Below are 46,676 nucleotides of genomic sequence, written 5' to 3'. Positions count from 1 at the left end.
CGGTGGCTATAACTTCATGATCAACCGGGCGCCAAGCGGGGGGTGGGGGGTTAGTCGCGTTCGATGAGGTGGCCGATGACCGTGGGGCCGAGCATCACGGCGAAGCCGCTGCCGTCGCGGCGGGGGTCCGCCGCCGGCAGTTCGACCGGCTCGCCGGTGGCGGTCGCGCCGACCGGGCGCGGTCCCACCCAGGCCACGGCGACGTCCGTCTCACCCTTGAGGAAGCGGTGGGCGCGCACGCCGCCGGTCGCCCGGCCCTTCGCCGGGTACGCCTGGAACGGCGTGACCTTGACCGTCGCCCCGGTGGAGGTGACCACCATCGGCTCACCGTGACCCGGGTCGTCGGTGCGTACCGCGCCGAAGAAGACCACCCGCGCCCCCGTCGGCAGGTTGATGCCGGCCATGCCACCGCCCTTGAGACCCTGCGGGCGGACCAGTCCGGCCGCGAAGCGCAGCAACGACGCCTCCGAGGTCACGAACGTCAACGTCTCGGTGCCGTCGGCCAGCCAGGTCGCCCCGACCACCTCGTCACCGTCGCGCAGACCGATCACCTCGAACTCGTCGGAGCGCACCGGCCACTCCGGGGCGCAGATCTTGACCACGCCCTGCCGGGTGCCCAACGCCAACCCGGGTGACGCCTCGGCGGTGCTGCCCAGCGGGGCCAGCCCGACCACGGTCTCCCCCGCCTCCAGCGGCACCAGCTCGGCGGCGGACATGCCACCGCGCAGCGACACCGTGCCGGCCTGCTCGGGCAGCACCGGCAGCGGCAGCACGTCGATCTTGAACGCGCGACCCGCGCTGGTGATCAGCAGCACCCGCCCCCGGGCCGTCGAGTGCACGATCGCGCGTACCGTGTCGTGCTTGACCCGGCCGTTGCGCCGACGCCCCTCGGCGCTCTCCTCCGACTCGGCCGCGGTCCGGGCGACCAGCCCGGTCGCGGAAAGGATCACCTGGCACGGGTCGTCGGCGACCTCCAGCGGGCCGGCCGGCGCGGACGCCGCCAACACCTCCTTCAGGTCACCGTCGACGAGCGTCGTACGCCGTTCGGCGCCGAACTGCTTGACCACGGCCGCCAGCTCGTCGGAGACCAGCTTCTTGAGCACGCGCTCGTCGTCCAGGATCGTGGACAGCTCGGCGATCTCGGCACGCAGCCGCTCCTGCTCGGCCTCCAGCTCGATCCGGTCGTACTTGGTCAGGCGGCGCAGCGGCGTGTCCAGGATGTAGGTGGCCTGGATGTCGGAGAGCCCGAACTGGCTCATCAGCCCGTCCTTGGCCGCCTGCGCGTCGTCGCTGCCCCGGATCAACCGGACCACCCGGTCGATGTCGAGCAGCGCGATCAGCAGACCGTCGACCAGGTGCAACCGCTCCTCGCGCTTGCGCCGGCGGTAGGCGCTGCGCCGGGTGACCACCTCGTACCGGTGGGCGAGGAAGACCTCCAACAGGGCCTTCAACCCGAGGGTACGGGGCTGACCGTCGACCAGCACGAGGTTGTTGACGCCGAAGGACTGCTCCAACGGTGTGAGCCGGTACAGGTCGGCGAGCAGCGCCTGCGGGTTGACCCCCACCTTGCACTCGATGACGAGGCGGGTGCCGCTCTCCCGGTCGGTGAGGTCCTTGACGTCGGCGATGCCGGTCAGCCGCTTGGTCTTGGTGACCTCGTTGGTGATCGCCGCGATGACCTTCTCCGCGCCGATCCCGTAGGGCAGCTCGACGACGGTGATCGCCTGACGACCCCGGCTGCCCTCGATCGGGCCGATCTCCACCTTGCCGCGCATGCGCACCACGCCGCGACCCGTCTCGTACGCGCGGCGCACCTCGTCCAGGCCGAGCAGCATGCCACCGGTGGGCAGGTCGGGCCCGGGAACGAACTCCATCAGCTTGTCCAGCGTGGCGTCCGGGTGGTTGATCAGCCAGCGGGCCGCCGAGACGACCTCGGCGAGGTTGTGCGGGATCATGTTGGTGGCCATCCCGACCGCGATCCCGGACGCGCCGTTGACCAGCAGGTTGGGAAAGGCCGCCGGCAGCACGGTCGGCTGGGTCAGCGACCCGTCGTAGTTGGGCTCGACGTCGACCGTGTCCTCGCCCAGCTCACCGACGAGCAGCATGGCCTCACGGGACATCCGCGCTTCCGTGTAACGGCTGGCAGCCGGGCCATCGTCTGGGGAACCAAAATTTCCATGTCCGTCGATGAGTGGCGCGTTGAGCGAGAAGTCCTGCGCGAGGCGGACCATCGCGTCGTAGATCGCCCCGTCGCCGTGCGGATGGTACTTACCCATGCAGTTGTGAACGACGCGTCCCTCAGCGACGAAGGCGTGTTCGTCGCTGCCCACCTGGATGTCGTACGTGACGTCGGGTGAAACTGCCTCAACGGAGGTGACCCGCAGGAACGAATTGCCGACCAACGCGTCGAGCCGAGCAGCGAGCGGTGAGCCGAGGCGGCGGAGTTTGCGGATCCAACCGTCCCGTACCGCCCGCTCCAACTGGAACGACCGGTCCGCGAGCGGGACGCCATTACGGTCCTTGCCGTAGCGCACCTTCGGTCCACCGCTGCCCGAGAGCGAGTCACGGAAGGCCTTTCCGTCCTGGTCCCGGAACCATCCGCCGCCCTGATGCGCTGCGGTGAACTCCGCGATGAGCGGCTCGTACGGCAACCGATCGTTGCCCTGCTTGCCGCCGTACTGGTAGCCGATCTCGGTGACCCGCTGCAAGCCGTCGTGCTTGTAGCCGATCCGTACCCAGGGCAGCAGCAACCGGGCAAGGTCCGCGGCGTCCCGCCCGCTGACCGAGAGACCAAGAAGTGGATTACCAGCGGAGGCACGACCACTGGTCCAGTGATGTCCATGCAGCCCAAGGTCGGCGAGCATGGCGTAGATCTGTCGTACCAGCACTTCGCTCGTGCTGACAAAGACAATTTCCCGGAAGCGCTTACGGACGTAACCGTCTCCGTCGAAAAAGCCAGCGAGGAACGGCACCCACGCCGAACGGTTCTCGACGATGTCGCGAGGTATGTACTTGTCCCGGCTGAGCGGCTCGGTCGCCTCCAGCAGGCCCTCGTGCCGGCTGAAGGTCAGGATGTGCTGATCGCGATGGAGGGGGTTACGCGCCTCGCGCTTACCTCGCGAAACATTCAATCCACTGGCGATGGCCCAGCCGTGAGCGACATCCAGCGGCTCGACGTCGCACATGTGGATTCGGACCCGACCGTCCGCCTCGCGAGACCGATGGACAGGAAAGCCTTCGGCCACCAACAACCCGCGCACGTAGTCATAGACGTCGCCGTCGGGAGTCGGCAGCGCGTTGCGACGACTGCCGTACGCCAACGTCAGTCGCCCCGAAAGGTCCTGAGCCTCCGTCCACCCAACCGAGAGGTCGTCGGCGACCACACGGAAGCGCTGGCCTGGCGTGACGAGCATCGTGTGCCCGTTGCTCCAGGTCACGCGTACGAGCTCGGACGTCGGATTCCGATAAACAGCAGTCACCGGCACGGAGGTCCCGTCGCCGTCGAGCACGAGGTCCCCGACTTCGATCTCCTCAATGGCCCGCAGACCGGTGGGCGTCGAGACGAGTGTGCCGGCGACGAAGCAGTCGCCCACGATGCGGGCGGACTTCACATGCCCTCGATCGGGGCGGTAGCCCTGCTCGTACATGGACCAGAGAATGCGCCGGTGTACGGGCTTGAGGCCGTCGCGGGCGTCCGGCAGCGCGCGGGAGTGGATGACCGAGAAGGCGTACTCCAGGTAGGAGTCGGAGACCTCGGTGACCAGCGGATTGTCGAAGACCCGGGCGCCGGCCTGGTCGAACGAGGAGAGGTCGACCTTGTTTTCCTTGCGGCGTGCCATGACTCAGCTCTCCACTCGAATGGAACGTCGGCTCATGCGTCGATCGCCTCACGGTCGACCCGGTCGGCGGAGTCGATGAGCCAGTTGCGGCGCGGCTCGACCTTCTCGCCCATCAGCAGTTCGAGGATGCGCTCGGCGGCGTCCACGTCGTCGAGGGTGATCCGTCGGACGGCCCGGGTGGCCGGGTTCATCGTGGTCTCCCACAGCTCGTCGGCGTCCATCTCACCGAGGCCCTTGAAGCGCGGGATGGGCGTGACGATCTGCTTGCCGGCCTTCTCCAGCTTGCGGACCGTCGTCTCCATCTCGGCCTGGGTGTAGGTGTAGATGGTCTGCGGGTTCCGCCCCTTGGTGGTGATCTTGTGCAGGGGCGGCATCGCGGCGTAGAGCCGGCCGGCCTCGATCAGTGGCCGCATGTAGCGGGCGAAGAGGGTGATCAGCAGCGTACGGATGTGCGCGCCGTCCACGTCGGCGTCGGCCATGATCAGTACGCGGCCGTAGCGCAGCGCGGAGAGGTCGAACGTCCGCCCCGACCCCGCGCCGAGCACCTGGACGATGGCCGCGCACTCGGCATTGTCCAGCACCTGCTGGAGGTTGGCCTTCTGCACGTTGAGGATCTTGCCCCGGATCGGCAGCAACGCCTGGTATTCCGAGGAACGGGCCATCCGGCTCGTGCCGAGGGCGCTGTCGCCCTCCACGATGAACAGCTCGCTGCGGTCGATGCCGGTCGCACGGCAGTCGACCAGCTTCGGCGGCATGGACGCGCCCTCCAGGGCGGTCTTGCGCCGGGCGGCGTCCTTCTGCTGCTTCTGGGTGAGCCGCACCCGGGCCGCGTCGACGATCTTCTGGAGGACGACGCGCGCCTCGGCCTTGGTGCGCCGGTCCTCCAGCCAGGACTTGACGTGCGCGTCCACCAGGCTCTGGATGACCTTGGTGATGCCGGTGGTGGACAGTTCGTCCTTGGTCTGCGAGGTGAACTGCGGCTCGGGGATCCGCACGTGCACCACGGCGGTCATCCCCTCCAGGACGTCGTCCAGGGTGGGCGGCTCCTCCTTGGCCTTGAGCAGGCCGCGGGTGTTGCGCACGGCATCGGCGAGGGTACGCACGAGAGCCCGTTCGAAGCCCTTGCGGTGGGTGCCGCCGTGGGCGTTGCGGATGGTGTTGGTGAAGCATTCGACGGTGCGCTCGTATCCGGTGCCCCAGCGGAACGCCACCTCGACCTCGGCGCGGCGCTGCACGTTCGACTGCATGACGCCGTTGGCGTCGGCGGCGTTCTCCCGGTACGTCCCCTCGCCGTTGACCAGCAGGGTGCCGGAGACCGGCCGGTCGCCGGCCGGCGCGAGGAACTCGACCATGTCGCTGAGCCCGTTGGGGTAGTGGAACCGCTCCTCGACGGGCGCCTCACCGGTCGCGTCGCGCAGCAGATAGGTCACGCCGGGGACCAGGAACGCGGTGTTGCGCAGCTTCATCCGGACCGCGTCGACGTCCAGCGTCGCGCCGGTCTCGAAGTAGCGGGCGTCGTGCCACCAGCGGATCGACGTGCCGGTGCGTTGGCCGCGCTTCATCGCCCCGGTCACCTGCAGGCCCGGCCCGGCGGTGAAGGGTGCGTCCGGCCCGGCACCGTCGAAGATCCCCGGTACGCCGTGCCGGAAGGACATCGAGTGGACCTTGCCGCCGCGGCGGACGGTGACGTCGAACCGGCGGGACAGCGCGTTGACGGCGGAGGCGCCGACGCCGTGCAGGCCGCCGGAGGTCTTGTAGCCGGAGCCGCCGAACTTGCCGCCCGCGTGCAGCCGGGTCAGCACCAGCTCGACGCCGGAGATGCCGGACTTGGCGTGCACGTCGGTGGGGATGCCCCGACCGTCGTCGTCGACCTGCACCGAGCCGTCGGCGTGCAGCGTCACCTCGACGTTTGTGGCGTGGCCGGCGACGCCCTCGTCGGTGGAGTTGTCGAGGATCTCGTTGACGAGGTGACCCACGCCACGGCTGTCGGTGGAACCGATGTACATGCCGGGCCGCTTACGGACGGCGTCCAGCCCCTCGAGGTGGGTGAGGTCATCGGCCCCGTACAGGGTGTCAGGCTCTGCGGTCAACTGGTCGTACTCCCCGGTCTCGGCGATGTGGTGCCGTCCCGACGTCGGTCGGCCGGCGCGCCGCAGCGAGCCTAGCCCGAGACTGAGACAACTCCCGGAGGACCTACGCGACCCGCCGTGCTCGACCCGGTGAACGTGAGCCACCGAACAGCCGCGTCGTGAGCGCGGGATCACGCAGAGACACCCACGTCGGTACGATCCGTCAATCGGGGGACGACGGACGCGGGGAGGCGGTCGGCGTGGACCAGACGGCACGCGAGTCCCTGCGGCGCTCGCTCGGCACGCGGGCCCGCCGTTGGCTGCTCGCGGGCACGCTCCTGGCGGGGCTGCTCACCGCCGTGGCGCTCGTCGCGGCGGCGGCGCCCGCCGACCGGACGTTCGTCGACCTGTCGGGGACGGTCCAGAGCCTGATGTCGGTGGGAACGCCGCTGTTCGGCATCCTGCTCGTGCACGACCCGCGCCGGACGTCCGCCGGAGTCGTCCCGACCGTGCTCGGGGTGCTGCTGCCGGCCGTCGTGATCGGGGTGGCCGGCGTGGTGATCTGCGCGGCGACCCTGGCCCTGAGCCCGGCCGACGGGGCGGCTGACCCGTGGCGGCACGTCGGCACGGTCGCGGTGGGCGGTGTGCTGGTGCAGATCGTCGCCGGGCTGGTGGGCACCGGCCTGGGGCTGCTGCTGCGCTCGCGGGTGGTCGCGTTCCTCGCCACGATCGTCCTTCCGCTGGGGCTGTTCGGGGTGTTGGAGGCCGTGCCCGCGCTGCGTCCGGCGCAGCCGTGGCTCACCCCGTTCGGCGGCGTGCGCAACCTGCTCTCCGGCGAGATGAGCGTGCTGCGGTGGGCGCAGTGGTTGTGCGTACTCCTGATCTGGGGTGTTGGTCTGAACGCGCTCGGCGCGGCCGTGCGCGGCCGGCGCGAGGGCGACGTCGGCGTGCCCGCCGTGAAGGACGCCTGACGCCCGGGCGCCCGGCGCCTCCACAGTGGTGTGACCTCGCGCCGTCGCGTACCGCTGCGCGCCGCAACCCACGTGTCGATCGTCGAAAGATTCTGTTACGGGCCATTGACGCCCGTTGCACAGGGGTGATCTGATCGCGCTCTCAGAGAATCTTTCATCTTTCGATGGATGGGGGCCCCATGCCCAGGTTCCGCCGCACCGCGCTCGCCGCGGCACTCACGATCGTCACAGCCGCGCTGTCGACCGCCGTCGCGCTGCCCGCCCCCGCGACCGCCGCGTTGCCCACCGCCGCCGTGGCGCTCGGCGACAGCTTCATCAGCGGGGAGGGCGCCGGGGCGTACACCCCGGTGGTCGACGCCAACGGGGTCACCCAGGGCTTCCCCGGCTGGACGGCGCCGAACAACAACGCGTTCTTCTGCCACCGGTCGGCGAACGCCTCGCTGAACCAGGCGAACCTGCCGGGCATCCAGAACCGGTTCAACCTCGCCTGCTCCGGCGGCCAGCCGCACGACATCGCCAACGCCTCCCAGGCACGGGCCAACGGCCGTACGGTGGCCGCGCAGCTCGACCAGCTCCGCGCCGTCGCGCAGACCCAGGACATCGACCTGGTGCTGATCGGCCTCGGGTCCAACAACAGCTCGTTCACCTTCGGCAGCGTCGCGGAGACGTGCGCCAACCGGTTCATCGCCGACGCCTGGACCGGCTGGTGGGAGTTCTGGGCGTACCTCAACGGGCCGGTCGAGCAGAAGCCGTGCAGCGACGCCGACCTGGCCACCGCCGCGCAGCTCAGCGCCGCCACCGCGGAGACCACCGCCGCCGTACGCCAGATCCTCACCACCCTCGACCAGGTGGACGCGGACGGACAGCACCGGGTGGTGTTCCAGGACTACACCAACCCGCTGCCGCTGGACCTGAACGCCGTGTTCCACGAGGAGGACGGGCGCGACGACACCCGGGACAAGTTCCGTGACCTCGGCGCCGAGCGGTACGCGGCCGGCTGCCCGATCCACCGGGCCAGCCTCGCCCCGGGACACCGCTTCTCCCAGGGTCTCGGCGGCATCGTGAAGTCCACCCGGGACACCCTGGCCGCCGAGTTCCCCAACGACGACCTGGTCTACCTGAACGTGCAGCGGGCCTTCGACGGGGCGCGGCTGTGCGAGACGACGTCCAGCCCGACCGGCGCGCTGGCCACCCCGATCCGGCTCCAGGACGGCGCGACCGGCACCTTCGTGACCAGCCTCGCCGGCAAGGACAAGATCGCCATCCAGCGGATCGCCAACACCTGCGTCAGTTACTTCCAGACCTGCCAGGAGTCGTGGCACCCGAACGCCACCGGGCACCAGGTGCTCGGCCAGTGCCTCGCCGGCGCCGCCGTCACCGCCGCCCGCGCGGTGTCCTGTGTCCGCGCCAGCAACGGGTCGATCTCGGTCTCCTGACCGGTTTCACCACCGGAGGCCCCGCTCGTCCGGCGGGGCCTCCGTCGTGTCCGATCACTCCTGCGGCTCCACCGGTGTCCGGTCGCCGTCCCGCTCCACCTGGATCTGCCCGTGGTCCTTGCGGGGCGCGACCTCGGCCGTGGTGCGGTGCGGATCGTTGTCCGGATGCATGAGCACCGCGTCGGTCTTCGGGGTCTTCTCGCGGACCTCGTCCGGCTGCGACATGCCGTTCCCCTCTCCGTCGGTCTCGACCGGGATCTACCCGCCGCCGCGCCGACGACTCCTGCCGGACGCGGTTCGTGGTCCCGACGCCCGAATGTCCCCGTCGCGGGGAACGACCGGCGGACGACGGGGTTAGCCGTCCGGGCGACGGGTAAGCCGCGTCGCCCGACACGGCGGAAGGGGATCACATGTCCGAACGACACACCGCACTGCGCTCGATGCACGATCTGGGTCTGGCGGCCTGGTTCGGCGGCTCCCTCATGGGTGCCTTCGGCGTCAACGGCGCAGCGGCGAAGATCAACGACTCGACCCAGCGGCTCCCGGTCGCGTCGGCCGGATGGTCGAAGTGGACACCGGTCAACGCGGCCGCGATCGGCGCCCACCTGGCCGGAGCGGTCGGCGAACTGGTCACCGAGAGCCCGCGGGTGGCGGCCCAACGCGGAGTGGGCCGGGCCAGTGCCCTCAAGACCGCGTTGACGATCGGCGCACTCGCGGTCACCGGCTACAGCCGGTTGGTCGGCATGCGGTTGGAGAAGGCGGGCGGACCGCCGGTGAGCGGCGCCACCGAACCCAACCACCAGACACCGGCCAGCGTCGCCTCCTCGCAGCGACAGATGAAGCTGCTCCAGTGGGCGATCCCGGCGCTGACCGGGTCGCTGGTCGTGGTCACCGCGTACATGGGTGAGCAGCAGAAGCCCGGTCAGGTGCTGCGCGGCATCCTCAGCCGTACCGGCGGGATGCGCAGCGCCCCGGCGGGCCTGGCCAAGGTCGGCATGGGCATGGGCAAGCGACAGATGGCCATGGCCGGACGCTGAGCGGCGGGCCGGCCGGGGTTCCGGCGGACCGTCGACGGCGGAACGCCGGCCGGCCCGGCGCGGCGCGCGGCAGGCGGGGTGGGCACGAAGCACTCCGGCACCGGAGCAGCGGCCCGCCCCGCGCCGGCGCCAGGTGGACAGGACCGGCCCGGGGACGGGCATCCGTCCGTCAACAGCGGCGGACCGACCGAGCGAGGTGGCCATGACGGCACACGAGGGACGCGGCGGTGACCGGCTCGAGCCGGAGGCGACCAACCCGTGGGGAACCGGCGACGACTTCGACGCCGACGCGCCCTGGGGCACCGGCGACGACTCGCCGCTGGACGAGGGCAGCGAGGAGACGGCGGTGCCCGAGGGGCGGCGCGGTGAACGACGCGCGGGCGCCCCGGCCGGGCGGAGCGGGCCGGCCGGACGGCACGGCTTCGGCTCGGTCGAGCCGACCCGCACCACCATGGCGGGGCCGGGTGCGCCGCCCGATCCGGCGCCCAGCGGGCGGACCTTCCCCGACGAGGCGGACGTCACCGAGCGGTCCGAGGACGCCCTGCGCAGCCGGGGTCGGCGCTCCTGAACACCGACGCGGCCCGGTGGCCGCTGCGGCATCGACCGCAGCGACGTCGTGGCCGCCGTCAACGCCCGCGCGCAGGCGGGCGACGGCCGGTCAGCCGGGCGTCACCGCGACGGTCTGACCGTCGGACGGCCGACGCGGCCCGAGGGGCACCCGCGTCTGGCCGAGCATGGTCTCGGCGAGCAGTTGCGCCAGCCGGGTGGCGTCCCGCTGGGCCTGCCCGGCGCAGCAGTTGTTGAACAGCACGTGCAGCTCGTCGACGTCGTCGGCCATCCCGGCCAGCCGTTCGGCCCAGTCGCGCAGTTCCTGCTCGGCGTACGCGTAGCGGAACTTGTCCTGCTTGTCGCCGTCGCGCCACGCGTCGCTGTGGCCGTGGAAGCGGACGATCGCCGGCTCCGCCGTACGCGCCAGGATCGGCGGCACCGACGACGGATGCCCCTGCGGCATGTCCACACAGACCAGTGAGAGGTCGTACGCGCGCAGCAGGTCCAGGGTGGCGGTGGTGGCGTCCTCGTCGAACCAGGACCCGTGCCGCACCTCCACCGCCACGCGCCAGGGTCGGCACCGCTGGGCCAGCTCCACGATGCGCCGTTCGGCGGCGGCGCCGCGGGCCAGCCAGGGCGGGAACTGCAGGAGTACCGTGCCCAACTTGCCCGCGGCCGCGATCGGGGCCAGCGCCGCCCGGAAACGGACCCACAGCTCGTCGTACGCCTGCTCGGACAGGTCGCGGCGGCGGATCCGGCCGGGGCCGGCGGTCGGCCGCAGGTCGCGCGGCAGCGCGGCGACCGGCGTGGGGTGCCCGGTGAAGAGGCTGAACGCCTTGACGTCGAAGGTGAAGTCGTCCGGCGTCGCGTCGACCCAGGCCTGTGTCGTCTCCGGCACCGGCACGGCGTAGTAGGAGGTGTCCACCTCGACGAGCGGGAACCGGCCGGCGTAGAAGGCCAGCCGGCCGGCCGGCGTGTTGGCCGAGCGGGGATACCAGCCGGAGCGCAGCAACGACTGGTCGGCCCAGGACGACGTGCCCACCTTGATGACACCCATGTCATTCAGTGGACAGTCCCGCACCCCGATCGGCAACCGCTGACGCCCGATGCCCTCGTCGTGTCCGACCCGGAACTGTCGGTGCCCGGTCCTAGGCTGGCGGCCGACGGACTTCGAGAAAGGGCGACACCATGACCAGCACCGCGCAGCTCACCGGGGAACGCGCCGACCTGCTGCAGACGCTGCGCCGGCACCGCGGCTTCCTCCTCCAGACCGTCGACGGCCTGACCGACGAGCAGGCCGCCACCCGCAGCACCGTGAGCGAGCTCTGCCTCGGCGGGCTGATCAAGCACGTCGCGAGCACCGAGGAGCGGTGGATGCTGTTCGCCGTCGGTGGTGCCGAGGAGATGCAGCGGGCCGAGATCGACTGGGTCGGCCAGTTCCAGATGACGCCGGGCGAGACGCTGGCCGAGCTGGTCGAGCGGTTCCAGGCGGTGGCCACGCGCACCGACGAGCTGATCGCCACCCTCGACCTGGACACGGCCCACCCGCTGCCGCAGGCACCCTGGTTCGAGCCGGGTGCGAGTTGGACGGTGCGTCGGGTACTGCTGCACCTGATCGCCGAGACCTCCCAGCACGCCGGGCACGCCGACATCCTTCGGGAGGCGATCGACGGGGCGAAGACCATGGGCTGAGCTCCGGGTCCGGTGGTCGCCGGCCCGCGCTCCCGTCGTGTTCCTCGCCGCCTGCCGGGGCGGATGTGACATCGCCCGACCAGGCGGCGCTGAGGGACACGAGATGAACACGGACCGGATCAGCGGCGAGACCGCCGAGCTGCTGCTCGGTGGTCTGCCCGTCGCCGAGTCCACCGGCACGCGTCCGGTCGTGCTGCTGCTGACCGCGGTCCGCGCCGCCGCCCGGCCCGGCGAACTGGCCGGTCTGGGCCTCGCCGTGCAGGGCTTCCGCCACGTCCAGGCGCAACGCCACAGTGCTCCCCCGGCCCAGCGGGACACGCCCGTGGAAAGAGACGCGACGGCTGCTGATCTCAGGACCGGAACGGGGACGTCGGGTCCCTGACCGGCCGGGTGGACCGCTCGCCGGCGTACGCGTCGGTGCGGCCCCACCGCCCCGGGACGCCGAGCAGGTCGACCCGCCCGAAACCCGCGGGCAGCGCCGGCCTGACCAGCAGGTCCTCACCGGTGGGCCGCAGACCCAACAGGGTGCCCAACAACATCAGCAGCGCCCCCGAGGACCACGACTGCGGACGCCCTGCCGACGGCAACTGGACCGGATACTTCGTCAGACTCCGCTCGTAACCGGCGATCACCTCCGGCACCGCCCCGCCGAGCGTCTGGGCCAGGTCGAAGATGCCGTTCGCGATCCGGGCCGCGTGCGCGTCGAAGCGGTAGTGCCGCAGCCCGGCCGCGATCAGGGCGTTGTCCGACGGCCACACCGCACCCAACTGCGATCCCACCGGGTTGTACGGCCGCTGGCCGGCGGCGAACGTCCGCACCCCCCAGCCGTTGAAGAGCCGGGGCCCGACCAGGTGCTCGGCGATCGCTTCGGCGCGATCGTCCGGGACGATCCCGCTCCACAGCAGGTGCCCGATGTTCGAGGACAGGGCGTCGACCGGTTCGCCGTACGGGTCCAGTGCCAGCGCGTAGTACTCCCGGCCCGGCAGCCAGAAGTCCCGGTTGAACCGCTCCTTGAGCGCCGTGGCCTCCTCATCGAGGCGGTCGGCGTACTTCGGGTCGCCCCAGAACTCGCGGGCCAGCCGGGCGCCGCGCCGCTTCGCGTCGTACGCGTAGCCCTGCAACTCGCAGGTGGCGCGGGGGAAGTCGGGCAGCCGCCCGGACGCGTCGATGATCGCGTCCGTGGCGTCCTTCCAGGACTGGTTGACCGGGCCGACGCGCTCGTTGCGGCGCTGGTACCGCACGTAGCCGTCCCCGGTCATGTCGCCGTACTCGTCGATCCAGTCCAACGCCATCCGGGCCGGTTGGCGCAGCTCGCGCACGAGTTCGGCGTCACCGGACCAGCGCTCGTACTCGTCGAGCAGCACCACGAACAGTGGGGTGACGTCCGCGGCGGCGTAGTACACCGCGCTCGGTCGCTCGCCGAAGACGCTCGACTCGCCGTAGCGCAGCTCGGCCACGATCTTGCCGGGCTCCTCCTCGCGTTCGTCGTCCAGGTGCCCGCCCTGCAGCAGGGCCAGCATCCGCAGCGTGGCCGGGGTCAGCTCCGGAGTGAACGCCAGCGTCTCCAGGCAGGTGATGATGCTGTCCCGGCCCAGGAAGGCCATCGACCACGGCAGGCCCGCGACCGGTACGCGCTCGGCGGTCGACAGTGGCCGGTACCGCAGCGCGGCCAGGTCGGCGAGGCTTCCCCGGTACATCTCCTCCAAGCCTTCGCGCTCGGCCACCAACCGCGGCGCCCGGTCCAGCCAGGCCGCCAGGTCCTCCCGCATCCCGGTGCGCACGGCCTGCTGGTGCGCCTGCAGGCTCTCCCGCATGTCCTGGCCGCCCTCGCCGACGATGGTCAGGACGACGTGCAGGTCGGTGTCCCACTGCCCGTGCGGGGCGACGCGGATCTTGAACGTCATCCCGCCCTCGTCGACGTCGGCCGCGGCGGTGCTGCTGATCGTCGTCTCCCGGACGAACCGCTGCCGCTCGTAGCGCAGGGTGAGCCGTTGGCGCGCGGCGTCGACGTCGACCCGTACGTCCCGCCGCCGCAGGTTTCCGATCTCGCAGATGTCGGCGAAGTCGCTGCCCATCTCCACGCGTACGGTGAGTTCGGCCGGCTGCGGCGAGTGGTTGAGCACGGTGATCTTCTCGTGGAAGCACTCGTGGATCGAGCGGTGCCGGATGATCGACACGTCGGCGTCGACGTAGTGGCTCGCGGCGCCGGGCACCAGGAAGAACCGGGTCTCGAAGTACGTCATGTCGTCGCGGGAGAGGGCGTCGATCCGCTCACCGTCGACGGTGAGCACCCAGTGCGAGAGGAAGCGGGTGTCGAACGCGAAGAGGCCGACCGGCGCCTGCGGATCCACCTCGACGTCACCCTGGGCGTCGCTGATGGCGAACACGTTGCCGGCGAGGACGTGCACGAGTTCCTGCCTCATGGCCGGTCGTCCCGCCCGCCGGATGCCGCCGGCCCGCCCGGCGCGCTCCGCCGGGCCAACGCCGCCCGCCCCAGCTCGCGCGGGTGCCGGGCGCCCTTCGGGCCGGGCAGGACGCGCCGCAGCACCAGCAGCAGCCGCATGTCGCCCCGCAGGGTCAGCTCGTTGCGCAAAAGCGCCGTCCCCGGGGGCAGGTCACCGCTGACCAGCTCGTCGAAGATCGCGCGGGACGCGCGGACGACCAGGTCCGCGTCGTCGGCCGAGCGGGTGACCTTGATGTGCTGGTCCGCCACGGTCAGGTACCAGTGCTCGGTGTACCCGTCGTCGCGCAGGTCCAGCCGCAGCGTGCCGGTGGTCGTCTCGGGCAGGTCGAAACGCCGACCCGTGTCCAACTGCTCCAGGTAGCTCGTCGCCGTCGTGCCCATCACATCCCCTCCCGCGTCCCCGCAGGATCACCCGGGTCCGGGTGAGCGGTCCTCACCCGGACCGGGTGAACGCCCCGCGATCTTGCACTTTCGGTGGCGACATATCAGTCGGGAGAACGCGAATCGACAGCAGAAACTGCAAGATCGCGAGAGGACTCGTTTGGTGCGCGGTGCCGTGGGCAGGCAGCTACGGCAGGACGGCGACGGGGAGGGATCGACATGCGGGCACTGCGGCTGCGGGAGTGGCGGTCGACACCGGAGCTGGTCGAGGTCCCCGAACCGACGCCCGGCCCGGGTCAGGTGGTGGTACGGATCGGGGGCGCGGGCGCCTGCCACTCGGATCTGCACCTGATGGACGAGTTCGAGCCGGGCGCGATGCCGTGGAATCCGCCGTTCACCCTCGGGCACGAGAACGCCGGCTGGGTACACACACTCGGCGACGGGGTGTCCGGGTTGACGGTGGGACAGCCCGTGGCCGTGTTCGGTTCGTGGGGGTGCGGCACCTGCGCCCGGTGCCGCGTCGGCATCGACCCGTACTGCGAGAACCCGGCCGGCGCGCCGGTGCCGAGCGGGGGTGGTGGGCTGGGCCTGGACGGTGGAATGGCCGAGTACGAGCTGGTCCCGGACGCGCGGCATCTCGTACCGCTGCCGGACGGGCTCGATCCGGTGCACGCCGCCCCGCTGACCGACGCGGGTCTCACCCCGTACCACGCCATCCGGCGATCCTGGTCGAAACTGCCGCCGGGCAGCACCGCCGTCGTGATCGGCGTCGGCGGACTGGGACACGTCGGCGTGCAGGTCCTCAAGGCGACGACGGCCGCCCGGGTCGTCGCCGTGGACACCCGCGCCGAGGCGCTGGACCTGGCGCGGGAGTGCGGCGCCGACCACACGGTGACGCCGGGGCCCGAGGCCACCGAGGAGATCCGGCGGGTCACCGGCGGGCGGGGCGCCGACGTGGTGCTGGACTTCGTCGGCAGCGACGCCACCCTGACGCTCGGCGCGGCGGTGGCCCGCACCGTGGGTGACCTGACGATCGTGGGCATCGGCGGCGGCACCCTGGGAGTCTCGTTCTTCTCCGTGCCGTACGAGGTGAGCATCGCGACCACCTACTGGGGAAGCCGGCCCGAGTTGGTGGAGGTGCTCGACCTCGGCGCTCGGGGCCTGGTCCGCCCGAAGATCACCACGTTCGCGCTGGAGGACGCCCTCGACGCGTACCGCCAGATGCGCGACGGGACGCTCGAAGGCCGGGCCGTGATCGTGCCGTGAGTCCGGCGGACGCCGGACGTCAGCCGCGCTCGAGCAGGCCCCGCACGTAGGCCGCCTGGCCGGCGTGCTGCGCGTCGTCGTCGGCGATGCTGACCAGCCGCACGCCGAGGCTGACCGGCGGGTCCCACGACTCGTCGACGATGCGGTCCAGGTCCGCCGGGCGCAAGCCGGCGAGGAACTTTCGGGTACGCGCCGAGACCGCGTCGAAGTAGTCGACCAGCGCCTGCGCGCTCTCCGGCCGGACCCCGGCGACCTGGGCGGGCGTGTGACCGTAGCCGGTGTCGTGCGGGTCGGCGACGAGCCCGAACCGCCCCGGCCAGTCGCCGGTGGTCCAGAGCTGCTCGGCGTCGAGCAGCTCGGCGACGTGGTGGTCCTGGACACGGGTCAGGTGCCAGACCAGCCAGCCGATCGAGTTGGCGCCCTCGCCGGGCGACCAGCGCAGCTGCTCCGGCGTGAGGCCGTCGACCGCCGTGCGGACGAGGTCGGGCAGCCGGTCGTACGTCTCGGTCAGCAGGTCACTCACGTCCACGGGCACGCCTCCTGGTCGGTTCTGGATCACCGTACCGCCGGCCTCCGACAGCCGAACCCCGACCGCTACCGTGATCATGTGGTTGCGGCGCTGGAGCTGTATCTGGACCCGGACGCCACCCGGCGGATCCGGGTGCTGTGGGACGCCCTGGAGGCCGAGGGCGTGCAGAGCATGCGTTCCCTGCTGCAGCAGCGCCACCGCCCGCACGTGTCCCTCGCGGTGGCGCCCCGCTTCGACCCCGAGCAGGTCGCCGAGGCGCTGCGCGGAACGGTCGTGGCGGCCCCGCTGCGCCTCGACTTCCAGCACGCCGGGCAGTTCGTCGGCCGGGTGCTCTGGCTCGGCCCGACGCCGACGGCGGAACTGCTGGCGCATCACCGGTTGGTGCACGGCCGGCTCGCCGCCGCCGGCATCGGGCTGGTTGAGCACTACCAGCCGGGACGCTGGGTGCCGCACTGCACGCTGTCCATGCGGGTACCGAACGCGCTGATGGCCGCCGCGGTACGCCGCTGCCTGGAGGTGCTGCCGCTGGCGGCGACCGTGGTCGGCGCGGCGCTCACCGACCACGCCCGCGGCATCGCCCACCCGCTGCCCTAGGCAGGTTCGGCCCCTCAGGAAAGGGTGTGCTGGCCCGCCTTGATCACCTGGTCGTACTCGCTGCGGCGGGCGTCGTAGGCGGGCTCCAGAAACGCCTCCGAGTCGGGTCCCACCGGCAGCCGCAGGGGCGGCAGGTCCAACTGCCCGAGCCGCCAGACCACGTCGGCGAAGAGTTCCGGAGAGTTGATCTCCGCCTTGGTGTTCATGCCCTGTAGCGCGCCGAGCAGGCCCTCGCTGACCGGCAGGTAGTCCGGGATGCGGTTCTCCGGCATCACCAGATTGTTGCTGTAATCGGTGGCGAAGCCGCCCGGTTGCAGGATGGTCACCTTCACCCCGAGGTGTCCGGCCTCGGCGGCCAGCGACTCGGCCGCCCCCTCCAGCGCGAACTTGCTCGCGGTGTAGGCGGCGAGCCCCGGGAAGGGCACCGTGCCGGAGACCGAGCTGACGAAGACGGCATGCCCGCCGCCCTGCGCCCGCCAGACCGGCAGCACCGCACGGGTGAGCCGCCACGGCCCGAACACATTGGTGTCGAACTGCGCGGCGATCTCCGCGTCGGACACCTCCTCGAAGGTGCCGAACTGTCCGTAGGCCGCGTTGTTGACCAGGACGTCGATGCCGCCGAAGGCGTTCACCGCCCGCTCGACCGCGGCCGCGCACTGCTCCGCATCCCGTACGTCCAGGGCGACGGCCAGCACGTTGTCCGGATGCCGGGTCACCAGCGCGTCAAGGGTTTCCGGCCGCCGGGCCGTCGCCACGACCTGCTCGCCCTCGGCAGCCAGCCGGGCCGCGAGAGCATGACCGAGTCCACTCGAACACCCCGTGATCAACCAACGCTTTGTCATGTCCCTCGATCCGCCCTTTCCGGTGTGTCACTTGGCGATTGCAGAGTGTCAAAGGCGGTGGATCTGGTGAAGGGCATCGAACGTCGCCAAACTGATTCGTCAGATATTCGCCAGAGCGCTCTCGCGGCGAGTTGTCCGGTTTGGCGGGCGTGCAGTCGGGAAACCGAAAACCAGGGGTGCGGACCCGGCCCGACGTGGGATGGTTCGACGTGGATGCCGTACCGGTGGCGACCCGCACGCGCGGGCCGCCCGGCCGGGCGCGCGGGGCGCACCGCACCGCCCGCGGCGGCTTCGACGAGGAGAGGCAGGGCCCATGCAGGCTCAGCGCAGGCCACCGCGGAACGAGCGGAGCCAGACGAAGCACGACCGTACCGGCGGTGGCATGACCGGCGCCGCCACCCCGCTGACCATCTGGGCCGCCGCCGTGCTGCTCGGGCGCATCGGCGCCGGCGACGACGACCTCGAGGACGAGCGGCACATCCTGCGCGGCATCGAGTGAGCCGCGGCGTCGGATGAGCGTCGCTCACAGCCAGCCGCGGCGCTTGAAGACCAGGTAGAGGGTGCCGCAGACCAGCAGCATGAGCAGGAGCGCGAACAGGTAGCCGAAGCGCCAGTTCAGTTCGGGCATGTGCACGAAGTTCATCCCGTACACCGTGCCGATCAGGGTCGGGGCGAACAGGATCGCGGCCCACGAGGAGACCTTCTTCAACTCCTCGTTCTGCGCGTAGCTGGCCGCCGTGAGGCTGCGCATCTCCTCGTTCTGCTGCTGCGAGACGAGGGTGGCGTTGACGGTGAGGATGTTCTGCAACAGGTGCCGGAAACCGTCCACCCGCTCCACCACCTGGGTGAGGTGGTCGGTGACGTCCCGCAGGTAGCGACGCAACTCCTCGTCGGTGCCGTAGCTGCCGGCGCCGGCCGCCAGTGCGTCGAGCATGGCGAGCAGCGGGCGGGCGGCGCGTTGGAACTCGATGACCTCCCGACTGAGCCCGTAGATGCGCCGGCTGGCGTTCGGGTCGCCGCCGAACACCTGGGTCTCGATCTCGTCGATGTCGTTCTCCAACCCGGCGACCACCGGCGCGTACCCGTCCACGACCTGGTCCAGAACCGCGTACAACACCGCCTCGGGGCCCCGGGCCAGCATCGGCGCGTCGGCCTCCATGCGACGTCGCACCGCGGCCAGGTCGGGTGCCTCCCCGTGCCGGACCGTGACCACGAAGCCGGGGCCGATGAACAGGTGCAGCTCGGAGAACTCGACCTCCTCGCGCAGGTCGTCGTAGCGGGCGGCGCGCAGCACCACGAAGAGGGTGTGCCCGTACCGTTCCAGCTTGGGCCGCTGGTGGGCGTTGATCGCGTCCTCCACCGCCAGGTCGTGCAGCCGGAACTCGCGCGCCAGCGAGGAGATTTGGTCGATGTCCGGCCGGTACAACCCGATCCAGGCCATCGCGTGGTCCTGCGTCTGGAGGCAGGCGTATGTCTCGGCGAGACCGGCCGGTGAGGCGAACCGGTGTCCCCGGATGTAGACGGCGCTGTCCACGAGGCCGCCCGCGGACGGGCTCCCCGGCTGCGGCGGCGTGACCGCCCCGACCCGCGTCTCGTGCTCGTCGAGCCGGCGGCCGAAGCCGTCGCCCCGGCGGAAGCGGCGGCCACCGACCACGAGCCCGCTCCCCTCCCGGCGCTGCCCGGCCCGGGGTTCGGGACGGGGGCGCTGCTTCCCCGGTGCGTGCGACCCGAAACCCGGGCCCGTCCGGTGCTCCGGGCGGGCAGGTTCCGCACACCGCCGGACGGAGGTCGACCACACGGCGGATACTCGCGGTGACCACGGGCGGGACGGGGGTGACGCCGGTGCGGGTGAACAGGCGGGCCGGCCGGCGGACCGACCGGGTACGGCGCTGGCTGCTCGCCGACGGATCGCGGCAGCCCACGCCGCAGGGCCTGCACGCCCACCCACAGGAGGACCGGCACCACCCGTGGTGGCGGGTGATGTGCCTGACCGGCGTGGACTACTTCTCGACGCTGGGCTACCAGCCGGGCATCGCGGCACTGGCGGCCGGAGCGCTCTCCCCGGTGGCGACACTGGTGCTGGTGCTGGTGACGCTGCTGGGCGCACTGCCGGTCTACCGGCGGGTGGCGGTGGAGAGCCCGCACGGCGAGGGCTCGATCGCGATGCTCGTACGCCTGCTCAGCTACTGGCCGGGCAAGCTGTTCGTGCTGGTGCTGCTGGGCTTCGCCGCGACGGACTTCATCATCACCATCACGCTGTCCGCCGCCGACGCGACCGCCCACATCGACGAGAACCCGTTCCTGCCCAGCGCCCTCAAGGGACACGAGGTGGCGGTCACGCTGCTGCTGGTGGCCCTGCTCGGCGCGGTGTTCCTCAAGGGTTTCGGCGAGGCCATCGGGATCGCCGTCGTGCTGGTGGCGGTCTACCTGTCACTGAACGCGGTGGTGATCGGCGACGCGCTGTGGCGGGTGGTGAGCCACCCGAGCGCGGTCGGGGACTGGAGCACCGCGTTGCGGACCGGGCACGGTGATCCGCTGCTGGTGGTCGGATTGTCCCTGCTGGTGTTCCCGAAGCTGGCGCTGGGCCTGTCCGGTTTCGAGACCGGGGTGGCGGTGATGCCGCACATCCGGGGGGACCGCCAGGACTCCGAGGACCGGCCGCTGGGCCGCATCCGGGGTGCGCGGCGGCTGCTCACCACCGCCGCCGCGACGATGAGCGTCTTCCTGATCACCAGCAGCGTGACCACCACCGTGCTGATCCCGCCCGAGGCCTTCCGGCCGGGCGGGGCCGCCAACGGCCGGGCGCTGGCCTACCTGGCGCACCAGCACCTGGGCGAGGTGTTCGGCACCGTCTACGACCTCTCCACCATCGCGATCCTCTGGTTCGCGGGGGCGTCCGCGATGGCCGGGCTGCTCAACCTCGTACCCCGGTATCTGCCCCGCTACGGCATGGCGCCGACCTGGGCGCGCGCGGTCCGGCCGCTGGTGCTGGTGTTCACCGGGGTGGCGTTCCTGATCACGGTCGTCTTCTCCGCCAGCGTCGACGCGCAGGGCGGCGCGTACGCCACCGGGGTGCTGGTGTTGATCACCTCGGCGGCGACGGCGGTGACCCTCGCGGCGCGGCGGCGACGGCAGCGCGGGCGCATGGTCGCGTTCGGTGCCATCGCGGTGGTGTTCGTCTACACCACCGTGGCGAACGTGGCGGAGCGTCCCGACGGTGTGAAGATCGCCGCTTGTTTCATCGGCGCGATGATCCTGGTGTCGGCGCTGTCGCGGGTGCTGCGGGCGTTCGAGCTGCGGGTCGACCACGTCGAGCTGGACGAGCTGGCGGGCGCGCTGGTCGATGAGCGCGCCGCGCGCCGGATCCGCCTGGTCGCGCACGAGCCGGAGCGCCGCGACCTCGCGGAGTACCGCGACAAGCTGGCCCAGACCATGGCGGACAACGACTTCCCCGACGACAGCGACGTGATCTTCGTCGAGGTCCGGGTCACCGACCCGTCGGACTTCGAGACCGGGTTGCTGGTGCGCGGCAGCGTGGCGCACGACCGTTTCCCGGTGCTCAGCCTGGCCAGCTCCTCGGTGCCCAACGCGCTGGCCGCGCTGCTGCTGGAGATCCGCGATCGCAGCGCGCGACGCCCCCACATCTACTTCGAGTGGACCGAGGGCGGCCCGGCCCGCAACGTGCTGCGGTACCTGGCGTTCGGGCAGGGCGAGATCGCCTCGGTGACCCGGGAGATCCTGCGCCGTCAGGAGCCGGACCAGACCCGCCGACCGCACGTGCACGCCGGTTGACCCACTCAGCGAGCGCCGGTCACCGTCGGTGAGCGTGGTCATATCGGCTGGACGACCGACCGGTGGCTGCTGCTAGCCTCGGCGCAGGTCATGAGCGCCAGCGCGAAGCCCCGGCTCGCTGGCCGGCAACCCTCCTCCGCGGTGGGGTGCCCCGGGTGAAGACCAGGCACCGGCAGGACGTCGATGCAAGCGTGGCCTGGCACCCAGGTCAGCACCAAGACCCGGGAGACCGTATGCACATCCTCAGCCCCACAGCACCGGCCATCCGCCGTACGCCGGCCCTGACCCGGCGTCGCCACGTGGACCTGATGCGAATGCGCAGCGCGGCGTGTACCGCCGCCTGAAGCGCTAAACCCCTCCCCCCCTGCTCACCGCCCCACCCACGCGACCTCTCGCGTTGATCATGAAGTTGTTGTCCGTCCGACCGGCGTGTCGTGGCAACAACTTCATGATCAACGGGGTCGACGCCACCCTTTTTGGAGAATTCTGTGCGTATTTCTGTTGGTTTGAGGATTGTTGCGGCCGCTGCTGTGGTTGTCGGCGGGTTGAGCGCCTGCGGCAGCGACGGCGGCGGGTCGGCCGGCGCTGCCGGGAACCCGTACGGTCTGGCGCAGGCGGGCGTGCTGCGGGCCGGCACGCTGACCGACGCCCCACCGAACGTGTACCTCAAGGACGGTAAGTTCACCGGCTTCGACAACGACCTGCTGACCGCCGTGGCCGGCAAGCTCGGCCTGAAGGTCGAGTTCGTCGGCACCGACTTCTCCGCGCTGCTGTCCCAGGTCAACAACCACAAGTTCGACGTCGGCAGTTCCTCGATCACCATCACCGAGGCGCGCAGGAAGACCGTCGACTTCGGCAACGGGTACGACTTCGGCTACTTCGGGCTGGACGTGCCGGCCGGCTCGCCGATCAAGGGATTCGACCAGCTCGCCGGCAAGCGGGTCGTGGTGGTGCAGGGCACCGTCCAGGACGACTACGCCACCGGCAAGCAGCTCGACCCGGTCCGCGTGCCGGACTACAACGGCGCGATCAACCAGCTCAAGGCGGGCACCGCCGACGCGTGGATCGCCCCGGCGGAGATCGGCGAGAAGTCCGCCGCCGACAGCAACGGCAAGATCACCGTGGCGGCAAAGCAGCTCAGCCCGGCGCCGACCGCGTACGCCGTCGCCAAGGGCAGCGACAAGCTGCGCGAGGCGCTGAACAGGGCCCTCGACGAGGTCATCGCCGACGGCACCTGGAACCGGTTGCAGGCCCAGTACTACCCGGGCCGCCCGATCCCGGCCGACTTCAAGCCGGGCAGCGGGGCGGTGGCGCCGGCCGTGTCGGCGTCGTCCGCGTCCTGACCTGGTGACGAGCGAGCAGGGCGGTAAGAGAGGCGAACGATGGATCCGCTGAGCACCCTGTGGGAGACGTTCTTCGACGTCGACGCGATGCGCGAGGCGCTGCCCGAGATGCTGACCGTCGGGCTGCCCAACACGCTGATCCTGGCGGTCTCCGCCGCCCTGCTCGGCACGGTGCTGGGTCTGCTGCTGGCCGTGGCCGGCATCTCCCGCAGCCGGTGGCTGCGCTGGCCGGCGCGCGTCTACACCGACGTGTTCCGGGGGCTGCCGGCCGCGGCGACGATCCTGCTGATCGGCGTCGGCCTGGCCCCGCTCGGCATGCGGGTGTGGGGGCCGGACCCGTACCCGTTGGGCATCCTCGCGCTGTCGCTGATCGCCGCCGCGTACATCGGTGAGATCTTCCGCGCCGGCATCCAGTCGGTGGAGGCCGCCCAGTTGGAGGGTGCGCGGGCGCTCGGCTTCTCCTGGACCGACGCGATGCGGCTGGTGATCATCCCGCAGGGCATCCGGCGGGTGCTGCCCGCCTGGGTCAACCAGCTCATCGCGTTGATCAAGGACTCCAGCCTGGTCTACTTCCTCGGCCTGGTGGCCAGCCAACGCGAGCTGTTCCGGATCGGGCAGGACTACGCGGCCACCACTGGGAACGAGTCCGCGCTGCTGCTGGCGGGTCTGTTCTACCTGGCGCTGACCGTCCCGCTGACCCACCTCGTCAACTGGATCGACCGGCGGCTGCGCGACGGCCGGAGCACCGCCGCGCCGGACCAGGACGACGACCCGGTGCTGTTCACGGCCACGGAAGGAGACCTGCGATGACCACCGCCACGACCACCTCGGTCAGCCTGCGGGCACACGACGTCCACCTGGCCTTCGGGGCGAACCGCGTGCTGCGCGGCGTCGACCTGGACGTGCCCCGGGGCGCGACGGCGTGCGTGATCGGACCGTCCGGCTCGGGCAAGTCCACTCTGCTGCGGACGCTCAACCGCCTCATCGAGCCCGACCGTGGCGACGTGCTGCTGGACGGGCGCAGCGTGCTGCGGGACGACCCGGACGCGCTGCGCCAGCGGGTGGGCATGGTGTTCCAGCAGTTCAACCTCTTCCCGCACATGAGCGTGCTGCGCAACATCACGCTGGCGCTGCGCCGGCTGCGGGGGCTCGGCCAGGACGAGGCGGTCCAGGTCGCCCGCGCGCAGCTGGAGCTGGTGGGACTCGCCGGCAAGGCCGACGCCCGGCCCGCGCAGCTCTCCGGCGGTCAGCAGCAGCGGGTGGCGATCGCCCGCGCGCTGGCGCTGCGACCCGAGGTGATGCTCTTCGACGAGGCCACCTCGGCGCTCGACCCGGAGCTGGTCAAGGGGGTGCTCGGGGTGATGGCCGACCTGTCCGCCGCCGGGATGACCATGGTGGTGGTCACCCACGAGATGGGCTTCGCCCGGCAGGTCGCCGACGCGGTGGCCTTCATGGACCGGGGCGTGGTGCTGGAGGCCGGCCCGCCGGAGCGGATCTTCGAGGGGGCCGAGCATCCCCGGCTGCGTCGCTTCCTGGCCCAGGTGCTCTGAGGGGCGGCGCTCAGCCCGCCTGGTGACTCAGGTGCGCGGCGAACGCCTTCAGGTCGCCGAGCAGTTCCAGGATGGCGTTGCGGTAGGCGACCGACGCCCACAGGTGCAGCTCCTCGTCGTCCAGCCCACCGAACGCGTGCGACAGGGCCTTGCGGCGACGCCGGTCGAGCACCTTGTGCGGACGCGCGAGCAGGTCACCCTCGCGCCGCAACGCTTGGAGGTAGGCGGCCACCGCCTCCTGGTAGTGCCGCCCGGCGACCCGTTCCAGCAGGGTGAACTCGAAGACGTTCAACGCCGCCTCGGAATCCCAGTAGGCGCTGTCCCGTACCGGCGCGCTCGCCATGTGCCGGCCCATGGCGTGCCGGGCCTCGTAGAGGAGCAGCACACCCCGACCGGTGGTGCTCAGCGGCCGGCGTGGGACCGGCAACCGCAGCGTCCGCACCGGCGCGGCGGCGGTCAGGTCAACCGCGCCGGCGTACGTCGGCATGCGCTGCGTCGTCGACGCCGGTTCGGGCAGCAGGCAGGCCAGTTCCTGGTACGGGACCGGACCGCCGGCCGGCAGGGCGCGTACCGTCGCCTCGTGCAGGTCGCCGAGCGACCGGTCGTCCGGGGCGCCCCCGGGCGGCAGCGTGAGCACGAGACCGTTGGCGCCGGGCACCGACACCCCCAGCACGCAGGAGTTGCGCAGGAACGCCCAGGTCGCCGCCGCCTCGCGGATGCCGCTCGCCACCGCCTGCGCGTCCGCGCGCCAGTCCTGGGCGATCCGTAGCCGCTGTGCCAGGTCGGCCGCCGCCGCGCCGTCGTGCGGATACAGCTCCCGTACCGCCCGGGGCAGTGCCCCGAGGTGCAGCGCCAACGGGTCGCCGGTGGGTGGGGGCACGGCGTGCCTCGGGCAGTCGGCGGCGGAGTGCGGGTCGCCGTCGACCGCGTGGCAGTCACCCAGCCAGCTCGCCCCCGCTGACCCCGTCGGACGGGCGAACGCCAGGTGGGGCAGCCGGCCGGTACGCAGGACCGTCTCGTACTGCGGGCGGGCCCGGCCGGCCCGCAGCACGTCCAGTGGCAGTACGGGCGCGAGCGTCGCCACGGCGGCGAGGACGACGCAGTGCGGGCAGGCGTCGCGGACCCGGTAACGGCGCAGGTGGTCCACCCCGGGCTGCTCCCACTGGACGCCGACGACGGCATCCTCCTGGGCCATCAGGTAGAGGAACCGGGTGGCGACCCGCTCGCGGGTGACCGAGGCCAACTCGTCGAGGAACTGCCGCTCGGTGACCACCCGCGGCTCGGCCGCGCTCGCATCGGTGGTCATGGGTACCCCCTCAGCGACCGAGCACATCGACGAACGCCGAAACCGCCTCCACCGTACCCGCCGACGAACCGCCCGGACGCCCCGGTCGCGGGCGCGGCGATGTCACCAATCCGTCACGGGTCCGCGCTCACTCGTTCGGTCCGCGCCCCAGCAGCCGGATCTCCTCGTTGTCGAGCGCCGACTGGAGTTCCAGGAGCACCAGGTCGTCGATCTCCCGGCTGTCGCGTAGCCGGGTCAACTCCCGTCGCTTGTGGGCGAGGACGCCGAGGCGCAGTCGGCGTTCCAGTCGGCGCTCCTCGGCGGTGCGTCCGCCGGTCTCCTCGAGGTCGGCCAGGTGACGCTGGTACTCGGCCCGCAGCCGGCGTACCGACTCCTCCTCGGCGCCGACCTCGGCGGCGACCCCGGGCAGGGCGTCCAGGCCGGCCTGGGTGGCACGGCGGCGGGCGTGCCGGGCCTCGTCGACGCGTTCGGGGTCGCCGGACAGCCTCGCCCAGCGCACCACCAGCGGCAGGGTGGTGCCCTGCACCAACATGATCAGCACGATCACCAGCGCGGTGACGAAGATGATCAGATCTCGCTCGACCACCGGTCGACCGGTCACCGTCATCGTCGGGACGGCCAGCGCGGCGGCCAGCGACACCGCGCCCCGGAAACCCGCCCAGCCCGCGACCGTACCGACCCGCCAGCTGGGTGTGGTGCGTTCCTGCTCGACCATCCGTCGACGCCGCAGCCTCGCCGACTGCGCCGTCAGGTAGACGAAGCCCAACCGGGTGACCACGACGACGAGCGTGACCGCGAGCACGATCAGCACGGCCCTCGGCGGCGAGGTGCTGACGATGCCACGCACCGCCCGGGGGATCTGGGTGCCGAGCAGCACGAACAGACCGCCGTTGATCAGGAAGGTGGACAGGTCCCAGAACGCGTACGCCAACACCCGGGAGCGGGCGCGGATCACCCGTGGGCCGGCGTACGCGAGCACCAGGCCGGCGACCACGACGGCCAGCACCCCGCTGGCGTGCACCGAGTCGGCGAGCAGGAACGCGGCGAACGGCGTCAGCACGCTCAGCGCGCCCTCGCGCAGCGGGTCGTCGAGCCGCTTGCGGATCAGCACCACGACGGCGCCCACCAGCAGGCCGGCGACCACCCCGCCGAGGCTGGCCCCCACGAATTCCTCGCCGATGCCCAGCGGCCCCGGCTCCCCGCTCTTGGTGAGCAGACCCACCGTCACCGCGAAGACCACCAGCGCGGTGCCGTCGTTGATCAGGCTCTCCGCGTGCAGTGTGGTGAGGAGTTTTCGGGGCAGCCGCTTGGCCAGACCGGTGACCGCGGCGGCGTCGGTGGGCGCGAGCACCGCGCCGAGCACCCAGGCGGCGGCCGGGTTGACGCCGAACGCCTGCGCGGTGAAGGAGACCGTGACCATGGTGAGCACCACGAGCACCACGGCGAGCAACCCGATCACCGGCAGGTTGGCCCGGATCTCGCGCAGGCTGATGGTCAGGCTCTCCCGGTAGAGGATCGCCGGCAGGAAGATCAGCAGCACCAGGTCCGGTTCCAGTTCCACGTCGGACAGCGGCGGCGCGAGCCCGAGCAGCACCCCGAACCCGATCAGCAGCACCGGAGGCGCGACCCGGTACCGGCCACCGAGCGTGGTGCCGATCAGGACGGTGGCGCCCAGCACCACGATCAGGACGAGCACCTGCACGGCGTACCCCCTCGATCGGCCGGCTGACGGCGGATGCCGGTGGTTCCATCTGATCGCACGCCGGTGGCCGGTTCCACGGGAACCGGCAAGTCGCCGGCCGCGCTCAGGTCGGATCGACAGCGCGGCGCGGATCAGGTCGGGGCGACGACGCGGACCCGCCCGGTGGACCGAAGTTGGATATCCGACACCGGAGGTAACGAGCGGCCGAAGGGCGGCCGGGTTGCCGCAGCCCACCCCGCCGACCGCCGCAAAACCCTCTGACCTGCGGAAATGCGACGTTACACCAGGTGGACGCCAACCGGTCATCGGTGCTACACAGGCAGATATCGGCGACCAACGACGGCACGTCGGCCACCCTCTCGACCATCGACCGTTCCCGCCCCCACCGGTTGCGGACCTCCCGGGCCAGCAGCCCGCAGAGACGGCACCGCCCCGTCGCCCGTGGATGGCAGGGTCTTCGACCAGGGAGTTGCCGTGAGGTATCTGCGTATCCGGTCCCGCCAGCAGCCGTACGAGATCGCTGTCCTGGTCACGGCACCCGTCTGCGGCGTCCTGATGATGGGCCTCGACGTCCGGCCGGCCTCGGTCCAGGGGTCCATGCCCGCGCCCCTCCAGGTCGCCTGGGAGATCGCACTGATCATGGTGGGCGTGACGGGGCTGCTGGGCATCATGTGGCCCGGCCGGCTCTCCACCGGGCTGGGCATGGAACTCGCGTCGCTCCTGGTGCTCGGCACGATCACCGGCATGTACGCGGTGGCGTTGATAGCCCTGTGGAGCCAGCAGTCAATGGTCGCCTCATCGTTCGTCGTGGCGGTGACCGTCGGGTCGTTGTGGCGTGCCGGGCAGCTCGTCATCGACCTCCGCCGTCTGGTCCTCGCGTGTGAATGTCTGAGCGCCGAACAGCTACAGGGAAGTGTGCCGTGAACACCTCACCCGCCCCCGCCGCGCCGCACTGGGTGCAGGTGACCCTCAGTGTGTTCGGCATTCTCGGCGGTTCGACCGGGCTGGTCGCGATCGCCACCGTGCTGGTGCAGCGGGGCAAGTTCAAGGCCGACGCCGCCGACACCCTCACCGAGGCCGCCCTCACCCTGGTGCAACCGTTGCAGACCCGGATCACCGAGTTGGAGGGTGAGGCGCTGCACGCCCGCACCGAACTCGGCACGCTGCGCGAGCAGGTCAACCAGTTGCAGTTCGTCGTCCGGGTGCTGACCCGCACGTTGGACCGGTGGCGGGCGGCGATCCGCGCGCCGGACGCCACCCTGCGCAGGGTGCGCGCGGTGGTGGCGGAGTCCGACCGGCTCCCCGAGTAACGCCGCCCTGCTCACGTCGTGGCGGAGCCGCGAAGCCGACCCACGAGGTCGCGTACGGCTGCCCGGAACGCGGGGTCGGACTCGCCCGGGTGGTGCCCGCGCAGCGGCGGAGGGCGGCGGTCGCCCGGTGCCGGCAGCAGATCGGCGGGGTCCCGCAGTCGCCGGTCGACGTGATCGGCGGGGTCGGCGGGGTTCGGCGCGGGATCGCCGGGCCGGCGCGCGGCGAAGATCCAGCCGCCTACGGGGTCGGTGTCCCGCCACAGGTTGACCCACCGCCACCCGATGCGCTCCCCCACCTCCCGCAGCGTCTGGTCGTCGAGGTACGCGGGAAAGAGTCGGGCGTAGAGGCGGTCCAGTGGGGAGCCGTAGGTCAGCAACGCGACGCGTCGCCGCGCGGCCGGCGGCAGCCGCAGCACCGCGAGCGCCAGCAACGCCGAACCGTGACTGTGCCCGCACAGCAGCACGCCGCCGTGCCGTCCGGTGAGGTGGCCGATCCGGTCGGCCAGTTCCGGCACCGCCCGGTCGGCGTAGCTCGGCGGCGCGAAGGGGTGGGCGGCCCGGGGCCAGAAGGTGCCCAGGTCCCACAGGATCCCGACGTGCCGGCGGAACCACGCCGTTCGGTAGGCGAAGAGACCGCCCGACAGCAGGGTGACCGCCACCGCGGCGACCAGATAGGTGCCGCCCACCAGCGCCATTCCGACGGCGCCGGCCGGCAGCCCGAGAACCCGCCGGGCCACCTCGTCCGGTTCGCGCCCGAACAGTCCGAGCAGGCTCGTGGCCAGTCCGATCAGGGCGAGCACCGCGTAGGTGACGGCCAGCAGGCCCAGCCACTCGGTGAACCGCGCCCGGGCCACGGCCTTGGTGACCTGCCGCAACCGCACGGTCGCCGCCGGCGGCGGCGCGGGAAAGTCGCGGCTGGTGATCGTCGCCGCCGCACGGCGGCGACGACGCCGCGACAGGACGGTCAGCGCCCCGCCCAGCAGCACCGCCGCGTCGACGTGCAGGAAGAACGCGAGCACCGTCCAGCGGTACGGCAGCGGCGGACCGCCGTCACCACGGTATCCGCCGAGCAGTACCCCACTCTGGTAGACCAGACCGGAGGCGAGCGCGCCGGCCAGACCGACCGCGATGGCCGCGATGACCGCCGCGCCCGCTCCCCCCGGCAGCGCCCGGCGACCCTCGCCACGTCCCCGGTGCCCCAACACCAGCGCGCTGAGCAGCACCAGCAACGACATCTGACCGAGCAGCGTGCCGCCCGCTATCCCGGCGTAGCCGGGGAGTCCGGCGGACGGCGGCCAGCCCCGCCCGTCGCTCGCCACGACGACGAGGGTCACCACGGTCAGGCCGGCCGCCACCACGGCGGTGGCGCGCGCCGCCCCGGTGGCCGTCCGCGCGGTCGCGGCCCGGTCGAGCAGACCGGGGACGGCGAGCAGGGCGACGCAGGCCACCAGGACCGCCACGGCGCACGCCAACAGCAGCGTCGTCCCGGCCGTCGCGCCGCCGGCCTGCCGGGCGGTGAGCAGCAGCAGGTCGAGTACGCCCAGCGCGGCCGCGACGTGGATCGCCCGTAACCGCTCCACCAGCGGCTCCACGGCCCACAGCGGGTTGGCGGCCGGCCGGGGGCGGCGGGTGCCGAGCAGTCGCAGGAGCCCCACGGCGGCGATCGGCACCGACGCCAGCACGGCCAGCCGCTGCCCGACGTGTCGGTCGTCCAGCCCGAACACCGTGTCGAAGGGCGCCCGGCAGGGTGTCCCGCCGAGACAGCGCCAGGCGAGCAGGTCGAGGGCGACCCCGGCGATGGACACCACGTACACCAGGGTGAGGTTGAGCGCGAGGAGCCGGCAGAGGACGGTGACCCCGGCGGCGCGCCCGCCGGTGGGGCGCATCCACACCGCCGCGTTGCTGAGCATGAACGGCAGCAACAGGACCATGGAGAGCGTCCGGGCCACCGTGCCCGAGGGCAGGTCACCCCAGCGGTACGCCTCGAGCGTCAATCCGTCGGGGCCGGCCCGGTCCCCGTTCGGGCGGTAGAAGCCGCCGCGATCGTCACCCGCGACCTGACGCGCCGACGCGGCGCCCAGGACGACCGAGGGTTCCGCCCCCGACACACCGTGCACCCGCAACTCCACCACGTCGGCGGGTCGCGGTGGGGCATCGGGGCGCGGTGCGGGCATCGGCGGGTCAGCCAGGTCGCCGCTGATCGGACGCCCCGTCCCGCATCGCTCGGTCGGCGTACCGCCGGAGGCCGGGCATCCCGTCGACCAGGACGATCAGCACCAGCACCCCGGCGACGACGGCGCTGTTCGCGACGTGCGGAAGCCGCTGGGTCGCGAACCCGCACACGATGATGGCCGGCACCCCGATCAGGCGCGCCCACGGCCGGCTGCCGTCGACCGCCCACGCGAGCAGGATCCGGGCGGTCAGGAACAGCGCCGGGCCGGTGATGCCCAGGGCCAGTTGCGCCGTCTCCTCGGTGCGGGGATCCTCGATCGTCATCTCCATGGCCACCGAGGTCGCCAGCACGCCGGCGATCATGAGCAGGTGCAGGTAACCGGCGAGCAGTGCCAGCTTGCTGCCGGGCGGACCGGCCGCCATGATGCTCGCGCCCAGCCGCGAGCCGGCCGGCACCAGGTAGAGCCGGGCGAGGGCCACCGCCGTGACGAACGCCAGGGCGAAGGCCAGCGTGCTCTCGAGGTGCAGGCCGGAGTCGCTGTAGGCGATGCCGGCGAACAGGATCAGCTCACCCAACGCGATGATGAAGATCTGCTGGTACCGCTCCGAGAGATGGTCGCCGTTGACCTGGAGATCCGGCCAGGAGCTGCGCCCGAGCCACGGGAACGGCCAGCGCAGCCGGGCCAGGGAATACTCCAGCACCAGGGCGAGGGTCCAGAGCACCTCCCGGGCCGGGCGGACGGCCACGCCGACCAGCCACATCGCACCGGAGATCGCGAACCAGATCGCCACCCGCAGGCTCCGCAGTTGCAGCGGATGCCCGCGCAGCGCCGGGATCAGCAGCGCGCCCCGACCGAGGTGGATCGCCACGTAGGCGCCCGCGAACAGCGCGGCGTGCGAGTCGAACGCGGTGGGCACGGCCGCGGCCATCAGCAGGCCGCCGAACATCACCCAGAGCAGGAGTACGACGATCAGCGGCGCCCGGGGGTCGAACCAGTCGGCCGACCACGCGGTCACGAACCACACCCACCAGATCGCCGCCAGCATCACCATGACCTGGAAGCCACCGTTGAGGCTGGGATCGTCGACCACCGCCCGGGACAGTCGGGTCAACGCGAAGATGAAGGCCAGGTCGAAGAAGAGCTCCAGGAACGAGGTCCGGCGGGGATCCTCCCGCTTCTGGAGCAGCCGCCCGGGAAGCGCGTTCGTCATCGCCCCCCTTCCCGGACGTCACCTGCCGTCCCAGTCGTACCATCCGCGCCGCCCGGCCCGGGTGGGTTCGGCCGGGCCGGGCACCATGGTCAGCGGGCGATGAGGTCCGCCGCCGTCGTCCAGAGCCGCTCGGCGTTGCCCGGGTCGAGCGCGTACGCCGCCACGCCGCTGTAGTCGGCGGGCCGCTCGGTCCGGACCGGGGCCTCGGCGCAGTCCTCGAAGTAGCGACCGCCGACGCCGTCGAGCAGCGGGGATGCGGCGAGCAGCACCGAGGTGGCGGCACCCTGCTGGGGGGTCTTCTGCCGCTCCTTCGGGGTACGGAGTCCGCCGGTGTGCTTCTGCAACCCGGTGGCGATCGCGCCCGGGTTCAAGGCGTTGGCGCGGATACCCTCGCCGGCCCAGCGGCGGTCGGCCTCGACGGCGAGCAGGGCCTCGGCGCTCTTGGACTGCCCGTACGCCAGCAGCGGGTCGTACGGCCGGAACGCGAAGTGCAGGTCGTCGAAGATCACCGGGGAGAAGAGGTTGCCGCTGGAGCTGACCGACACCACCCGGGCGCCACCAGCCGCGGCGAGGGCGTCGTGCAGGCCGACGGTCAGCGCGTAGTGCCCCATGAAGTTGGTGGCGAACTGCATCTCCCAGCCCTCGACCGTGCGCTCCAACTCGGGCAGCGCCATGATCCCGGCATTGTTGATCAGAATGTGCAGCGGCCCGTCCCAGCCGGCGACGAACCGGCGTACCGAATCCTGGTTGGCCACGTCGAGCTCGCGGACGGTGACCCGGTCCGCGCCGATGCTGGCCGCGATGTCCCGGGCGGCGTCCTGGCCGGCCGGAACGCGACGCACCGCGAGCACGACCTCGGCGCCGGCAGCGGCCAGCGCGCGAGCGGTCTCGATGCCGATGCCGGCCGCGCCGCCGGTGATGACGGCGCGCTTGCCGCCCAGGTCGACTCCGGCGAGCACCTCGTCGGCGGTCGAGGCGAACCCGAATGGCGTCGTGATGAGCGTGGTCATCTCTGTCCCCTCTCGAAAACCCATACCTGGCCCACTGTCACCCGGCCGACCGGCGATATCCGGGTTACCGGTTTTCCTGGTAGTGGCAGGACCAGGCTGGCCGGCGGCGATCACTCCTACGATGAGCTGGTGAGCACCGCCGGCCCACTGGGCGAGTACCTGCGGGCCCGGCGCGAGCTGATCGGGCCGGCTGACGTCGGTCTGCCGGCACACGGCCGCCGGCGGGTGCCGGGCCTCCGACGCGAGGAGCTGGCCCTGCTGGCCGGCATCAGCGCCGACTACTACCTGCGGTTGGAGCAGGGCCGGGACCGCAACCCGTCGGCCCAGGTGCTCGACGCGCTGGCGCGGGCGCTGCGGTTGGACCCCGAGGCCACGGCACACCTGCACCTTCTCGGCGGACACGCCCCTTCCGGTCTGGCACGACGGCCGGAACGGGTGCCGGTGGGCATCCGGCAGTTGGTGGGCTCGTGGACGCAGACGCCCGCCTTCGTGCACGGCCGGCACCTGGACGTGCTCTTCGCCAACCCGATGGCGACCGCATTGGCGCCGATCTACCGGGTCGGGGTGAACCTGCTGCGCGAGGTCTTCCTGGGCCCGCACGTTCCGGCGCTCTACCCGGCCCCGGAAGCGGTCGCCGCGAGCGCGGTCGCCGGACTACGCGCCCAGGTGGGGGTCGAGGTGGACGACCCACGGCTCACCGAGCTGGTCGACGAGCTGACGGCGGGCAGCGAGCTGTTCCGGCGGCTGTGGGCACGCCACGACGTCACCGTCCGCGCCGGGGGCGGGCTGCGGGTGTTCCACCATCCGCAGGTGGGCGAGTTGAGGCTGCGCTACGAGAAGCTGATGATCAGCGGCACGACCCAGTCGCTCGTCGTCTACCACGCCGAGCCGGGCAGCCCGTCCGCCCGCTCCCTCGCCCGGCTCGGCGGCACCGGCGCCGCGCCCGCGACGGACGAATAGCACATCGGGTCAGCGGGTGCCGGCCCGCTCGGCGACCACCACCGAGATGCCGTCGAGGACGCGTTGCAGGCCGAACTCGAAGGCGTACTCCGGGCCGTAGGCGGCGCCGTGCTGCCGGCCGGCCGCCGTGCCGACCCGGGACGCGGTCGGGTAGCTGTCCGGATTCAGGAACGTCTCCAGCCAGGGCGCGTGCGACTGCCACCACTGGCCGTCGCTCATCCCGGTCTCCCGTTCCAGGTCGACCACCTCGGAGGCGGCCCGCGCGGAGGACTTCACATGCCCGAGCACGAGGGTGAGCACCGCGTCCATCTCGACGTCGGTGAGCCCGATGTCGGCGACCGCGCCCAGTTCGTGGTCGTACTTGGCCATCAGGTGCGGCCCGAGCACCGGGCGGGTGGTCTCGGCCCGCAACATCCACCGGTGCCGCTGGTAGAGCGCCAGGTTGTCGCGGGCGATCCGCTCCAACCGGGCCCGCCAGTCCCCCTCGACGGCGGGACGCGGCATCTCGCCGTACACGGTGTCGATCATGACGTCGACGAGTTCGGCCTTGCCCGGCACGTACGTGTAGACCGACATGGTGCCCACACCCAGCGCCTCGCCGACCCGGCGCATGGTCAACGCGTCGAGACCCTCGGCGTCGGCGATGTCGATGGCGGCCCGGACGATCCGGTCGACGCTGAGCCCCTGCCCGGCGCTGCGGCTGGTCGGTTCCCGGGTGCGCCAGAGGATGGCCAGGCTACGTGCCGGGTCCGCGGTCGGCTTGCGCTCAGTCGCCATGGTGCGGCCATCCTAGCAACGCGCGCGTACGCGGTACGCCGGCCGGACGGCGTCGGCGGGGCCCACCCGAGACCCCGCCGACGCCGATCCCGTCACGGCTTGAGCACCACCTTCTCGCAGTCGTCCTGCTTGTTCTTGAACAGGTCGAAGCCGCGTGCCGCGTCGTCCAGCGACATCGTGTGGGTGATCACCCGGGTGGGGTCCAGCTCGCCGTTCTCGATGTGGCGCAGCAACGGCGTCATGTACCGCTGGACGTGGCACTGACCGGTACGCAGGGTCAGCGACCGGTTCATCCAGGCGCCGGAGGGGAACTTGTCCAGCAGGCCGCCGTACACGCCGATGACCGACACGATGCCGCCGCTGCGGCAGGACAGGATCGCCTGGCGCAGCGCGTGCGGCCGCTCGGTCTCCGAGCGCACCGCCTGCTTCACCCGGTCGTACGCGTGCAGGTGCGCGCTGCCGTGGCTGGCCTCCATGCCGACCGCGTCGATGCACTTGTCCGGCCCGCGTCCGCCGGTCAGCTCCAACAGCCGGGACCGGACGTCCACCTCCTCGAAGTTGATCGTGGTGTGCCCGGCCTCCTCGGCCATCCGCAGCCGGTACGGCTCCGTGTCGATCGCGATGACCGTGGCCGCGCCGAGCAGACGGGCGCTGTCCATCGCGAACTGGCCGACCGGGCCGGCGCCCCACACGGCGACAACGTCACTGGGCTGGATGTCGCACATCTCGGCGCCCATGTACCCGGTCGGCAGGATGTCGGACAGGAACAGCACCTGCTCGTCGGTCAGGTCCGACTCGATCTTCAGCGGCCCGACGTCGGCGAACGGCACCCGCACGTACTCGGACTGGCCGCCCGCGAACCCGCCGGTCAGGTGGGAGTAGCCGAAGATGCCGGCCACCGGGTGACCGAACATCTTCTCCGCGATCCCGGCGTTGGGATTGCTGTTCTCGCAGCACGAGAAGAGCTCGGCCGTACACGCCGCGCACGCGCCGCAGGCGATCGGGAACGGCACCACCACCCGGTCGCCGACCCGCAGCCGGCCCGGGTCGACGCCGTCGCCGACCTCGACCACCTCACCCATGAACTCGTGGCCCAGCACGTCGCCGTCCTGCATGGTCGGCACGTACCCGTCCACCAGGTGCAGGTCGGAGCCGCAGATCGCGGTCGAGGTGACCTTCACGATCGCGTCCCGCCGGTTCAGGATGCTCGGGTCCGGCACGTCGCGGACCTCGACCTTGTTCCGCCCGGCCCAGGTGTTCGCCCTCATGCCGCCTCCCCCTTGGACAACTCGTCGCTGGACAGCGGCTGCGCCGGCCGCTGCGGGAACTCCCGCCGGGCACGCTTGCCCCAGGGTGCGCCGTCGGAGCGCACCACCTCGCCGGTCTCCAACACCTGCTTGAGTCGACGCAGGTCGTCGTCGAGCTGCTGGTGCGGCTCCTCGCCGAAGTACCGGGCCACCGCCTCGCCCAGCTTGCCGCCGGGGATGTCGTACACCAGCAGCACGTGCACCTCGGTGCTCACGCCGTCGGGCGCCGGCACGAACCACACCTTGCCGGTGTTCGGCACGTCGGCGTCGCCGGTGGACCGCCAGCCGATGCGCTCGCCCGGCACCTCCTCGGTGATCTCCGCGTCCCACTCGACGCTGCGGTCGAACGGCGCGCTCGCCGTCCAGTGACTCGTCCGCTCCCCGGTGACGCGCACCTCCTGCAGGTGGGCCATGAACGTCGGCAGGCTCTCCAGGCGACGCCAGAAGGCGTACACGTCGGCCGCCGGTTGACGGATGGTCGTCGTGGCCAGCAGATCCATGATTCCCCTCCCCTCTCTTGCGGCATCACCTACCCCGAGAGTCACGTCCTGCACATCCGGCGGGCAGAATGCGCGGCCGGATGTCGGACGTACCGAAGATCAGACCCCTTCGCGTTCGTCGGACAGCCGCGGTCCGGCGGCGGCCGGCACGAGGTGGCGTACCTCCGGAACCCCGTCGGTCAGCTCCCGGGCCCGCGCCTCGGCCTCGCGGTCCTCACCGGTCAGCCGACCGCCGTGCTGGCGCAGGTGCTCGTCCCACGACGGCACCAGGTACACCTCGACGAACCGGTCGGTCGTCTCGGCCGGCCGGAACAACCCCCAGCGCATCGCGCCGGTGCGCTGCCGGGCCCCGCGCACCGCGTCCATCGCCGCGAGGAACGGCCCCTCCCGCTCCGGCCGGACGGTGTACCGCACCGTCACCAGCACCGGGCCCACCCAGGGGTCCGGCTCGTGCGCCAGGTGCAGTTGCGGCCAGTAGGCCGCCGGTTCGCGGTTCACCGACCGCAGGTCCGGCAACGGCCAGATCCGGCTGGTCACGGTCCCGACGAGCATCGACGCCGCCGCCGTGAGGTAGGCGGGGAGCAGCCCGCCCATCTCGGCCACCAGACCCCACAGCAACGCGCCGGCGGCCTGCCCGCCGGCGAAACACACCTGGTAGACGGCCAGGCCCCGGGCCCGTACCCAGCTCGGCAGGAAGAGCTGCATCTCGGCGTTGACGTTGGCCAGGACCGTCACCCACGCCATCCCCGCCGGCAGCAGAGCCAGGAGCACCAGCGGCACCACCCGTACGGTGCCGACCAGCGCCAGCGCGGCGGTGAACAGCGCGCCGGAGGCGAGCAGGATCTGGTTGGCCGACAGCCGGGTACGGATCACCGCCAGCAGCACACCACCGGCGATGGCGCCCACCCCGAGTGCGCCCAGCAGCAGCCCGTACCCGCCGGAACCCAGCCCGAGCCGCCGGGCCGCCACCAGCGGCAACAGCGTCCACAGCGCGCTGGCCGGGACCACGAAGACCAACGCGCGACGCAGCAGCCGGCGCACGGTCGGCGAGTGGCGTACGTAGCGGCTCCCGGCCCGCAGCGCGGCGGCGAACCGCTCGGGCACCTCGACGGCGCGGGCGGTAGCCGGCCGCCAGCGCCAGAGCGCGGCCGCGAAGACGGCGAACGCCACCGCGTTGAGCCCGAAGACCGGAGCGACGCCGGTCCGGGAGATCAGCACACCGGCCAGCGCCGGTCCCACCGCCCGCGCCACGTTCACGCTGATCGAGCCCAGCGCGGACGCCGAGCGCAACTGTTCCTGCGGCACCAGCTCCGGGATCACCGCCGACCAGGCCGGCAGGGTGAGCGCCTGCCCGACCCCGAACGCGAAGGTCAGGGTGAGCAGCAGCGCCGGTGGCATCCGGTCGGTCAGGGTGAGCAGGGCCAACGCCACCGCCACCGCCACCAGGAACAGCTGCACGGCGATCAGCAGGTGGCGACGGTCGAAGCTGTCGGCCAGCACACCGGCGGGCAGCGCCAGCAGCAGCACCGGCAGCAGGCTGGCGGTCTGCACCAGGGCGACCAGCGTGGCGGCGTTGGCGTGGTGGATCAGCAGCCACTGCGCGCCGACGGTCTGCATCCAGGTGCCGACGTTGGCGGCGAGCAGGGCCAGCCACAGGTTGCGGTAGACGGCACCGCGCAGCGGCGCCCACGCGGAGGCCGGACGGTCGCCCGCAGCGGCCCCCGCCGTCACCACCGCCCGTCCGCGCGCAGCACCCGCTCACCGGAGACGTAGAGGTCGTCGGGGCGCAACAGCAGCAGTCGTACGACCTCGGTGGCGACCTGCTCGGGCAGGGCGTAGATCTCGTCCAGGAACTCGGCGCCGACCCGCTCCTGAAGCCGCGTCGGCATCGGCCCGGGGTGCAGCTGCATCACCTTGATCCGGTTGCTGTGCTGGGCCTCGGCCAGCGAGTCGACGAGACTGCTGCCGTAGCTCTTGGTCGCCCGGTAGACCGGTATGCCGGGCCGGGGTGCGGCGAGCGCCATCGCGCCGATATACACCACGTTGCCGTAGCCCTGCCGCTGGAGATGCTCCAGCGCCTCCCTCAGCAGGTACGTCGTCCCCAGGACGTTGATGTCGACGGCCCGCCGGATGTGCTCCACCGGCAGCTCCCCGAGATCACCGCCCGCCCACATCGACGCGCACGCCGCGACCCCGTCGACCGTGCCGTAGCGCCCCACCACCTCGGCGAACGCGTCCCGGACCTGCTCGTAGGAAGAGACGTCGCAGATCACGCCGTCGCATCCCAACTCGTCGGTCGTTCCGGCGACCTCGTCCGGCACGTTGCCGAACACCACGACGCGGTGCTCGTCGAGCAGCAGCCGGGCCACCGCGAGGCCCAGCCCGCTGGTACCGCCGACCACCACGAAGGTTCTGGCACCCATGTCGCTCCCGCCGCCGCCACCACCGGTCCCACACCACCGGTCACACGTCGCGCGTCGTTCCCGTTTCCGGACTCCGCACACCCCGCCGGTAGTGCTGGGCCTACCCCGAAGAGGGGATCTGGACGGCTGGGGCGGCCGCCGACCGGCGATTAGCGTCTGCGGCATGACCTCGGAACACCCCCGTCACCTGGCCGCGGCCCTGCGCCGCCGCGACTGGCTGATCTCCGCCTGGCCCTGGCGCGCGCTGGCCTACCTGATCACCACCGTGCCGATCGCCGGTGTGCTCACCGTCGGGCTGCTCGTCATCGGCGCGCCCCTGCTGGCCGCCGCCAACGCGCTGCGGCAGCACGGTCGGCCGCCGGAGATACCGCTGATGCTGTTCCTGGCGGTCGGCAGCCTCACCCTGGTGGCCCTCGCGCCGCTCGCCAGCGTCCCGGTCGCCGCCGTCGAACGGTGGCGGATCGGCCTGGTGGACGGCCGCCCACTGCCCGCGTCGCCGTGGCCGGGGCTGGTCGCCCGCTACCGCAGCGCGGCCGGCTGGCGGGAGGTGGCGTACCTGTTCTGGCTGGGCGGTGTGGTGCCCGTCGCGTACTGGACGTTCCTGATGCTGGTGCTGCTGGACCTCGGGATGGTCACCAGCCCCTGGCTGGCCGGCGACGCCGATCCGGTGGTGATCTGGCGGCCGATCGAGAGCACCGGCGAGGCCGTCCCGTACGCGATCGTGGGGGTGCTGCTCGTCCCGGTGCTCTGCTACGGGGCGGGACTGCTCGCCGCCGCCCAGGCTGCCGTGGCCCGGTGGGCGCTGACCAGCCCGGTCGACGCGGCGGCGCTGCGCGAGGTCGCCCGGTCCCGGACTCGGCTGGTCGGCGCGTACGAGGCGGAACGGCGGCGCATCGAGCGGGACCTGCACGACGGCGCGCAGCCCCGGCTGACCAGCCTCACCCTCCAGCTGGGTCTGGCCCGGCTGGACGTACCCGAGGACTCACCGGCCGCCCGGCCCCTCGCCGTGGCGCACGACCAGGCGCGCGGGCTGATGGTGATGCTGCGGCAGTTGGTGCACGGAATCCGGCCGCAGAGTCTCACCGACCTCGGCCTCACCGGCGCGGTCCGCGAGCTGGCCGACGCGTCCCCCGTGCCGGTCACGGTGCACGCCGACGTCGCCGGGGAGCTGCCGGAGATCGTCGAGACCACCGCGTACTTCGTGGTGTCCGAGGCATTGGGCAACGTGGCCCGGCACGCCGGAGCGACACGCGCCGACGTACGCCTCACGCGGGCCGGCGGTGACCTCGTCGTCGAGGTGTCCGACGACGGGCGCGGTGGCGCCGACCCGGCCCGGGGCACCGGCCTGACCGGGCTCGCCGACCGGGTCGCCGCCGCCGACGGTCGGTTGCTGCTGGCCAGCCCGCCCGGCGGGCCTACCCTGGTCCGGGTGGAGCTGCCATGTCGCCGGTGACCCGGGTGGTGCTCGCCGAGGACGAGGTGCTGCTGCGCGAGGGCCTGGTCGCGCTCCTGACCCGCTTCGACTTCACGGTGTGCGCGGCCGTCGGCTCCGCTCCCGAGCTGCTGGCCGCGGCCCGCGCGCACCAGCCCGACCTGGTGCTGACCGACATCCGGATGCCGCCCGGCCGGCGCGACGACGGACTGCGGGCCGCCGTCGCGCTCCGCGCCGAGCGGCCCGACCTGCCGGTGGTGGTGCTCAGCCAGTTCGTGCAGACCGGGTACGCGGCGGCGCTGCTGGACAGCGGCGACGGCCAGCGGGTCGGCTACCTGCTCAAGGACCGGGTGGCCGAGGTGACCGAGTTCGTCGACACACTGCGCCGGGTCGCCGACGGCGGGACCGCCATCGACCCGGACGTGGTACGGCAACTGCTGCACCGACCCCGCGACCCGCTCGCCGCGCTCTCCGCCCGCGAGCGGGAGGTGCTGGCGCTGCTGGCCGAGGGCCGCTCCAACGCGTCCATCGCCGCCCGGCTGCACGTCACCGAGGCCGCCATCGGCAAACACGTCGGCAACATCCTGCTGAAGCTCGACCTGCCACCCAGCGACGACACCAACCGTCGGGTGCTCGCCGTGCTCACCTACCTGCGCGCGGACCCGGTGGGCTGACCGGCGGCGGACGATGATCGGGGCGTAGATTCGATCGGCGGTACCGGCGCCACCAGGGGCGCGGGCCGGCGAGACGGGGGTACGGCATGGCGGAGGCGCTGCGGGTCGGTCTGCTGGGGTACGGGCTGGCGGGTCGGGTCTTCCACGCCCCGCTGATCGCCGCGACACCCGGACTGCGGCTGGACGCCATCGTGACGCGCGATCCGCAGCGGCGCGAGCAGGCCCACCAGATGTTCCCGGACGCCCGCCTGGTCGACGACGCCGACGAGCTGTGGCGTACCCCTGACGCTCTGGACCTGGTGGTGGTCGCGACGCCGAACCGGCAGCACGTGCCGATGGCGCGGGCGGCGCTCGCCGCCGGCCTGCCGGTCGTGGTCGACAAGCCCCTCGCTCCCACCGCCGCGGACGCCCGGGCCCTCGTCGAGGAGGCCGACCGGCGGGGGGTGCCGCTGACGGTGTTCCAGAACCGCCGCTGGGACGGCGACTTCCTGACCGCCCGCGCGCTGGTGGAGAGTGGCGAGCTGGGACGGGTGCTCCGGTTCGAGTCCCGGTTCGAGCGGTTCCGCCCGACGATCAAGCCGGGGTGGCGGGAACTCGCCGGGGTGGACGAGGCCGGTGGCGCCCTGTTCGACCTGGGCGCGCACCTCGTCGACCAGGCCGTGCAGCTGTTCGGCCGGGTCGAGCGGGTCTACGCCGAGGTCGACCGCCGCCGGGCCGGCGCCGAGGTCGACGACGATGCGTTCGTGGCGTTGACCCACGCCAACGGGGTGCGCTCGCACCTGTGGATGGGGGCCATCACCGCGCAGCTCGGCCCGCGACTGCGGGTGCTCGGCGACCGTGCCGGCTACACGACCTACGGGCTGGACGTGCAGGAGGCCGCGCTGCACGACGGCGGCCGACCGGACCAGCCGGGCTGGGGCGAGGTCCCGCCGGAGCGGTACGGCCTGCTCGGCGTCGACGGTGACCTGCGCCCCACGCCGACCGTGCCCGGCGCGTACCAGAGCTTCTACGCCCAGGTGGCGACGGCGCTGCGCGACGGCACGCCGATGCCGGTCGACCCGCGCGACTCGGCCGCCACGGTCGAGTTGATCGAGCTGGCGCACCGGTCGGCGGCCGAGGGCGTGGTGCTGCCGGTCCCGGCCGCCTGAGCCCTACTCCGTCTGCTGCTCGGAGGGGGCCTCTTCCCGCTCGGAGGAGGTCTCGTCCTGCTCGGAGAGGGCAACCTGCTGCTCTGAGAGAGCGTCGTTCTGCTCGGAGAGGGCATCGTCCGGTACGCGGGCGTCGTCGTCGGTCAGCGCGTCGTCCGACGAGGTGGTGAGGGCGGCAAGCCGACGCTCGGCCTCCCGGACCTCCTCGTCGAGCCGAGGGTTCTCCTCGTCGGGACCCTGCGACATGAGCGACCTCCAGCGCGCGCGGACCGCCCTCGTGTACCCGGCCTGGGGCGGGGAATGCGCGCACGGCACCCGGCCGCGTCCGGGGTTGATCCACTCCACTTCCGCGATGTTGCGGCATCACAACCTCGGGATGCCCCCACATCGGCGAAGTCGAGTTGATCGAGCAGGCTCGGCTTGATCACTTGATGCTCACCAGTTCCAGGAAGCCTCTACGAACTGGTGAGCATCAAGTGATCAAGGACTACGGAAGGCGCGCCGGTCATGCCGATCGACGAACCCGTATCCAGGGCCACCGAGCTGTTCACCGCCAAGCGCGTACTCGACGCGCACTGGACGGATGCGCCCGACTCACCGTGGCGGGCAGGTGGATGCCTGGAGTGCAGAGGGCGGGACAACTGCCCTCAGCTTGAGTGGGCGTCAGCCCTCGCGGCAGAGGTCGCCTCGGTCATGTTGCAGAAGAAGTGACCCGAAGCGCGAAGGGATGGGTCGAGCACCGGGTGGGCCGGGGGGCGCGGGGGGCGTTGCCGGCCCGACCCGGTGCCGGATCAGCGCTGCTTCAGCTCGCGCCAGGACGGGTGCGTCCCGCGCCAGGCATCGGCGAGGATGGTCGCCGAGGCCCGGCTGGGGCACTGCTGCACCCGCTCGCGGCCCGACGCCCCACCGATCTGGGCGCGGACCTCCCAACCTTGCCCATCAGTACGGATGTACACGTCCCGGCGCCCGCGCGGGGTCGTGTCACCGTTCCACCAGTGTTCCTCCACCTTCATTCGCCGACCGTATAGCAATTTTCGCGCCGGGGGTACGGCGCAGGTGAGCAGATACAGGGGCGATAGCGGCAATACGGGCGCACTTCCACCTGTGTGGGCGACGGGGAGGAACCGCATCGGCGACTCCTCCCCGCCCTGAGCGATGGATCAGGCCCCCGTCACATACCGCTGAGGACGCCCGCCAGGGTGCTCGCCAACTTGTCCTGCCCAGAGGGGCTGGGGTGCGGCGAGCCACCCTCTGCGGTGACCTGAATGTCACCCGGAGTGAACGGCGGTGGGAAGGCCACCCGGACGGCCGGGTCGAACGGGACACCCATCTGGATGGCCCAGTTGAGGTCGCTGATCACACCCCGCACGGTGCCCACCCAGAGGGGATCGATCAGCGGCGACAGCATCGACACCGGTTGCGGCGGTATGTAGGACAGCAGGGCCGCCGGCAGGTACGCCTTGAGCTGCATCCAGGCGTACTGCCCGATGTCGATGTTGGCCGGGGTGATGTCGTAGTAGAGCATCCACACCACCTTGTCGGCGCCCGCCGCCAACAGGGAGTTGACGATGAAGGTGGCGTCGGCGGTGACACCCGCGTACCGGCTCGGACCGTCGTAGCGGGGCACCTGCACGTTGATGTAGTAGTCCTCGCCCACCGGCAGGTCGATCCAGAAGTTGCAGCCGCCACCGTTGGTGATGATGCCGCCCTTGCCACCCACGGCCGCCCACTCGAAGCGGATCAGGCCGTACGGGTCCAGGGTCTCCGCCGCGAACTCGTAGGCCCGGCACTTCGCCAGCCGGGTCAGCACCGTCGTCCAGTTGGTGTTGTTCACGCCGCCGGTCGTGACGTGGTACGCGTCGTGCTTGTCGCTCTTCGCCTTGGCGATGCGGGCGGTGGCGAGACCGAGCGGGCTGGCCACCCGGGCCCACGCGTTGCCGCACGAGTCCGGACCGGCGCGACCGGCGATGATGTCGCCGGTGCCGTACCCGGTGCGCGCGTAGTTGTCGTAGTCGACGATGCTGCCGTCCATGTCGAAGTAGCGCCGGGCGTAGCTGTAGACGCCGTTGTTGCCGGGCATCATGCGGTCGTCGAACGAGGTGTTCGGGCAGCCGGGTCCCATGATCCCGTAGCCGAACTGGTGGTGCGACGAGCTGATCGAGTCACCCGTCACGGTGAGCACGGTGTCGTCCTCGACGGTCTGCACCTCCCGGCAGCGGATCCGGTCCTTGTTGGCGTCCACCAGGGTGGGGTTGCCGTTGACCTGGGGGCAGCCGGTCGGCGGCGGGGGCGGCGGCGACCCCGGACCGCCGGTGGGCCAGGGCGGCCCGTCGGTCGGGTCGGTCGGGTTGCTGGGTGACGACGAGCCGCTGGGTGAGGCGCTGCTCGACGGCGAGGAGCTACCGGACGGCGACGCGCCGCCGGACGGGGAGGAACTACCCGACGGCGACGCGCTACCCGACGGTGAGGAACTGCCGGACGGCGACGCGCTGCCCGACGGCGACGCGCTACCGGACGGGGAGGAACTGCCCGACGGGGACGCGCTACCGGACGGAGACGCGCTCCCCGAGGGAGAGGAGCTGCCCGACGGGGACGCGCTGCCCGAGGGAGAGGAACTACCCGACGGCGACGCGCTGGCCGAGGGCGACGTGCTCCCCGAGGGGCAGGGCGAACCGCTCGGCGAGGAGGTGGGCGAACCGCTGGGCGACGTCGGGGACGTGGGCGCTGTCGCGGTCGCGGCGGGGGCGCGCTGCGCGACCGCCTGGGCCGTCACCGGCGGCCGGGTCTGCCGGGTCGGCGAGGCCGACGCCGAGGGCGACGCGGAACCGGTCGGCGTCGGGCAGTCGGCGGCCGCCATCCGGTTCTGGGTACGGATCTGCGCGAGCCGCTCCTCGACCTCCGCCGGGAGCTTCCCGCCCGGCTTGACGCACGGGTCGAGCAGCCAGGTCGTACCCTCCAACTCGCGGGTGCAGGGCGGCGCGGCGGACGACGAGTCGGCCACGGGGGTGGCGTTGGCCGGGGCGGGCGACGCGCCGCCGGCGGTCGGGGCGACGATCGCGGTGAGGGTGGCCACCGCCAACGCCATTCCGGCGGCGAAGAGAACATTGTGGAACGACCGGGTGGGTCGCGGTCCTGGTGGTCCGCTTGCATCCAGTTGGCTCATGCCGTCCTCCAGGGACTGAGTGCACCGGTAGGTGTGTTACCGCACGGTAGGGAGGCGCGCGGTAACCCGGTAGATCAGTCGTCCTTACCTACTGTCGAGCGGCGATCGCTCGTGGTGACCTGTCCCGGCACGCCCGGACGTCTGCTGGCCGAGCACGACGGCCAGCTCCCGGCGGTTACGGACACCCAGTTTCGTGAAGACCCGGGCCAGGTTGTTGTTGACGGTGTTGACCGACAACCCGAGCCGGTCGGCGATGCTGCGGCTGGACAGGGCGACCGCGAGCAGCGCGACGTCCCGCTCGCGGCGGGTCAACGTCGCCTGCTCGACGCCCACGGCGGTCGCGGCGAGCAGCGGCGTCCGTACGCCCCGGCACGCCTCGGCCAGCGTGGCGGCCCGCTGCGCCACCGCCAGCCGGGGTCGACCCCGGCGGGCGTACGCCCGGGCGGCGACGCCGACCACCTCGGCGGCGAGCAGGGTGTGCCCGCGGGAGACGAGGTCGTCCGCGGCTGCCTCCAGGGCCGGACCGTCGTCGTGGAGCAGACCGTCGGTCGCGCCGGCGAGAGTGGACGCCAACCCGCCGAGCTGGTCGGCGAGGGCGTGCAGCCGGTCCCGGACCGGCTCCGGGGCACCGAGGCGCGCGCACTCGTAGAGCGCCACCGCCTCGATGGTGGGCTGCTCGCTGCCGCGGGCCAGGTCGGCCGCGTGCCGGGCGGTACGGAGCGCCGCGGTGCGGTCCCCCTCGGCGACCTGCACCCAGGCGCGGTTCAGCTCCACCCAGGCGTGGAAGATCCGGTTGGCGGTCCGCTCCCGGGCGTCCGCCGCGGCCAGCCAGCGCCGCGCACCGGACAGGTCACCGGCCAGGGCCCGTACGCCCGCCAGCTCGGCCCAGTACGTCCGTACCAGGTGGTACTGGTCGTTCTCCTCGACCAGCGCGATGGCCTCGCGCAGGTCGGCCTCGGCGGCGTCGAGCTGCCCCTGCGCCTTGCCGATGATCCCGCGGAACCCGGCCCACACGGCGACCATCCCCCGCGCGTCGCTGGCCACCGCCGCGCGGTAGCCCTCGTCGGCCAACTCGACGGCCTCGGCCAGCTCGCCGGCGGCGTACCGGGCGTAGCAGAGCCCCAGCCCGACCTGGGCCTCGTTCCAGGGGAGGTGCTCGGGCGCGGCGGCGAGCACCGCCCGGCCCCGCCGCGCCAGCTCCGCCGCGAGTCCGAGCCGGCCGAGCA

43 protein-coding genes, 2 pseudogenes and 1 riboswitch (1 of these 46 only partly in view) are annotated in these 46,676 nt (G+C 72.1%); of the genes and pseudogenes, 20 read left to right on the top strand and 25 right to left on the bottom strand.

Going from position 1 to position 46,676, the window contains the following annotated elements; translation table 11 throughout:
• Nucleotides 1-50: 50 nt before the first annotated feature.
• From AC3EN4_RS24095 to AC3EN4_RS24080, 4 genes and pseudogenes are all read right to left on the bottom strand, one after another.
• Nucleotides 51-2,534: a DNA topoisomerase (ATP-hydrolyzing) gene (locus AC3EN4_RS24095; RefSeq protein WP_435207990.1), complete on the bottom strand. Its 2,484-nt coding sequence runs from the start codon at nt 2,532-2,534 to the stop codon at nt 51-53.
• 270 nt (nt 2,535-2,804) lie between these two features.
• Nucleotides 2,805-3,593: pseudogene (locus tag AC3EN4_RS24090) on the bottom strand (LAGLIDADG family homing endonuclease); the annotation flags it as partial.
• Nucleotides 3,585-3,839 (bottom strand): annotated as a pseudogene (locus AC3EN4_RS24085) (DNA gyrase subunit A); the annotation flags it as partial. The pseudogenes AC3EN4_RS24090 and AC3EN4_RS24085, both read right to left, overlap by 9 nt.
• Before the next feature lie 32 nt (nt 3,840-3,871).
• Complete coding sequence (locus tag AC3EN4_RS24080; protein ID WP_435207979.1) at nt 3,872-5,929, bottom strand: DNA gyrase/topoisomerase IV subunit B; 2,058 nt, start codon at nt 5,927-5,929, stop codon at nt 3,872-3,874.
• A gap of 239 nt (nt 5,930-6,168) precedes the next feature.
• Here AC3EN4_RS24080 and AC3EN4_RS24075 point away from each other — a divergent pair, with 239 nt between their 5' ends.
• Entirely contained in the window at nt 6,169-6,879 is a 711-nt protein-coding gene (locus AC3EN4_RS24075) for a hypothetical protein (protein WP_435207977.1), read from the top strand.
• Nucleotides 6,880-7,058: 179 nt separating this feature from the next.
• A complete protein-coding gene (locus tag AC3EN4_RS24070) occupies nt 7,059-8,315 on the top strand; it encodes an SGNH/GDSL hydrolase family protein (RefSeq protein WP_422739334.1) in 1,257 nt (418 codons plus the stop codon).
• 54 nt (nt 8,316-8,369) lie between these two features.
• Here AC3EN4_RS24070 and AC3EN4_RS24065 read toward each other — a convergent pair whose 3' ends face one another.
• Nucleotides 8,370-8,540 carry a hypothetical protein gene (locus AC3EN4_RS24065; protein ID WP_422739333.1) on the bottom strand — a complete coding sequence of 57 codons (171 nt, stop codon included), beginning with the start codon at nt 8,538-8,540 and terminating at the stop codon, nt 8,370-8,372.
• A gap of 185 nt (nt 8,541-8,725) precedes the next feature.
• Between AC3EN4_RS24065 and AC3EN4_RS24060 the strand changes: the two genes are divergently transcribed.
• A complete protein-coding gene (locus AC3EN4_RS24060) occupies nt 8,726-9,352 on the top strand; it encodes a hypothetical protein (RefSeq protein WP_435207975.1) in 627 nt (208 codons plus the stop codon).
• A 202-nt stretch (nt 9,353-9,554) separates the two neighbouring features.
• A complete protein-coding gene (locus tag AC3EN4_RS24055) occupies nt 9,555-9,920 on the top strand; it encodes a hypothetical protein (RefSeq protein ID WP_435207974.1) in 366 nt (121 codons plus the stop codon).
• Nucleotides 9,921-10,010: 90 nt separating this feature from the next.
• Here the strand turns inward: AC3EN4_RS24055 and AC3EN4_RS24050 are convergent, their stop codons facing one another.
• Complete coding sequence (locus AC3EN4_RS24050; RefSeq protein WP_435207973.1) at nt 10,011-10,958, bottom strand: DUF72 domain-containing protein; 948 nt, start codon at nt 10,956-10,958, stop codon at nt 10,011-10,013.
• Nucleotides 10,959-11,089: 131 nt separating this feature from the next.
• Here AC3EN4_RS24050 and AC3EN4_RS24045 point away from each other — a divergent pair, with 131 nt between their 5' ends.
• Both AC3EN4_RS24045 and AC3EN4_RS24040 read left to right on the top strand, forming a co-directional pair.
• A complete protein-coding gene (locus AC3EN4_RS24045; RefSeq protein WP_435207971.1) occupies nt 11,090-11,593 on the top strand; it encodes a DinB family protein in 504 nt (167 codons plus the stop codon).
• Between the two features lie 103 nt (nt 11,594-11,696).
• Nucleotides 11,697-11,975 carry a hypothetical protein gene (locus tag AC3EN4_RS24040; protein ID WP_435207969.1) on the top strand — a complete coding sequence of 93 codons (279 nt, stop codon included), beginning with the start codon at nt 11,697-11,699 and terminating at the stop codon, nt 11,973-11,975.
• Here AC3EN4_RS24040 and AC3EN4_RS24035 read toward each other — a convergent pair.
• Together AC3EN4_RS24035 and AC3EN4_RS24030 are read right to left on the bottom strand one after the other, a co-directional pair.
• The gene (locus AC3EN4_RS24035; protein ID WP_435207968.1) at nt 11,944-14,016 is read right to left on the bottom strand and encodes an amylo-alpha-1,6-glucosidase; all 2,073 of its coding nucleotides are present in this window, start codon (nt 14,014-14,016) and stop codon (nt 11,944-11,946) included. The two genes, AC3EN4_RS24040 and AC3EN4_RS24035, sit on opposite strands and share 32 nt — an antisense overlap.
• The gene (locus tag AC3EN4_RS24030; protein WP_435207967.1) at nt 14,013-14,438 is read right to left on the bottom strand and encodes an SCP2 sterol-binding domain-containing protein; all 426 of its coding nucleotides are present in this window, start codon (nt 14,436-14,438) and stop codon (nt 14,013-14,015) included. Before AC3EN4_RS24030 ends, AC3EN4_RS24035 begins: the two co-directional genes overlap by 4 nt.
• A gap of 219 nt (nt 14,439-14,657) precedes the next feature.
• Between AC3EN4_RS24030 and AC3EN4_RS24025 the strand changes: the two genes are divergently transcribed.
• Nucleotides 14,658-15,704 (top strand): NAD(P)-dependent alcohol dehydrogenase, encoded by a 1,047-nt coding sequence (locus tag AC3EN4_RS24025; protein ID WP_435207966.1) that lies wholly within the window; start codon nt 14,658-14,660, stop codon nt 15,702-15,704.
• Nucleotides 15,705-15,723: 19 nt separating this feature from the next.
• Here the strand turns inward: AC3EN4_RS24025 and AC3EN4_RS24020 are convergent, their stop codons facing one another.
• Nucleotides 15,724-16,233 carry a mycothiol transferase gene (locus AC3EN4_RS24020; RefSeq protein ID WP_422739324.1) on the bottom strand — a complete coding sequence of 170 codons (510 nt, stop codon included), beginning with the start codon at nt 16,231-16,233 and terminating at the stop codon, nt 15,724-15,726.
• 78 nt (nt 16,234-16,311) lie between these two features.
• On the opposite strand from AC3EN4_RS24020, the gene AC3EN4_RS24015 reads away from it, so the two are divergent.
• Nucleotides 16,312-16,827, top strand: a complete 516-nt coding sequence (locus AC3EN4_RS24015; protein WP_435207964.1) for a 2'-5' RNA ligase family protein — start codon at nt 16,312-16,314, stop codon at nt 16,825-16,827.
• Nucleotides 16,828-16,841: 14 nt separating this feature from the next.
• Here AC3EN4_RS24015 and AC3EN4_RS24010 read toward each other — a convergent pair whose 3' ends face one another.
• Nucleotides 16,842-17,669, bottom strand: a complete 828-nt coding sequence (locus AC3EN4_RS24010) for an SDR family oxidoreductase (RefSeq protein ID WP_435207962.1) — start codon at nt 17,667-17,669, stop codon at nt 16,842-16,844.
• 313 nt (nt 17,670-17,982) lie between these two features.
• On the opposite strand from AC3EN4_RS24010, the gene AC3EN4_RS24005 reads away from it, so the two are divergent.
• Nucleotides 17,983-18,168, top strand: coding sequence for a hypothetical protein (locus AC3EN4_RS24005; protein WP_421475576.1), 186 nt, complete (start codon nt 17,983-17,985; stop codon nt 18,166-18,168).
• Between the two features lie 24 nt (nt 18,169-18,192).
• Here the strand turns inward: AC3EN4_RS24005 and corA are convergent, their stop codons facing one another.
• Nucleotides 18,193-19,323 (bottom strand): magnesium/cobalt transporter CorA, encoded by a 1,131-nt coding sequence (gene corA, locus AC3EN4_RS24000; RefSeq protein ID WP_435207960.1) that lies wholly within the window; start codon nt 19,321-19,323, stop codon nt 18,193-18,195.
• A gap of 188 nt (nt 19,324-19,511) precedes the next feature.
• Between corA and AC3EN4_RS23995 the strand changes: the two genes are divergently transcribed.
• The 4 genes from AC3EN4_RS23995 to AC3EN4_RS23980 all read left to right on the top strand — a co-directional run bounded on the left by AC3EN4_RS23995 (nt 19,512) and on the right by AC3EN4_RS23980 (nt 24,354).
• Nucleotides 19,512-21,461 carry an APC family permease gene (locus tag AC3EN4_RS23995; protein ID WP_435207958.1) on the top strand — a complete coding sequence of 650 codons (1,950 nt, stop codon included), beginning with the start codon at nt 19,512-19,514 and terminating at the stop codon, nt 21,459-21,461.
• Nucleotides 21,462-21,547: 86 nt separating this feature from the next.
• A riboswitch (SAM riboswitch) is annotated at nt 21,548-21,659 on the top strand.
• Nucleotides 21,660-21,967: 308 nt separating this feature from the next.
• Nucleotides 21,968-22,804 carry an ABC transporter substrate-binding protein gene (locus tag AC3EN4_RS23990; RefSeq protein ID WP_435207956.1) on the top strand — a complete coding sequence of 279 codons (837 nt, stop codon included), beginning with the start codon at nt 21,968-21,970 and terminating at the stop codon, nt 22,802-22,804.
• Between the two features lie 39 nt (nt 22,805-22,843).
• Nucleotides 22,844-23,614 (top strand): amino acid ABC transporter permease, encoded by a 771-nt coding sequence (locus AC3EN4_RS23985; protein WP_435207954.1) that lies wholly within the window; start codon nt 22,844-22,846, stop codon nt 23,612-23,614.
• Nucleotides 23,611-24,354, top strand: coding sequence for an amino acid ABC transporter ATP-binding protein (locus AC3EN4_RS23980; protein WP_435207952.1), 744 nt, complete (start codon nt 23,611-23,613; stop codon nt 24,352-24,354). Before AC3EN4_RS23985 ends, AC3EN4_RS23980 begins: the two co-directional genes overlap by 4 nt.
• Before the next feature lie 10 nt (nt 24,355-24,364).
• On the opposite strand, the gene AC3EN4_RS23975 is transcribed toward AC3EN4_RS23980, so the two are convergent.
• The gene (locus AC3EN4_RS23975; protein WP_435207950.1) at nt 24,365-25,660 is read right to left on the bottom strand and encodes a hypothetical protein; all 1,296 of its coding nucleotides are present in this window, start codon (nt 25,658-25,660) and stop codon (nt 24,365-24,367) included.
• A 127-nt stretch (nt 25,661-25,787) separates the two neighbouring features.
• Nucleotides 25,788-27,362, bottom strand: coding sequence for a Na+/H+ antiporter (locus AC3EN4_RS23970; protein WP_435207948.1), 1,575 nt, complete (start codon nt 27,360-27,362; stop codon nt 25,788-25,790).
• A gap of 474 nt (nt 27,363-27,836) precedes the next feature.
• Here AC3EN4_RS23970 and AC3EN4_RS23965 point away from each other — a divergent pair, with 474 nt between their 5' ends.
• Nucleotides 27,837-28,286: a hypothetical protein gene (locus AC3EN4_RS23965; protein WP_435207946.1), complete on the top strand. Its 450-nt coding sequence runs from the start codon at nt 27,837-27,839 to the stop codon at nt 28,284-28,286.
• Nucleotides 28,283-28,672, top strand: a complete 390-nt coding sequence (locus AC3EN4_RS23960) for a hypothetical protein (protein ID WP_422739313.1) — start codon at nt 28,283-28,285, stop codon at nt 28,670-28,672. The genes AC3EN4_RS23965 and AC3EN4_RS23960 overlap by 4 nt, the downstream gene beginning before the upstream one ends.
• Before the next feature lie 11 nt (nt 28,673-28,683).
• Here AC3EN4_RS23960 and AC3EN4_RS23955 read toward each other — a convergent pair whose 3' ends face one another.
• The 3 genes from AC3EN4_RS23955 to AC3EN4_RS23945 form a co-directional block, all read right to left on the bottom strand.
• Entirely contained in the window at nt 28,684-30,846 is a 2,163-nt protein-coding gene (locus tag AC3EN4_RS23955; protein WP_435207945.1) for a hypothetical protein, read from the bottom strand.
• Nucleotides 30,847-30,853: 7 nt separating this feature from the next.
• Nucleotides 30,854-32,056 carry a low temperature requirement protein A gene (locus AC3EN4_RS23950; RefSeq protein WP_435207943.1) on the bottom strand — a complete coding sequence of 401 codons (1,203 nt, stop codon included), beginning with the start codon at nt 32,054-32,056 and terminating at the stop codon, nt 30,854-30,856.
• An 89-nt stretch (nt 32,057-32,145) separates the two neighbouring features.
• On the bottom strand, nt 32,146-33,066 hold the full coding sequence (locus AC3EN4_RS23945; RefSeq protein ID WP_435207941.1) for an SDR family NAD(P)-dependent oxidoreductase: 921 nt from the start codon (nt 33,064-33,066) through the stop codon (nt 32,146-32,148).
• A 129-nt stretch (nt 33,067-33,195) separates the two neighbouring features.
• Between AC3EN4_RS23945 and AC3EN4_RS23940 the strand changes: the two genes are divergently transcribed.
• Nucleotides 33,196-34,026, top strand: coding sequence for a helix-turn-helix domain-containing protein (locus AC3EN4_RS23940; protein WP_435207940.1), 831 nt, complete (start codon nt 33,196-33,198; stop codon nt 34,024-34,026).
• A gap of 9 nt (nt 34,027-34,035) precedes the next feature.
• Here AC3EN4_RS23940 and AC3EN4_RS23935 read toward each other — a convergent pair whose 3' ends face one another.
• The 5 genes from AC3EN4_RS23935 to AC3EN4_RS23915 form a co-directional block, all read right to left on the bottom strand.
• Complete coding sequence (locus tag AC3EN4_RS23935; RefSeq protein WP_435207939.1) at nt 34,036-34,803, bottom strand: TetR/AcrR family transcriptional regulator; 768 nt, start codon at nt 34,801-34,803, stop codon at nt 34,036-34,038.
• A 92-nt stretch (nt 34,804-34,895) separates the two neighbouring features.
• Nucleotides 34,896-36,071 carry a zinc-dependent alcohol dehydrogenase gene (locus AC3EN4_RS23930; protein WP_435207937.1) on the bottom strand — a complete coding sequence of 392 codons (1,176 nt, stop codon included), beginning with the start codon at nt 36,069-36,071 and terminating at the stop codon, nt 34,896-34,898.
• On the bottom strand, nt 36,068-36,610 hold the full coding sequence (locus AC3EN4_RS23925; protein WP_435207935.1) for an SRPBCC family protein: 543 nt from the start codon (nt 36,608-36,610) through the stop codon (nt 36,068-36,070). The genes AC3EN4_RS23930 and AC3EN4_RS23925 overlap by 4 nt, the downstream gene beginning before the upstream one ends.
• Before the next feature lie 99 nt (nt 36,611-36,709).
• Nucleotides 36,710-38,344: an MFS transporter gene (locus AC3EN4_RS23920; RefSeq protein ID WP_435207933.1), complete on the bottom strand. Its 1,635-nt coding sequence runs from the start codon at nt 38,342-38,344 to the stop codon at nt 36,710-36,712.
• The gene (locus tag AC3EN4_RS23915) at nt 38,338-39,033 is read right to left on the bottom strand and encodes an SDR family NAD(P)-dependent oxidoreductase (protein WP_435207931.1); all 696 of its coding nucleotides are present in this window, start codon (nt 39,031-39,033) and stop codon (nt 38,338-38,340) included. Before AC3EN4_RS23915 ends, AC3EN4_RS23920 begins: the two co-directional genes overlap by 7 nt.
• Before the next feature lie 163 nt (nt 39,034-39,196).
• Between AC3EN4_RS23915 and AC3EN4_RS23910 the strand changes: the two genes are divergently transcribed.
• The 3 genes from AC3EN4_RS23910 to AC3EN4_RS23900 all read left to right on the top strand — a co-directional run bounded on the left by AC3EN4_RS23910 (nt 39,197) and on the right by AC3EN4_RS23900 (nt 42,287).
• Nucleotides 39,197-40,486, top strand: coding sequence for a sensor histidine kinase (locus AC3EN4_RS23910; RefSeq protein WP_435207930.1), 1,290 nt, complete (start codon nt 39,197-39,199; stop codon nt 40,484-40,486).
• Complete coding sequence (locus AC3EN4_RS23905) at nt 40,474-41,139, top strand: response regulator transcription factor (protein ID WP_435207929.1); 666 nt, start codon at nt 40,474-40,476, stop codon at nt 41,137-41,139. Before AC3EN4_RS23910 ends, AC3EN4_RS23905 begins: the two co-directional genes overlap by 13 nt.
• Before the next feature lie 86 nt (nt 41,140-41,225).
• Nucleotides 41,226-42,287 carry a Gfo/Idh/MocA family protein gene (locus tag AC3EN4_RS23900; RefSeq protein WP_435207927.1) on the top strand — a complete coding sequence of 354 codons (1,062 nt, stop codon included), beginning with the start codon at nt 41,226-41,228 and terminating at the stop codon, nt 42,285-42,287.
• Between the two features lie 3 nt (nt 42,288-42,290).
• On the opposite strand, the gene AC3EN4_RS23895 is transcribed toward AC3EN4_RS23900, so the two are convergent.
• The 3 genes from AC3EN4_RS23895 to AC3EN4_RS23885 form a co-directional block, all read right to left on the bottom strand.
• A complete protein-coding gene (locus tag AC3EN4_RS23895; RefSeq protein WP_435207925.1) occupies nt 42,291-42,533 on the bottom strand; it encodes a hypothetical protein in 243 nt (80 codons plus the stop codon).
• A 545-nt stretch (nt 42,534-43,078) separates the two neighbouring features.
• Nucleotides 43,079-43,300: a hypothetical protein gene (locus AC3EN4_RS23890; protein ID WP_355050387.1), complete on the bottom strand. Its 222-nt coding sequence runs from the start codon at nt 43,298-43,300 to the stop codon at nt 43,079-43,081.
• Between the two features lie 158 nt (nt 43,301-43,458).
• Nucleotides 43,459-44,529 (bottom strand): hypothetical protein, encoded by a 1,071-nt coding sequence (locus AC3EN4_RS23885; protein ID WP_435207923.1) that lies wholly within the window; start codon nt 44,527-44,529, stop codon nt 43,459-43,461.
• A gap of 4 nt (nt 44,530-44,533) precedes the next feature.
• On the opposite strand from AC3EN4_RS23885, the gene AC3EN4_RS23880 reads away from it, so the two are divergent.
• Complete coding sequence (locus tag AC3EN4_RS23880; RefSeq protein ID WP_435207921.1) at nt 44,534-45,469, top strand: collagen-like domain-containing protein; 936 nt, start codon at nt 44,534-44,536, stop codon at nt 45,467-45,469.
• 65 nt (nt 45,470-45,534) lie between these two features.
• Here the strand turns inward: AC3EN4_RS23880 and AC3EN4_RS23875 are convergent, their stop codons facing one another.
• Nucleotides 45,535-46,676: the end of a LuxR C-terminal-related transcriptional regulator gene (locus AC3EN4_RS23875; RefSeq protein ID WP_435207920.1), read on the bottom strand. The gene runs 1,525 nt beyond the window's last position; the window shows 1,142 of its 2,667 coding nt (coding positions 1,526-2,667); the start codon falls outside the window, past its right edge; the stop codon is at nt 45,535-45,537.

It is taken from the genome of Micromonospora sp. bgisy143 (assembly GCF_057708145.1).
This window is presented reverse-complemented; position numbering and strand designations above follow the sequence as displayed.

Coding starts and splice junctions, on each gene's coding strand:
- AC3EN4_RS23905 (WP_435207929.1), top strand. CDS start 40,474: ATGTCGCCGGTGACCCGGGTGGTGCTCGCCGAGGACGAGGTGCTGCTG.
- AC3EN4_RS23980 (WP_435207952.1), top strand. CDS start 23,611: ATGACCACCGCCACGACCACCTCGGTCAGCCTGCGGGCACACGACGTC.
- AC3EN4_RS24025 (WP_435207966.1), top strand. CDS start 14,658: ATGCGGGCACTGCGGCTGCGGGAGTGGCGGTCGACACCGGAGCTGGTC.
- AC3EN4_RS24050 (WP_435207973.1), bottom strand. CDS start 10,958: ATGGGTGTCATCAAGGTGGGCACGTCGTCCTGGGCCGACCAGTCGTTG.
- AC3EN4_RS24055 (WP_435207974.1), top strand. CDS start 9,555: ATGACGGCACACGAGGGACGCGGCGGTGACCGGCTCGAGCCGGAGGCG.
- AC3EN4_RS24040 (WP_435207969.1), top strand. CDS start 11,697: ATGAACACGGACCGGATCAGCGGCGAGACCGCCGAGCTGCTGCTCGGT.
- AC3EN4_RS24005 (WP_421475576.1), top strand. CDS start 17,983: ATGCAGGCTCAGCGCAGGCCACCGCGGAACGAGCGGAGCCAGACGAAG.
- AC3EN4_RS23925 (WP_435207935.1), bottom strand. CDS start 36,610: ATGGATCTGCTGGCCACGACGACCATCCGTCAACCGGCGGCCGACGTG.
- AC3EN4_RS24070 (WP_422739334.1), top strand. CDS start 7,059: ATGCCCAGGTTCCGCCGCACCGCGCTCGCCGCGGCACTCACGATCGTC.
- AC3EN4_RS23985 (WP_435207954.1), top strand. CDS start 22,844: ATGGATCCGCTGAGCACCCTGTGGGAGACGTTCTTCGACGTCGACGCG.
- AC3EN4_RS24030 (WP_435207967.1), bottom strand. CDS start 14,438: ATGGGCACGACGGCGACGAGCTACCTGGAGCAGTTGGACACGGGTCGG.
- AC3EN4_RS23890 (WP_355050387.1), bottom strand. CDS start 43,300: ATGAAGGTGGAGGAACACTGGTGGAACGGTGACACGACCCCGCGCGGG.
- AC3EN4_RS23950 (WP_435207943.1), bottom strand. CDS start 32,056: ATGACGAACGCGCTTCCCGGGCGGCTGCTCCAGAAGCGGGAGGATCCC.
- AC3EN4_RS23945 (WP_435207941.1), bottom strand. CDS start 33,066: ATGACCACGCTCATCACGACGCCATTCGGGTTCGCCTCGACCGCCGAC.
- AC3EN4_RS24035 (WP_435207968.1), bottom strand. CDS start 14,016: ATGAGGCAGGAACTCGTGCACGTCCTCGCCGGCAACGTGTTCGCCATC.
- AC3EN4_RS24045 (WP_435207971.1), top strand. CDS start 11,090: ATGACCAGCACCGCGCAGCTCACCGGGGAACGCGCCGACCTGCTGCAG.
- AC3EN4_RS24065 (WP_422739333.1), bottom strand. CDS start 8,540: ATGTCGCAGCCGGACGAGGTCCGCGAGAAGACCCCGAAGACCGACGCG.
- AC3EN4_RS24060 (WP_435207975.1), top strand. CDS start 8,726: ATGTCCGAACGACACACCGCACTGCGCTCGATGCACGATCTGGGTCTG.
- AC3EN4_RS23975 (WP_435207950.1), bottom strand. CDS start 25,660: ATGACCACCGATGCGAGCGCGGCCGAGCCGCGGGTGGTCACCGAGCGG.
- AC3EN4_RS23910 (WP_435207930.1), top strand. CDS start 39,197: ATGACCTCGGAACACCCCCGTCACCTGGCCGCGGCCCTGCGCCGCCGC.
- AC3EN4_RS23915 (WP_435207931.1), bottom strand. CDS start 39,033: ATGGGTGCCAGAACCTTCGTGGTGGTCGGCGGTACCAGCGGGCTGGGC.
- AC3EN4_RS23895 (WP_435207925.1), bottom strand. CDS start 42,533: ATGTCGCAGGGTCCCGACGAGGAGAACCCTCGGCTCGACGAGGAGGTC.
- AC3EN4_RS24010 (WP_435207962.1), bottom strand. CDS start 17,669: ATGACAAAGCGTTGGTTGATCACGGGGTGTTCGAGTGGACTCGGTCAT.
- AC3EN4_RS23930 (WP_435207937.1), bottom strand. CDS start 36,071: ATGAGGGCGAACACCTGGGCCGGGCGGAACAAGGTCGAGGTCCGCGAC.
- AC3EN4_RS23935 (WP_435207939.1), bottom strand. CDS start 34,803: ATGGCGACTGAGCGCAAGCCGACCGCGGACCCGGCACGTAGCCTGGCC.
- AC3EN4_RS23900 (WP_435207927.1), top strand. CDS start 41,226: ATGGCGGAGGCGCTGCGGGTCGGTCTGCTGGGGTACGGGCTGGCGGGT.
- AC3EN4_RS23955 (WP_435207945.1), bottom strand. CDS start 30,846: ATGCCCGCACCGCGCCCCGATGCCCCACCGCGACCCGCCGACGTGGTG.